51 protein-coding genes, 2 pseudogenes and 2 other annotated features (1 of these 55 cut by a window edge) are annotated in these 55,000 nt (G+C 37.0%); of the genes and pseudogenes, 40 read left to right on the top strand and 13 right to left on the bottom strand.

Features of this window, described 5'->3' with window-relative positions:
- Positions 1 to 2,395, bottom strand: partial view of an isoleucine--tRNA ligase gene (gene ileS / locus AN964_RS25040; RefSeq protein ID WP_055742489.1) — the 5' portion only. Its footprint begins 692 nt before the window's first position; the window shows 2,395 of its 3,087 coding nt (coding positions 1-2,395); its start codon is at positions 2,393 to 2,395; its stop codon lies beyond the left edge, outside the window.
- A 54-nt stretch (positions 2,396 to 2,449) separates the two neighbouring features.
- Positions 2,450 to 2,688: a binding site (T-box leader), on the bottom strand.
- Between the two features lie 342 nt (positions 2,689 to 3,030).
- On the opposite strand from ileS, the gene AN964_RS25035 reads away from it, so the two are divergent.
- From AN964_RS25035 to AN964_RS25000, 8 genes are all read left to right on the top strand, one after another.
- Positions 3,031 to 4,968: a heavy metal translocating P-type ATPase gene (locus AN964_RS25035; protein ID WP_083489555.1), complete on the top strand. Its 1,938-nt coding sequence runs from the start codon at positions 3,031 to 3,033 to the stop codon at positions 4,966 to 4,968.
- Between the two features lie 398 nt (positions 4,969 to 5,366).
- Entirely contained in the window at positions 5,367 to 5,885 is a 519-nt protein-coding gene (locus tag AN964_RS25030) for a DinB family protein (RefSeq protein WP_055742488.1), read from the top strand.
- A 332-nt stretch (positions 5,886 to 6,217) separates the two neighbouring features.
- The gene (locus tag AN964_RS25025) at positions 6,218 to 7,414 is read left to right on the top strand and encodes an MFS transporter (RefSeq protein WP_055742487.1); all 1,197 of its coding nucleotides are present in this window, start codon (positions 6,218 to 6,220) and stop codon (positions 7,412 to 7,414) included.
- A 377-nt stretch (positions 7,415 to 7,791) separates the two neighbouring features.
- Positions 7,792 to 9,978: a transglycosylase domain-containing protein gene (locus AN964_RS25020; protein ID WP_083489554.1), complete on the top strand. Its 2,187-nt coding sequence runs from the start codon at positions 7,792 to 7,794 to the stop codon at positions 9,976 to 9,978.
- A 739-nt stretch (positions 9,979 to 10,717) separates the two neighbouring features.
- Positions 10,718 to 11,557 (top strand): serine/threonine protein kinase, encoded by an 840-nt coding sequence (locus AN964_RS25015; protein WP_055742486.1) that lies wholly within the window; start codon positions 10,718 to 10,720, stop codon positions 11,555 to 11,557.
- A gap of 29 nt (positions 11,558 to 11,586) precedes the next feature.
- Positions 11,587 to 11,910 carry a YbjQ family protein gene (locus AN964_RS25010; protein WP_055742485.1) on the top strand — a complete coding sequence of 108 codons (324 nt, stop codon included), beginning with the start codon at positions 11,587 to 11,589 and terminating at the stop codon, positions 11,908 to 11,910.
- On the top strand, positions 11,907 to 12,134 hold the full coding sequence (locus AN964_RS25005; RefSeq protein WP_055742484.1) for a hypothetical protein: 228 nt from the start codon (positions 11,907 to 11,909) through the stop codon (positions 12,132 to 12,134). Before AN964_RS25010 ends, AN964_RS25005 begins: the two co-directional genes overlap by 4 nt.
- A gap of 35 nt (positions 12,135 to 12,169) precedes the next feature.
- Positions 12,170 to 12,736, top strand: coding sequence for an AAA family ATPase (locus AN964_RS25000; RefSeq protein ID WP_055742483.1), 567 nt, complete (start codon positions 12,170 to 12,172; stop codon positions 12,734 to 12,736).
- A gap of 466 nt (positions 12,737 to 13,202) precedes the next feature.
- Here AN964_RS25000 and AN964_RS24990 read toward each other — a convergent pair whose 3' ends face one another.
- Entirely contained in the window at positions 13,203 to 13,994 is a 792-nt protein-coding gene (locus AN964_RS24990; RefSeq protein ID WP_055742481.1) for a class I SAM-dependent methyltransferase, read from the bottom strand.
- A 210-nt stretch (positions 13,995 to 14,204) separates the two neighbouring features.
- Positions 14,205 to 14,460, top strand: a binding site (T-box leader).
- 190 nt (positions 14,461 to 14,650) lie between these two features.
- On the opposite strand from AN964_RS24990, the gene AN964_RS24985 reads away from it, so the two are divergent.
- From AN964_RS24985 to AN964_RS24965, 6 genes are all read left to right on the top strand, one after another.
- Positions 14,651 to 16,333, top strand: a complete 1,683-nt coding sequence (locus AN964_RS24985) for a glutamine--tRNA ligase/YqeY domain fusion protein (RefSeq protein ID WP_055742480.1) — start codon at positions 14,651 to 14,653, stop codon at positions 16,331 to 16,333.
- Between the two features lie 258 nt (positions 16,334 to 16,591).
- Positions 16,592 to 16,759: a hypothetical protein gene (locus AN964_RS26585; protein WP_161809324.1), complete on the top strand. Its 168-nt coding sequence runs from the start codon at positions 16,592 to 16,594 to the stop codon at positions 16,757 to 16,759.
- A gap of 57 nt (positions 16,760 to 16,816) precedes the next feature.
- Complete coding sequence (locus tag AN964_RS24980) at positions 16,817 to 17,425, top strand: hypothetical protein (RefSeq protein ID WP_055742479.1); 609 nt, start codon at positions 16,817 to 16,819, stop codon at positions 17,423 to 17,425.
- 404 nt (positions 17,426 to 17,829) lie between these two features.
- Complete coding sequence (locus AN964_RS24975; RefSeq protein ID WP_055742478.1) at positions 17,830 to 18,294, top strand: hypothetical protein; 465 nt, start codon at positions 17,830 to 17,832, stop codon at positions 18,292 to 18,294.
- Between the two features lie 269 nt (positions 18,295 to 18,563).
- Positions 18,564 to 19,760, top strand: coding sequence for an MFS transporter (locus AN964_RS24970; RefSeq protein WP_055742477.1), 1,197 nt, complete (start codon positions 18,564 to 18,566; stop codon positions 19,758 to 19,760).
- Positions 19,761 to 19,992: 232 nt separating this feature from the next.
- A complete protein-coding gene (locus AN964_RS24965; protein WP_055742476.1) occupies positions 19,993 to 20,376 on the top strand; it encodes a hypothetical protein in 384 nt (127 codons plus the stop codon).
- 118 nt (positions 20,377 to 20,494) lie between these two features.
- Here the strand turns inward: AN964_RS24965 and AN964_RS24960 are convergent, their stop codons facing one another.
- Positions 20,495 to 21,175 (bottom strand): DUF1129 family protein, encoded by a 681-nt coding sequence (locus AN964_RS24960; RefSeq protein WP_055742475.1) that lies wholly within the window; start codon positions 21,173 to 21,175, stop codon positions 20,495 to 20,497.
- On the bottom strand, positions 21,172 to 21,504 hold the full coding sequence (locus tag AN964_RS24955; protein ID WP_055742474.1) for a PadR family transcriptional regulator: 333 nt from the start codon (positions 21,502 to 21,504) through the stop codon (positions 21,172 to 21,174). Before AN964_RS24955 ends, AN964_RS24960 begins: the two co-directional genes overlap by 4 nt.
- 312 nt (positions 21,505 to 21,816) lie before the next feature.
- Between AN964_RS24955 and AN964_RS24950 the strand changes: the two genes are divergently transcribed.
- The 5 genes from AN964_RS24950 (at position 21,817) to AN964_RS24930 (ending at position 28,596) form a co-directional block, all read left to right on the top strand.
- Positions 21,817 to 22,119, top strand: coding sequence for an ArsR/SmtB family transcription factor (locus AN964_RS24950; RefSeq protein WP_055742473.1), 303 nt, complete (start codon positions 21,817 to 21,819; stop codon positions 22,117 to 22,119).
- 171 nt (positions 22,120 to 22,290) lie between these two features.
- A complete protein-coding gene (locus tag AN964_RS24945) occupies positions 22,291 to 23,472 on the top strand; it encodes an MFS transporter (RefSeq protein ID WP_055742472.1) in 1,182 nt (393 codons plus the stop codon).
- 448 nt (positions 23,473 to 23,920) lie between these two features.
- The gene (locus AN964_RS24940; RefSeq protein WP_055742471.1) at positions 23,921 to 24,514 is read left to right on the top strand and encodes a YdeI/OmpD-associated family protein; all 594 of its coding nucleotides are present in this window, start codon (positions 23,921 to 23,923) and stop codon (positions 24,512 to 24,514) included.
- Positions 24,515 to 24,862: 348 nt separating this feature from the next.
- Positions 24,863 to 25,186, top strand: coding sequence for an ArsR/SmtB family transcription factor (locus AN964_RS24935; protein WP_055742470.1), 324 nt, complete (start codon positions 24,863 to 24,865; stop codon positions 25,184 to 25,186).
- 239 nt (positions 25,187 to 25,425) lie between these two features.
- Positions 25,426 to 28,596 carry an ATP-binding cassette domain-containing protein gene (locus tag AN964_RS24930; RefSeq protein ID WP_055742469.1) on the top strand — a complete coding sequence of 1,057 codons (3,171 nt, stop codon included), beginning with the start codon at positions 25,426 to 25,428 and terminating at the stop codon, positions 28,594 to 28,596.
- Positions 28,597 to 28,794: 198 nt separating this feature from the next.
- On the opposite strand, the gene AN964_RS24925 is transcribed toward AN964_RS24930, so the two are convergent.
- Complete coding sequence (locus AN964_RS24925; protein WP_055742468.1) at positions 28,795 to 29,235, bottom strand: hypothetical protein; 441 nt, start codon at positions 29,233 to 29,235, stop codon at positions 28,795 to 28,797.
- A 328-nt stretch (positions 29,236 to 29,563) separates the two neighbouring features.
- On the opposite strand from AN964_RS24925, the gene AN964_RS24920 reads away from it, so the two are divergent.
- Entirely contained in the window at positions 29,564 to 30,310 is a 747-nt protein-coding gene (locus AN964_RS24920; RefSeq protein WP_055742467.1) for a nucleotidyltransferase domain-containing protein, read from the top strand.
- The gene (locus AN964_RS24915; protein ID WP_055742466.1) at positions 30,307 to 30,981 is read left to right on the top strand and encodes a hypothetical protein; all 675 of its coding nucleotides are present in this window, start codon (positions 30,307 to 30,309) and stop codon (positions 30,979 to 30,981) included. Before AN964_RS24920 ends, AN964_RS24915 begins: the two co-directional genes overlap by 4 nt.
- Before the next feature lie 130 nt (positions 30,982 to 31,111).
- On the opposite strand, the gene AN964_RS24910 is transcribed toward AN964_RS24915, so the two are convergent.
- Positions 31,112 to 31,633: a P-loop NTPase family protein gene (locus AN964_RS24910; RefSeq protein ID WP_055742465.1), complete on the bottom strand. Its 522-nt coding sequence runs from the start codon at positions 31,631 to 31,633 to the stop codon at positions 31,112 to 31,114.
- 128 nt (positions 31,634 to 31,761) lie between these two features.
- On the opposite strand from AN964_RS24910, the gene AN964_RS24905 reads away from it, so the two are divergent.
- The 4 genes from AN964_RS24905 to AN964_RS24890 all read left to right on the top strand — a co-directional run bounded on the left by AN964_RS24905 (position 31,762) and on the right by AN964_RS24890 (position 35,733).
- Positions 31,762 to 32,592, top strand: a complete 831-nt coding sequence (locus AN964_RS24905) for a sporulation protein (RefSeq protein ID WP_055742464.1) — start codon at positions 31,762 to 31,764, stop codon at positions 32,590 to 32,592.
- 272 nt (positions 32,593 to 32,864) lie between these two features.
- Positions 32,865 to 33,638 (top strand): class I SAM-dependent methyltransferase, encoded by a 774-nt coding sequence (locus AN964_RS24900; protein WP_055742463.1) that lies wholly within the window; start codon positions 32,865 to 32,867, stop codon positions 33,636 to 33,638.
- Positions 33,639 to 33,948: 310 nt separating this feature from the next.
- Positions 33,949 to 35,082 carry a GAF domain-containing sensor histidine kinase gene (locus AN964_RS24895; RefSeq protein ID WP_055742462.1) on the top strand — a complete coding sequence of 378 codons (1,134 nt, stop codon included), beginning with the start codon at positions 33,949 to 33,951 and terminating at the stop codon, positions 35,080 to 35,082.
- Between the two features lie 12 nt (positions 35,083 to 35,094).
- Positions 35,095 to 35,733, top strand: coding sequence for a response regulator (locus AN964_RS24890; protein WP_055742461.1), 639 nt, complete (start codon positions 35,095 to 35,097; stop codon positions 35,731 to 35,733).
- A gap of 97 nt (positions 35,734 to 35,830) precedes the next feature.
- Here the strand turns inward: AN964_RS24890 and AN964_RS27235 are convergent.
- A pseudogene (locus tag AN964_RS27235) lies at positions 35,831 to 36,254 on the bottom strand (LbetaH domain-containing protein).
- A gap of 759 nt (positions 36,255 to 37,013) precedes the next feature.
- On the opposite strand from AN964_RS27235, the gene AN964_RS27410 reads away from it, so the two are divergent.
- The 3 genes and pseudogenes from AN964_RS27410 to AN964_RS27630 all read left to right on the top strand — a co-directional run bounded on the left by AN964_RS27410 (position 37,014) and on the right by AN964_RS27630 (position 38,251).
- Positions 37,014 to 37,136, top strand: coding sequence for a hypothetical protein (locus tag AN964_RS27410; protein ID WP_268888422.1), 123 nt, complete (start codon positions 37,014 to 37,016; stop codon positions 37,134 to 37,136).
- A 65-nt stretch (positions 37,137 to 37,201) separates the two neighbouring features.
- Positions 37,202 to 37,516 (top strand): annotated as a pseudogene (locus AN964_RS27635) (VOC family protein); the annotation flags it as partial.
- 315 nt (positions 37,517 to 37,831) lie between these two features.
- Positions 37,832 to 38,251, top strand: coding sequence for a VOC family protein (locus AN964_RS27630; RefSeq protein WP_437177128.1), 420 nt, complete (start codon positions 37,832 to 37,834; stop codon positions 38,249 to 38,251).
- 310 nt (positions 38,252 to 38,561) lie between these two features.
- On the opposite strand, the gene AN964_RS24880 is transcribed toward AN964_RS27630, so the two are convergent.
- From AN964_RS24880 to AN964_RS24870, 3 genes are all read right to left on the bottom strand, one after another.
- Positions 38,562 to 39,101: an NADPH-dependent FMN reductase gene (locus tag AN964_RS24880; protein WP_055742459.1), complete on the bottom strand. Its 540-nt coding sequence runs from the start codon at positions 39,099 to 39,101 to the stop codon at positions 38,562 to 38,564.
- Between the two features lie 111 nt (positions 39,102 to 39,212).
- Complete coding sequence (locus AN964_RS24875; protein ID WP_055742458.1) at positions 39,213 to 39,638, bottom strand: universal stress protein; 426 nt, start codon at positions 39,636 to 39,638, stop codon at positions 39,213 to 39,215.
- Positions 39,639 to 39,803: 165 nt separating this feature from the next.
- Positions 39,804 to 40,094, bottom strand: coding sequence for a hypothetical protein (locus AN964_RS24870; protein ID WP_055742457.1), 291 nt, complete (start codon positions 40,092 to 40,094; stop codon positions 39,804 to 39,806).
- A 210-nt stretch (positions 40,095 to 40,304) separates the two neighbouring features.
- Here AN964_RS24870 and AN964_RS24865 point away from each other — a divergent pair, with 210 nt between their 5' ends.
- The gene (locus AN964_RS24865; RefSeq protein ID WP_055741498.1) at positions 40,305 to 40,616 is read left to right on the top strand and encodes a helix-turn-helix domain-containing protein; all 312 of its coding nucleotides are present in this window, start codon (positions 40,305 to 40,307) and stop codon (positions 40,614 to 40,616) included.
- A 74-nt stretch (positions 40,617 to 40,690) separates the two neighbouring features.
- Complete coding sequence (locus AN964_RS24860; protein ID WP_244885906.1) at positions 40,691 to 41,569, top strand: IS3 family transposase; 879 nt, start codon at positions 40,691 to 40,693, stop codon at positions 41,567 to 41,569.
- A gap of 497 nt (positions 41,570 to 42,066) precedes the next feature.
- On the opposite strand, the gene dacB is transcribed toward AN964_RS24860, so the two are convergent.
- The gene (gene dacB, locus AN964_RS24855; RefSeq protein ID WP_437177124.1) at positions 42,067 to 43,563 is read right to left on the bottom strand and encodes a D-alanyl-D-alanine carboxypeptidase/D-alanyl-D-alanine endopeptidase; all 1,497 of its coding nucleotides are present in this window, start codon (positions 43,561 to 43,563) and stop codon (positions 42,067 to 42,069) included.
- 233 nt (positions 43,564 to 43,796) lie between these two features.
- Between dacB and AN964_RS24850 the strand changes: the two genes are divergently transcribed.
- The 4 genes from AN964_RS24850 to AN964_RS24835 all read left to right on the top strand — a co-directional run bounded on the left by AN964_RS24850 (position 43,797) and on the right by AN964_RS24835 (position 47,575).
- A complete protein-coding gene (locus tag AN964_RS24850; protein WP_055742456.1) occupies positions 43,797 to 44,507 on the top strand; it encodes a FadR/GntR family transcriptional regulator in 711 nt (236 codons plus the stop codon).
- Between the two features lie 192 nt (positions 44,508 to 44,699).
- Positions 44,700 to 45,446 carry a (Fe-S)-binding protein gene (locus tag AN964_RS24845; RefSeq protein WP_055742455.1) on the top strand — a complete coding sequence of 249 codons (747 nt, stop codon included), beginning with the start codon at positions 44,700 to 44,702 and terminating at the stop codon, positions 45,444 to 45,446.
- Positions 45,447 to 45,468: 22 nt separating this feature from the next.
- Positions 45,469 to 46,854 carry a LutB/LldF family L-lactate oxidation iron-sulfur protein gene (locus tag AN964_RS24840; RefSeq protein WP_437177127.1) on the top strand — a complete coding sequence of 462 codons (1,386 nt, stop codon included), beginning with the start codon at positions 45,469 to 45,471 and terminating at the stop codon, positions 46,852 to 46,854.
- 1 nt (position 46,855) lies between these two features.
- Positions 46,856 to 47,575, top strand: coding sequence for a LutC/YkgG family protein (locus AN964_RS24835; protein ID WP_055742453.1), 720 nt, complete (start codon positions 46,856 to 46,858; stop codon positions 47,573 to 47,575).
- A 189-nt stretch (positions 47,576 to 47,764) separates the two neighbouring features.
- Here AN964_RS24835 and AN964_RS25900 read toward each other — a convergent pair whose 3' ends face one another.
- A complete protein-coding gene (locus AN964_RS25900; protein WP_083489552.1) occupies positions 47,765 to 48,862 on the bottom strand; it encodes a helix-turn-helix transcriptional regulator in 1,098 nt (365 codons plus the stop codon).
- Between the two features lie 264 nt (positions 48,863 to 49,126).
- Between AN964_RS25900 and AN964_RS24825 the strand changes: the two genes are divergently transcribed.
- The gene (locus AN964_RS24825) at positions 49,127 to 49,885 is read left to right on the top strand and encodes a nucleotidyltransferase domain-containing protein (RefSeq protein ID WP_055742452.1); all 759 of its coding nucleotides are present in this window, start codon (positions 49,127 to 49,129) and stop codon (positions 49,883 to 49,885) included.
- A 184-nt stretch (positions 49,886 to 50,069) separates the two neighbouring features.
- Positions 50,070 to 50,273 (top strand): hypothetical protein, encoded by a 204-nt coding sequence (locus AN964_RS24820; protein ID WP_055742451.1) that lies wholly within the window; start codon positions 50,070 to 50,072, stop codon positions 50,271 to 50,273.
- Positions 50,274 to 50,297: 24 nt separating this feature from the next.
- Here the strand turns inward: AN964_RS24820 and AN964_RS24815 are convergent, their stop codons facing one another.
- Positions 50,298 to 50,570 (bottom strand): hypothetical protein, encoded by a 273-nt coding sequence (locus AN964_RS24815; protein WP_055742450.1) that lies wholly within the window; start codon positions 50,568 to 50,570, stop codon positions 50,298 to 50,300.
- A gap of 277 nt (positions 50,571 to 50,847) precedes the next feature.
- Here AN964_RS24815 and AN964_RS24810 point away from each other — a divergent pair, with 277 nt between their 5' ends.
- From AN964_RS24810 to AN964_RS24795, 4 genes are all read left to right on the top strand, one after another.
- Positions 50,848 to 51,618 carry a transporter substrate-binding domain-containing protein gene (locus tag AN964_RS24810; RefSeq protein ID WP_055742449.1) on the top strand — a complete coding sequence of 257 codons (771 nt, stop codon included), beginning with the start codon at positions 50,848 to 50,850 and terminating at the stop codon, positions 51,616 to 51,618.
- 89 nt (positions 51,619 to 51,707) lie between these two features.
- Positions 51,708 to 52,370 (top strand): amino acid ABC transporter permease, encoded by a 663-nt coding sequence (locus AN964_RS24805; RefSeq protein ID WP_055742525.1) that lies wholly within the window; start codon positions 51,708 to 51,710, stop codon positions 52,368 to 52,370.
- A gap of 1 nt (position 52,371) precedes the next feature.
- Complete coding sequence (locus AN964_RS24800; protein ID WP_055742448.1) at positions 52,372 to 53,094, top strand: amino acid ABC transporter ATP-binding protein; 723 nt, start codon at positions 52,372 to 52,374, stop codon at positions 53,092 to 53,094.
- Positions 53,095 to 53,194: 100 nt separating this feature from the next.
- On the top strand, positions 53,195 to 54,085 hold the full coding sequence (locus tag AN964_RS24795) for a CPBP family intramembrane glutamic endopeptidase (protein WP_055742447.1): 891 nt from the start codon (positions 53,195 to 53,197) through the stop codon (positions 54,083 to 54,085).
- Positions 54,086 to 55,000: the final 915 nt, after the last annotated feature.

Here is a 55,000-nt window from a genome sequence, read left to right as displayed (position 1 = left end):
CTAGTTCAACTATTTTTAGAACTGTTTGCATGTCTGTTTCTAAATCAGATTGAATCACGGAAGTATTCGCTGTTGGATAGTTTTGCAAATGAACACTTTCTTGGTGCAGCTTCAAATGGATATCCTCTGCAATATAAGGGACAAATGGAGCTAATAATCGGCTAATCGTCGTAAGTGCTTCGAATAGGGTGGAATATGCTGCACGTTTATCCTCTGAAAATCCGGATGCCCAAAATCGACTTCTTGATCGCCGTATATACCAATTGCTTAATTCATCGACCAATGCGGCAATTTCTCGTGTTGCTTGGGTAAATTGATATTGTTCCATATATTTATTAACGACTTTAACCGTACTATTCAGTCGTGAAAGTATCCATTTATCCAGAATGGACCTCTTGCCTGTTTTTTGTTCGTCATATACAAAATGATCTATTTTTGTATACATATCATAAAATTTATAGGTATTGTCTAAGGTATCGACCAATTTTGACTTTGCATCCTGCACAATCTTTTTTGAATATCGTTTTGGGTTCCATGGTGAACTATCAACAAGGAAGGACCATCGAAGAGCATCTGCACCATATTCATACATAAGTTCAATCGGATCTAAAGCATTGCCTTTGCTTTTAGACATTTTTTGACCGTGTTCATCCAGGATATGCCCGAGTGACAAAACATTTTTATACGGTGGTTGCCCCGTGTATAATGTGGAAACAGCAAGGAGGCTGTAGAAAAATCCTCTTGTTTGGTCAATTCCTTCGATAACTACATCCGCAGGAAATTGGGATTGAAAAGCTTTTTTATTTTCAAAAGGATAGTGATGCTGCGCAAAAGGCATTGAGCCGCTATCGAACCATACATCAATCACTTCTGGAGTACGCAGCATGGTATTATTACATTTTGGACAAGTGCATTGTACATCGTCAATATATGGTTTATGCAATTCGATATTACCAGATATAGGCTTTGACGCTAGATTTTGCAGTTCCTTGATACTGGCGGGTGCTTCTTCGTGATGACAGTGAGTACATACCCATATATTTAATGGAGTGCCCCAATATCGGTTTCTACTAATATTCCAATCCAACAGATTTTCAAGGAAGCGACCAAATCGACCATCTTTAATATGATCTGGATACCAAATAACTTTACCATTGTTGGTAAGCATTTTATCTTTTAATGCCGACATCTTGATAAACCAACTGTCTGTTGCGTAGTAAAGTAAAGGAGAGTCGCATCTCCAGCAATGCGGATAGCTATGCTCATACTTTTCTTTATGGAAAAGAGTACCTAGTTCAGCAAGCATTTTAATAATCTCAACGTCACAATCTTTCACAAACTTTCCGGCAAGCGCTACAACATCAGGTGTATAGCATCCTCGTTGGTCAACAACATTGACAAAGGAGAGACCGTTTTGTTGAACTAGTTTATAATCATCTTCCCCGTAAGCCGGTGCAATGTGAACAATTCCTGTACCGCTTTCTTCTGTAACAAAATCAGCTAATACAACAAAATGACCTTTTTCAACCTTTATATAATGAAATGGTGGGTCATAATGTGTACCGGCGAACTCCTTGCCACTATGCTCGCTCAAAATGTTTACCCGATCTCCGAGCACTTTGTTTACTAATGATTTTGCCACAATGTAAATTTCATCTTCCTTTTGGGCACGAACATACGTTAAGGAAGGATTCATTGCTAGGGCAACATTTGCGGGTAATGTCCATGGTGTAGTGGTCCATCCTAAAAAGTATTCATTTTCCGCATCAAGACGTTTAAATTTTACCGTCGCTGATAAATCTTTCACATTTTTATAGCCTTGTGCTACTTCGTGTGTACTTAAAGAGGTTTGACAGCTAGGGCAGTATGGAGATACACGATGACCTTTGTATAATAGTCCATTCTTGTGCACCCTGCTTAAAATGTGCCAGACACTTTCGATATATTCGTTGCTAAGTGTTAGATAAGGACTGTCCATATCCACCCAATAGCCTAATTCTTCTGTGAAGGAGCGCCATATTTTTTCATACGCAAACACGCTCTCCTTACATTTATTGATGAAAGATTCCACACCATAGCGTTCGATGTCTTGTTTTCCGGAGATGCCAAGCTGCTTTTCCACACCAAGTTCAACAGGAAGACCATGTGTATCCCAACCGGCTTTTCTTTCCACTTGGAATCCCTTCATTGTTTTAAAGCGGGCTACAACATCTTTAATGGTTCGCCCAAAGGCGTGCCCTACATGAGGAAGACCGTTTGCAGTTGGTGGTCCTTCGTAAAAAACAAAAGGCGTTTTGCCTTCTCTTAATTGAATCGATTGTTTAAAAGTATTCGCTTCTGCCCAGTATTGTCGGATCTTTTTCTCTCGCTGGACAACTTTTTTATTAGAGTTCATCGATATCGCTCCTATTCCATTTTTTAAAAGCACACAAATAACCCCGTCCCAAATGTAAGGGACGGGGTTAACCGCGATACCACCCTAATTCTATTGATCCGCTCAATAGCACTTAGCAACGTACAATCATACGTGTTCCTTGTAACGGTAGACGCCCGGTTAGACTTACTATCTATTTCAGCCTAACTTCTCAGAGAGGATTTTCACGTAACACTCGAACACTGACTTGCACCGAAATGTCAGCTCTCTGTGGATCAAGACGAAACGCTACTTTTTCTCGTCAACGAATTTGTGTGCTTTTATTGTTGTGAATTATAACAAGGGTAAAATGGGATGTCAAACAATTCTTTAAATTTGTGGAAATTTTTTCTCTTAAAAAGGGGCCAAGCTGAATTGTTGTACCAAATATAAATAATAATAATTATCATTTACTATTATTGATAATGATTATAGTTATCACAGTATATAGGAATGATATTAATAATTATTCTCAATTAGAAAATAAAATTCTCAATTAAGGTTGACATTTCAGTTATCTATATGTAGTATATATTATATAATAATTATTATAAATAAGTTGTTTATATATGAAAGTGTAAATCTATTTTTTGTCAATTCAATAAGGAGGTGTCGTCATGTCACAAGGTCAACTGGCAACAACGAATAACGAAAAGGTTTTAGCTTCTTCTGCTCCAAGATTTGAAAAGATTTTTGTGCATATTGAATTAATTGCAGCCATATTAAGCGGTGTATTAATTGTGACTGCATGGCTGGTGTCAAAATGGAATCATGAATCGGTTTCGATTGCTTTTTATCTTGCTGCTTTTATTATTGGCGGCTATGCTAAAGCAAAAGAAGGTATCGAGGAAACCATTAAAAATAAAGATTTAAATGTCGAGTTGCTCATGTTTTTTGCGGCTATTGGTTCTGCTATTATTGGCTACTGGGCAGAAGGTGCAATGCTCATTTTTATCTTTTCATTAAGCGGGGCACTTGAAACGTATACAACGAATAAAAGTAAAAAGGAAATCTCTTCCTTATTAGAAATACAGCCTGAAACAGCAATCCGTGTTGTGCACGGCCGCGAGGAAAAAGTCCATGTTTCACTGTTGCAGGTAGGGGATATTATTTTAGTCAAACCTGGCGAAAGAGTTCCTGCGGACGGAAAAATTGCACATGGAACTACGACGATTGATGAGTCTACCATCTCTGGCGAATCTATTCCGGTAACAAAAGGAAGCGGTGCAGAGGTTTTTGCAGGAACGATAAATTTGAACGGATCTGTTACGGTAGAAGTGACAAGACATGCAAATGAAACAGTTTTTAATAAAATTATTCAATTAGTACAGTCTGCTCAAAGTGAAAAATCACCCTCACAGTTATTTATTGAACGTTTCGAGGGCACATATGTCAAAGTCGTACTCCTCGTTGTTATATTAATGATGTTCATCCCACATCTTGTGTTTGGATGGAACTGGAATACAACATTTTATCGGGCAATGATTTTATTAGTAGTTGCGTCCCCTTGTGCGCTTGTTGCCTCTATAATGCCTGCTACCCTATCCGCCATATCGAATGGTGCGAGAAAGGGAATTTTGTTTAAAGGCGGGGTTCATATTGAAGGATTAAGTCATGTAAAAGCAATTGCCTTTGACAAAACTGGTACTTTAACAAAAGGGAAACCGGAAGTAACAGATATAATTGTTCGTCAAGATCAGAATGAGCGAAATTTATTACACTTTGCAGCATCGATTGAAAATCAATCAAACCATCCATTGGCTTTGGCGATTGTTCAATATTGGAAAGCTAAAAATAATGATAGCCTCTTGCAGCCTGAACAAGTGGAAGATGTACCGGGATGGGGAATGAAAGCCAAGTTAAATAACCAAGAATGGTTGATTGGCAAAAAGGATTTTGTTGGCAGCAAGGAAGCTCATAATTTTGAAAACGGTGTTGCAGAAAAGCTTGAAAATGAAGGGAAAACCGTTGTTTTTGTGAAGGATTCATCCGGAATAGCTGCGGCAATTGCCCTACAGGATATTGTACGCGACGAAACGAAAAATGCGTTATTAGAATTGAAAAATGAAGGAATTCGAACGATTATGCTGACTGGGGATAGCGAAACGACCGCAAAAAACATTGCCGCACAATCACAAATTGACACTTACATTGCGGAATGTTTGCCAGAAACGAAAGTATCGTCTTTAAAAAAGGTAAAAGAACAGTACGGAATGGTGGCCATGGTAGGGGATGGCGTTAACGATGCTCCTGCCCTTGCAACAGCCAATGTTGGGATTGCAATGGGGGAAGGCAGTGACGTAGCAATGGAAACTGCGGATGTCGTCCTGATGAAAAATGATCTTTCTCGGATAGCAGAAGCCATTCGCTTATCGAGAAAAATGAATCGAATTATCAAGCAAAACGTCATTTTTTCTATTAGTGTTATCGTAATCTTAATTGCATCCAACTTCTTTGAATTTCTTAATCTCCCTTTAGGGGTTGTTGGGCATGAAGGAAGTACAATATTAGTTATATTGAATAGTTTGAGATGTCTTGGTGGGGATAAAAAGTAAAGTAGTTTTGGAAGCTGGGGTTATTTACTCCAGCTTTTTTGTGTTTGGAATTGGTTTTACTAAATGATTTAAAAGAATGGGGAACTAAATTTTTTAGATTGAAACTCAGAAAAATTGTGGGGAAGGAACGAAAAACTGGAATACAGGTTTTCGTTCCTTCCGATAAGGAATATGAAAATGATATAGAGAAACAAGAATTAATTTAAATTGAAAAAAATTCATTTTAGCATTAGAGGGTTTTAAAAGCACAAACACGAATGTTAGTAAAATAGAAAACTTGCAATACTATTCTAGGTTTCAATCCAACATTACCAATTATTAAATGGAACCATGGATGAAGCTGTCATCATGGCTTTAATGCAATAAGTAAATATTGAAAATACAGGAGGATGAATTCGTTGGGGAAAAGATCTTTAAAGATAAGTGCTTTGCCAGGATATGAGGAAGAAATCGGTCGAATGTTATGGTGTTTAGAAGATGTTAGGCGCACCCTTATTGCTGAAATGAAGGGAATCAGTCGAGAATTACTTGATACGAAAATCGATGGGAGACAAACCATTGGCTCCCTTTTATACCATATTGCCTTGATTGAGGCGGACTGGTTATATGTTGAAGTTCTCGGTTCTGACTGGGATCCTGAAATACAATCGTTATTTCCGGAAGAACACCGCTCCGAAGACGGATCATTGGCGCATGTAGAGGGACAAAGTATTCAGGAGCATTTCAATCGTCTTAATAAGGTGCGTGAAGTTTTCCTTTCACACTTTCGTTCAATGGATCTAGCAGATTGGCGCAAACCGAGGGTGTTGGAACAATATGACGTCACACCTGAATGGGTTGTGTACCATTTGATTGAACATGAAGCACATCATAGAGGACAGATTTTCCAATTGTTAAGACAATTACGGAATGAATAAAAGTAACAAAGGAAATTAAAACAAAACAGATAAATTAAGACGGGTAAATGCTCGTCTTTTCTTTTTCTAATAGACTTAAAGGAACATTGTTCTCATAAATATAGTTTGGTAATAAAAAACTATAAAAATCAAACAAAAACTTTTTTGGATGGAAAAAATTCCAATTGAAAGCAGGAGGATCCTCACTATTTGTCGAATGGAGTAAAAACCAATGTAGATATTTGGAGGTTCGGAATGTCTAATTCCACAATACATAAATTCAATGTAACAAAAAGGTAAAAGGAATTTTTTGCAGATAAGGATCCTTCAAAATTATTAAAGGGGATGTAAGGTTGAAACGTTTTCTTTGGGCATCATATGGAATGTACTTCTTAGGTGGCATGACGAGTGTATTTTTTGGTGCAATTCTTCCTGAGTTGCTTTCCTATTATCACATTTCCTATACATCAGGCGGGTTATTAATCCTACTTCAATCGATTGGGTTTATCTTGGGAGTACCTCTTGCTGCAAGTTGTATGAACAGATACAGTTATAGAGTTGTTCTTACTGGTGCCGCACTTACTGTTGTTCTGGCACAACTGGGTATTTTATTTTTACCAACCTATTCTTGGCTTGCAGTCTTCGTAATATTAAACGGAATTGGTGCATCAAGTCTTGAGACTGCAGTTGCCTCGTATGTTATGGAACTTTTTGTTGGGAGAAGAGCCATCTATATGAGCCGCTTGGAGGTGGCATTCGGTTTGGGAGCTCTTTGTATGCCAGCAATCGAAAGTGTTCTCATTGCACTAGACTGGTGGAGGTTTTCTGCATTAATTGTCAGCGGATTCGCTTTGTTTCTGGCCATTGTTTGGCAAACAGTGTCCATCTCGCTAAAACCTACGGAGGATGAGGAGGGTGATATGGATGCACCAATGGCAGAGGCACCTGTTTTCAAGAGGAAAATTTCCAAATACACCATCCTTATGCTGTTTCTGTTGATGATATTTGTTTATGTTGGGATTGAAGGGAGTCTGAACAGTTTCCTTCCGACTATTTTTACGGTTAATATGAATTCCACCTCCTATATTGCCTCGCTCAGTACAACGTTTTTTTGGATTGCTATGCTTTGCGGGCGCCTTATGATTGGATGGATTGTACGACGCGTAAGCTACGAACGGTATTTGTTAGGCAGCATTTTAATGGGAATCCTTTTCATCTTCCTCATGACAAGATTTAATACTATTGGAGTCTCTTACATACTAGTATTTGGGCTTGGATTAGGGATGAGCGCGCTCTATAGCATTACGATGGTTTATGCAAATCATACATTTCCTGGAATGGAGAGGATAGTAACTAGCGCAGTTACTGCATTTGCTGGAATCGGAGGGGCGGTTTTCCCATTTCTGCTGGGATATATGATGGACCATTATCATCCTAGTCAGGTAATGCTAATAATGGTTGTTTTTTTCTTATTGTTATTTCTACTGTTCGCACTTATTTCTATGAGTTTACGAATCATGCGTAATCGAAGGCCACCTAGAGATGTGTAGAGATTATTAATTGCTTTTAACTGTATAAAACAAAAGAATGGAATTTGGAAATGGACACTTTCATTAGACCCGCATTAAAATATGCAGGCTAATTTAATGAAAGTGCCTATTTTTCTATTATTCAAACCGCCCCTTCTGATCCAATGAAGTGCTGCCTCTCCTTTTACTCAAAACCTGTACTTTTTTAACATTTTTCATGTTTTCCACACATGAATATGTACACGCGACTAACATAAATATGCCTCATTTCTTCGCCGTATTTACTCCCTAAAAACTTCACTGCCCCCATAAAAATATTTTATTTACGAATGACTATAAATAGTGTGAGTAATGTTTAATTAATAAAATATAATTCTTTAACATAGGAGAGTTTAAATATGTCAGAAGAATCGTATCGTTATCGCCATGAACGTAAACAAGCGGAAAAGGCAAAACAAAAACAGGAAAGAAGAAATAAATCAAAGAAAAAAGCATCCTTGTTGAAAAAAGTAATTATTGCTTGTTTTCTTCTTGCTGTGGTTTCTGTTGGAATAGGCACCGCTGCATTGGCTAAAATGATGAAGGAAACGCCAAAATTAGATCCTTCGAAACTAGTAGTCCCGCTTTCTACTAAATTTTACGATAAGGATGGTAATTTTCTTTACGAATATGGGAAAGAAAGGCGAACGGAAATTACGTATTCCCAAGTTCCTAAAATGTTGGAAGAGGCATTCATAGCCACAGAGGATACCCGTTTTTATGAACACCATGGGGTTGATATAAAAGGAACAGCCAGAGCCATATTGGAGAATCTTACTGGGCATTTTGGTTCGCAAGGCGGGAGTACGATTACTCAGCAAGTGATTAAAAATTCCTTTTTGACTCCTGAAAAAACAATCAAGCGAAAAGTACAGGAATGGGACTTAGCCTATCAATTGGAGAAAAAGTATTCGAAACAACAAATATTAATGATGTATCTGAATAAAATCTACCTTGGAGATGGAGCTTATGGTGTGGCTGCTGCTGCAAAGACCTATTACGGAGTCGATTCCGATCATTTAAAACAATTGACACTTCCAGAGATCGCGATGTTAGCGGGGTTGCCGCAAAGTCCGAGTAATTACGATCCAACTATCCCGGGGAACAGGGAAGAAGCTACGAATCGCCGTAATGTCGTCCTAAGCGCTATGAATAAGCAAGGATATATTACTAAAAAGCAAATGAATGAGGCGAAAAAAGTTCCAGTTACAGCAGGACTTTTGCCGAAAAGGAAAAACCAAGGCATGCCGTATGAAGCGTTTTTGGATGCTGTTGTAAAAGAAGTGGAAGGGAAACTAAAGAATGTAGACATCACTTCGGATGGATTATCTATATACACAACTTTAGATACAAAAGCACAAGATTATGCGGATAAAATGATGAACACTAATACAATTATTTCTTATCCGAATGATCGTTTTCAGGGAGCGTTTGTATTTTTAGATACAAAAACGGGAGAAGTACGGGCAATTGGAAGCGGCAGAAATGATTATAAAGCATCCTTTAAAGGAAATAACTTTGCAATTGATATTAGCCGTCAACCTGGATCTTCTTTTAAGCCAATTTTTGATTATGGTCCGGCTATTGAAAATTTAAAATGGTCTACAGCGCATCAAATTAATGATCAACCAACGACGTATACAACTGGTCAGCAAATTTCAAACTGGGATCATCAATATCATGGGAATTTATCTATAAGGAAAGCACTTCAGTGGTCTTACAATATTCCTGCTCTCCTAACACTTCGTGATGTGGGGATGACAAAGGCACAAAATTTTGCGGAAAAACTGGGTATTGCCTTTAAGGATAATACCGTTTACGAATCATATGCAATTGGAAGTAATACGGTAAATCCGCTAGAGATGGCAGGGGCATACAGTGCGTTTGGAAATAACGGAATATATAATACACCTCATTTTGTCCAAAAGGTTGTTTTTCCTGATGGGAAGGTGGTAAATTTTAACCCTAAACCGGAAATTGCCATGCAAGATTACACCGCCTATCTTGTAACAGATATGCTAAGGACAGTTGTAAAATCCGGTACCGGAACAACAGCTAATATTCCTGGGTTAGATGTTGCTGGAAAAACGGGGACAACCAATTTTGATGATAAAACAATTGCAAAATACGGGTATCCGTCCAATGCGACAAATGATAGCTGGATGGTTGGATATACACCACAATATACAATGGCGGTATGGACTGGATATGCGAAAAATGGTCCAGGCAATTATATGATGGGAGATACTACTAAAGTCTCTCAGTTAATGTTTAAAAATATGATGCAAGCATTCGGCACCGATAGAAGCAGTTTTAAGCAACCTAATGATGTGTTTAGAGAAAATAATGAATTATACATTAAAGGTGGAGAGTATGTTCCGCCTCCAGTCCCTCAAAAAACGAATAATAAAAAACAAAAAGATGAAAAGAAAAAAGAAAATAAACATAAACATGAAGGGCCAAAGCCTAAACATGGACCAAAACCTAATCACGGACCCAAACCGAAACATGGTCCAAAGCATAAAGATAATAAGGGTAAACATTAATATTAATTTTTAGCTTGTTCGGTTGTTTTTATAAGGTAAGTGCTTTATAGATAGAAAATTAATGTTAGGAAAGGGGGATTAGAAATGGCATGTGGTTTCTTTTAGTCCTTCTTATTATCCTTTTAATCTTTTTAGTTATTAGCTTACTTATTGTTTGGAAACGAAGAAAAAACAAAAAATACTTCCCCGTTCCCACAAAGTGAAATGTTAAGCAGGGGGCAGTCCCATAATAGGATGGGGATATATGACCGTTGATTTAGCCAACATGAAGTTGGCTTTTTTTTATGGTTTACTAGGAAATATTAAATTGTGAACTATTAAGTCTTTTTAGTACCCTAGGATCTTATGATTTTTTCTTATTTTATACTTACGTCAAATTTTCGAAAGTGGTGTTGTCTTATACAGGTATTCAAAAGGCCAATTTCCAGTAAAAACCGTGTTAAGATATCCTTTATAAGCGTTCAAAGACCAACTTCAAGCAGAATCCGTATCCAGATGTCCTTTATAAGCGTTCAAAAGACCCACTTCTAGTAATAACCTATTCAACATGTCCTTTACAAGCTACTAAAACAGCCATAGCATTCAAAATCCTATAGTACTTTTAAACATTATCAATCTCTTGCTAATAAGACTATTTTTTTTATGAAATAAATGGAAAGGTAACTTGTAAAAATTCAAATATTTCAGATATAATCAGTAGTGAAGTTTAGAAGGATCATAGAATGCGAGGCGAGTAGCATTGATAGTCCAAAATATAGACGGTATAAACTATGAGTTGCAGGAACCCTTTGATATGTCCTTTTTATCATCATACGGGAAAGTCTTTCGGGTTTTTGATAAACAGGATTCCGGCTGTATTTGTTTTGGAGTGCAAAATAAAGGCAAAAAGTTATTTGTAAAATTTGCTGGTGCTAAACCAGTTCGATTTAAAGGAGCTCCACAGGATGCAATATCAGGGCTAAAAGCTGCCTGTAAGGTATATGAGGATTTAAGACATAAAAATTTGGTGTTCTTTATCAAGGGTGAGAATATAGGTAATGGTTATGCAACCATCTTTGAATGGACAGATGCTGAATGTATGGGCAAACAATATGATGCAAGGGATAAGTTTTTTGAATTGCCGGTTGATGATAGGATACATATATTTAAAGAAATTCTTGTCTTTCATCAATTTGTATCTGAGAAGGGTTATGTCGCTATAGATTTCTATGATGGTAGCATCATGTACGATTTTACTAACAAGAAGACAATTATCTGCGATATTGATTCTTATTCAAAGATGCCTTACATAAATTCTATGGGGAGAATGTGGGGATCATCGAGATTCATGTCTCCGGAAGAATTTGAAAAAAATGCTGTTATCGATGAGGTTACCAATGTTTATTTGATGGGGGCAACGGCATTTGCATTATTAGGAGATGCAGCAGAAAAAACTTTTCAAAAATGGAATGCAGACAAGGTGTTATTTGAGGTTGCAAAGAAAGCGGTAAGTAATGATAGATCAAATCGATATCAATCGATAGAAGAATTCATTGCGGAATGGACTCGCGCAAAGAACGGGAAATTCCACAGATTATAAAAAATAATATTAATGAAGAGGTGACTAAGGTGATTGTAGTAACAACAGAAAATATTTCAGGCTATAAAATTGTAGAAGTAAAAGGCCCGGTATTCGGACTGATCGTAAGAAGCAGGGGACTTGGAGGTGATATTGCGGCCGGCTTAAAATCCCTTGTAGGCGGAGAAATTAAACAATATACTGCGATGTTGGAGGATTCAAGAAAAGAAGCTTTAGACCGCATGATTATCAATGCCAACCAAATGGGTGCAAATGCAATCATCATGATGCGGTTTGATTCCGGTGAAATTGGTAAAAACATGAGTGAAATCGTCGCATATGGAACAGCGGTCGTGGTAGAACAGCTACAATGAAATACATCGCAGGGATTTATGCAATAGAAATTATTGCAGTAATTATTTGCATTTTACTAGGTTATTTTATTTACGATAAAAGATTTAAGCGGAATCACGGAGCAAAGGTTCCTCCCGGTTTCAAGGCAACCGAGGAAGTAAATATTGACCCTGTGACTGGAGAAAAAACTAGGGTTTATTATAATGAGAAAACTGGGGAACGGTTTTATCGACAGGAAAAGTAGTATTCAAGGAAGAAATAGCTAGAGGAGTTGAAGCGATGAAGAGGCTAGTAATTATTACAGTGGGTAAAACTCATTCTGGAAAAACAACATTTGCAAATGCTTTAGAAAAACAGTTAAGTAACTCATTTGTTATGGACCAAGATAACCATGCTGAATTTATTAATAAATATTATAAGAACTTACAACCAAAACAAGGACCGAATACTCTTAAGCATTCTCTCTCAAAGCTAATTGTCAATTATGCCAAAGAACATACAGATTTTCACTTTATTATTTGCAACTCAAACCGAAGTAGAAAAGGACGATTGTATTTGCTTGAAGAGTTGTTTAATACTGAAGAGTTTGTCCGTATCCTGGTTCATTTTGATATTCCCGACCATGTTCTTCAAAAAAGAATTACTCAAAGTCAAAGAAGTACGAATATATTTAGGGGGGCATATACAAATTTTGAAGAAGTGCTTATACGGCAACAGGCTGAATCTTTAAAAGAAGATGTAGTTGATCCAATTGAAGGTGAAGCGGACTGTTTATTTGTAATTAAAAATAACGAAGAAGTTAATTCCGTTATTCAAAAAATTGTTCGTATTGCTGAAATTTATTAAGCTAATGGGACTAAAGCATCTAAGGAAGGAGTCTGAAATGAAGAAGTTAAACAACTATTATTCTTTTGTATTTCTATCATTGTCTCTATTATTAGTGATTTTAATGAAAATAAGATATGTCTTTATATGGAATTCATTTAGGTATATCTTCTTTTGGGTTAATAACCTAGGTCCTGCATGTCTTCTTCTGTTTTTAGGAATTGTAACTTTATTTTTAATCAAAAAACCTAAGATACGATGGATTGCATTAATTGGTAATGCAGCCATCTTATTGTTCGTTTTAGGTTACACAGCTTTGATGGTAATATTAATAAATAATAATCCTAATCCAAAGTAATAAGCATGTAATTTTTTTGTCCATCTAAAACCAGGAAAGTTTCTTGGGGAGATAAGGGTGCTTTTCTTGATTATATGGAGTCTTCGTTGTTGTGAGAAATGAAAGCACCCATTGAAATAAAACCAATGATTATTTGAGACCAAGCTTCACTGATAGATTCAGTTTTTCTTTAAACTCCCCAGATTGATTCAGATTTAGTAATGCTTCTCTAAGTTCCCTCTCAAACAGCACAATATTATCGCCAAGAAATCGTTTTGAGCCATAGGAGGTAGAATAAAGGTTTCCGAGTATGGAATCAATCGTCCATGTTATTTCATATGTAGGTAAATGGTGAATTTCTAAGTTAAAGTTTGAATTGGATAATACTTCTTCATGGCTCATGGTAGGGTGTGTATAGATGCTATTTCCAGCCCTTCTATCTTGTCCATACCATTTTTCTATTACCTTATTTAGTCGATTTTGCCATGGTTCCAGCTTTTTCTCAGGTTCATAATTATCTATAATCGCAACACCGCCGCTATCCGTAACCATTTCGTATAATTCTTCTAAAATCTTAGAACGGTCCATCCAATGGAATGCTTTTGCTATTGTTACTAGGTGAAACTTCTCGTTTTGTTCTTGTTTATATTTTTCTAATGTTCCGATATACCAATCTATATTACCGATTCTTATCTCTTGATGGACACGCCTAGCTTCCTCAATCATTTCTGATTCCCTGTCGATTCCAACGATTTTTTTACACCAATCGGAAAATCTAATTGTCAGATGCCCTGTACCACATCCTAAATCAAGCAGCTGTTGCTCTCCATTTAAAGAAAATTTATCGACCAGGTATCTAATAAGAGAAGAAGGATATATTGGTCTGTATTTTGAATAATATGGTGCTGCACCTTTAAATAATTCATTACCGTATTTGTTCAAGTTTCTGTCCCCCTATATTGCAGCTTATGTTCAAAAAGCCGGATTTTTATCTCATTAATCATGAAGAACACCCTGCATAAGCTAGGACATCTATATTTCCGCTTTAAATTGATATTCTGTATGATTAATCATTAGTCCTTCTTTTGGCAATACCTATAATATCTCTTTACAAAATTCATCTAAATTGTTATCATAGGAAAAATTTATTTGATATTTGCGATGAAGAGAAGAGTAGATAAAATCCATTCTTTACAGAGAGCTCCGGTTGCTGAAAAGGAGTAAGATTGATTTATTGAACCAAGCCTCTGAGCATCACATTGGAACTATTCATAGGGATAGTGTGACGGGAGCTCCTGTTATAGAGCTAGGGTATAAGTATTGTTTTTGAATACCGTACCTGAAGAGGTTAATATGGCGACATATTAATAAACTGGGGTGGCACCGCGATACAAATCTCGCCCCAAGGCTTTTAGTGGTCTTGGGGGTGGGATTTTTTTGTTTTAGAAACTTACAGTGTTAGGTCTTTAGTGCTGAAATGAGCTATTCCATGCTAACTTGGGTCCGTTTGCAGCAAAACTCGGTCCATTTGGAGAGAACTTCGGGCCATTCAGTGAAGATTTCGGTCCGTTAAAAAATTTATGAAGGAGGATTTAAAAATGGGTGAAGAAAATGGGCTATTTTTCAATAACTACATTGATAAGCTAATGGAAGAGGATATAAAGAATCAGGCATTTAAAAGAGAAATTTGTACCAGGTTTCCTCCTGAACCAAATGGATACCTTCATATTGGGAATGCATATGCCATTCATATGAACTATATGATGGCAAGAAAATATAATGGAAATTTTAATCTTCGTTTTGATGATACAAATCCTTTAAAAGAAGACAGCGAGTATGTAAAGGCAATTATTGAAGATATTAATTGGCTGGGCTATTCCCCTGATCAGCGAATATTTTACGGTTCTGACTATACAAAGGAAATTTTTAATGCAGCTATTCAATTAATAAAAAAGGGTAAGGCATATGTTTGTGAGTTATCACCGGAAGAGATGACAGAATACAGGGGGACTTTAACAGAACCTGGAAGAAACAGTCCTTATAGAAATCGATCTGTGGAGGAAAACTTGGATTTATTTTTGAAAATGAAAAACGGTGAATTTCCAACGGGTTCTATGGTATTGCGTGCGATAATAGATATGGCTTCACCAAATATGAATTTTAGAGATCCAGTCCTTTACAGAATCATTCACGCAGCCCATTATCGAACAGGTAACGAATGGTGTATATACCCAATGTATGATTTTGCTCATCCAATACAAGATGCGATAGAAGGAGTCACTCACTCCTTATGTTCCATCGAGTTCAAGGATCACCGGCCTCTCTATGAGTGGGTTTTAAACGAATTAGAAATCAAGGAGCCGCCTAAACAACGAGAATTTGGCAGAGTTAACTTAACGGGTGTTGTTACAAGTAAGAGATATTTGCGGGAACTAGTAGCGGGCCATTTTGTGGATGGATGGGATGACCCGAGATTACCGACACTACGCGGGTTAAGAAGAAGAGGGATTACACCAGAGAGCATACGAATTTTTGTCCATGAAATGGGTTTTGTTAAACATCGAAGTACTATTGATTATGCTATGCTGGATCAGTCCTTGCGCAGCGACTTAAAACCCAAGGCTAAAACGATTATGGCGGTTTTAAATCCTTTAAAGGTTACGATTACAAATTATGACGAGGCAAAAACAGAATTATTATCTATTGAAAATAATATGGAAAATGCCGCATTGGGGAGCAGAGAGGTTCCTTTTTCAAACGTAATTTACATTGAAAAAGAAGATTTTATGGAGGTACCGACGAAAGGGTTTAAAAGATTGTCTCTACATTCAGAAGTTCGTTTAAAAGGTGCTTATTTCATCAAGTGTAATGAGGTTATAAAAGATGGAAAAACAGGAGAAGTACTAGAACTGCGATGCACCTATGATCCAATGACAAAAAGCGGTACTGGGTTTACAGGAAGAAAGGTGAAAGGAACGATTCACTGGGTTTCTGCTAGTCATGGGGTAAAAGCGGAGGTTCATCTGTTCGATAAATTATTCGAAAATGAAGAGATTGTAAGGGACACCGAAAAAACATGGGAGGAAAAAATTAACCCGAATTCCAAAGTGGTAATGAAGGACTCAATTATTGAACCATCTATTAAAGAGGCCAAAGTGGAAGAGAAATTTCAATTTATTCGCCACGGATATTTTTGTGTTGATAAATATTCAACGGATAAAAAACTTATCTTTAATAGGATAGTTCCATTGAAAGACTCATGGAAAGGGAATAACGGTTAATTGAACCTTCAAAAATATATAGCTGTCAATTTGGCAGCTTTTTTTGTATGCTTATAAAGGAAAATTGTGGTTAATCAGAGAAGTATTAAAAACGTACACAGTGTCCGCTAATTCCTTTAAATGGAGGGATTCATTAAAAATAACGGATTCTATGTCCGCAAGAGATATTCATTTCTCCGGTTTAAAGCCTTTGAGCCCTATTATTTGATAAGAGTTTTACTTTCATAATTGAAATACATACAAAAGGAGGATCATATATTGATAGTTATACTACTAATTGTTGCTGTTTTGGCAGCAATTGCATCTATTGTTGCATGTATTAATACACAAGCAATAGTAAGAGATTTATCGGAAATAAAGGAAAAGCTGGGGATTAAAGAAATTAAAAAGCCATCCTTTTTAGATAAGGATCTGGATAATGATTAATTCTTAGAGTCATATCCGGTCTTTAGAGGATTTACTTATTATACGAGAGGTATCAAAATGAACGGAATAGATTTACTAGATTTTATCGAGAATTGGCATTCCCTTTGCACAAAAGAAAACTTTATTGGTTTAGGATCAACAAGAAAAGTGTATCGATTTAATGAATATGTCATAAAAGTGCATTTAAACCATATTGGATATTTGCAATCTTTAAGAGAACTTGAAATATATCAATATATTAAACAAACTAAGTATGCACATATCTTTTCCCCGGTTTTTTATGTAGATAAAGAAGTATGCATTCAACAATATTATCAGGAAGTTCCAATGTATGATAATCAAACCTTTGACATTCACGAACGCAGTGGTTATTGGACGTTTCCAATCCATTATGATGAATGCATTGAAGTATTGGATAATGAATGGGATGTATTTGATATCAAGGATAGCAGCAATTATGGGATCAATGAAAAGCAGGAGTTAGTATTGATAGATTACGGGATGAGCAAGACATTATATGAGAAGGAATGGGTGCCTGCCGCAGAAAAAGGAGAAGTTCCGCAAATTGAAGTTCATATTTGCAGGGGTTGTGGAACACAAAAAGAAATTCGTATGTATGGGAAAGATGATTCGGATATACGTTGTATTGCTTGTGGAAAAGAATAACTGTGGAAGTTCTCTGGTTTTGTTTCCAGTTGAAGTTATTATATAAAAATGTTCGACTCTCTCTTATGTGGAATTCGGAAATAATTTAAATATTAATGTCTATGTATCTCTGCCTGGTTTCATTACTTTAATTTAAATGAAATATAATCAATATGCCTCCAATGTAAAATCCTTTATTGGAGGCATATTGATTTTAATCCTTTTTTCAGAAGAACTAAGGCTTAGGTCTTAATATTATTTACTTCTTTCGCTCGTTATAAAGTGATATAGGTTATTGATATGATGTAATATATAGGTGTATAAGGTAATATGCGGAAATACTCCATCTGTCTTAACTGAGTATCCTAACTAATAACAAAATAATAATGATTATAGAGAAATCTAAAAAGGAATGGTGGGTAATAGTGAAAAGATTTGTTGTATCGATAGTTATGGTTATTACACTCGTACTTGCTGGATGTGATTCTAGTAATAATTCACAAGGTTCAGAAACAAAACGAGAAAATTTACAGGACAGTATTCAAACTTTGACAAAAGCCCAAAAGATTGAGATGAAGTCTGAAGATAGCGGTACAGTGGTGCGTACAATTACAAAAAAAGAGGAAGTTAAAACATTTATAAAGCAACAGCGAATGGATAAATGGGAGTATGCTGGTGCTTTACCTAAAGAAGCTAAAAAGCAGTATGAGTATATATTTTCGCAGGAAGCTACCGTAAAACCTGCTGAAAAAGAGAAAAATCGAGAGTTGAATGAAGTGGCAAGGCTAATCACATATAAAAATATACCTTACGTGACACTTAAAGTATCATTTATCAACTTAAATATGAAAATACCTAAGGATGTTGCAGAATACTTAAATCAAAATTAACTTGAAATTTTACGCGAATACGGCCAAATTTTTAATCAGAAAAAAATTTAGGAAAGACTCTACCCATAAAAATATGGGTAGTTTTTTTTGTCTACAAATTTTTTCCAACGAACCTCTCCTGGTGAATAATTTAAAATATTCGTAATTTCCCCTCGAATATATTACAGTAGTATTGAGATTAGCATTACGTTACAACTTATAAGACATACTTATAACATGTTTCTAGTAAACTATCTATTTTATTTTGAGAAAGGAAGCATTTGAATTATATGGAAGAACAACTGATAAAAGGACGACGTAAAGAGAAGATATGGACAAAGGATTTTATTCTAATTGTAATTGCAAACTTTTTTATCTTTCTCGGGTTCCAAATGACTCTTCCGACGATTCCCCTTTTTGTAGAAAATCTAGGTGGGAATGATCAATTAATCGGTTACGTTGTTGGAATCTTTACTTTTTCCTCTTTACTTCTTCGTCCGTTTGCGGGAAATTTATTGGAAACAAAGGGAAGAGGCTTTGTTTATTTAATTGGCTTAGCTGTTTTTGTCCTCTCTGTTGGATCATTTGGGTTTTTAATGAGTATCGCCTTGCTATTTCTCATGCGAGTCATACAAGGGGTTGGCTGGGGATTCTCGACTACAGCTTCTGGTACAATCGCAACCGATTTAATCCCGGCATCTAGAAGAGGAGAGGGAATGGGATACTTCGGATTATCCGGGAATTTAGCACTTGCATTCGGTCCGTCACTTGGGCTAATTTTAGCCAACCCGAACATATTATCTTTCAAGTCTTTTTTCTTCATTTGTGCCGGATTAGGTTTTGTTGCTTTGCTGCTTTCTTCCAGAATTAACTACAAAAAAGTAGAACGGAACCAGGAAAAGAAGAAAGTGAAGCTAGATTTATATGAAAAAGGAGCACTGAAACCATCTTTATTATTATTTTTCATTACCGTTACATTTGGAGGCATCGCGTCTTTTCTCCCTTTATTCACGGCTGAAAAGCATATAGAAGGAATACAAGTATATTTCCTTATATATGCGCTTGCGTTAATGGTAACAAGAACATTTGCAGGACAATTATATGATCGCAAAGGGCATCAAGCTGTGTTCATTCCGGGGACATTATTAGTGTTAGCAGCGATGGTCTTACTTGCGTGGCTTCCAAATAGCGCAGTTCTTTTTACGGCAGCTGCCTTATATGGTCTTGGCTTCGGTTCCGTTCAGCCTGCTTTGCAGGCATGGGCAATTGAAAAGGCTCCTATAAACCGCAGAGGTATGGCGAACGCAACATTCTTTTCCTTTTTTGATCTAGGTGTCGGTCTAGGTGCGATGGTGTTTGGCCAAATCGGACACCTTTTTGGTTATAGCAGTATTTATAAAGCTGCTGCAATTTCCGTTTTTATCTCCATACTGCTTTATGTCTTTTTCTTGTTAAAGGAAAGAATTACTATGGTTGAGCATAGGTGAAAATTTAGATTAATTTGTATTTAAATTGAAATCCAAAAATATATAAGAAGATTACAGAGAAAAGATAAATAGTGTAGAAGAGTCGAAGAACTAAAGTAAACTTCGGCTCTTTTTTATTGTTCGGATCCAACCCATAATAGTTTAAAAGCATATTTCTGCAACATATGAATAAGATTTCTAGAAAGGAAGTGTTCCAATATTAGTAAATTATGAGTATTAAAGGAGGTTCCAAATGGAAAGTGTAGACAAGGCTGGTAGAGAAAACTTATTGGGTTATATCGCGTTGGGCATTGCTGTTATTTTTATTATAGGCTTTGTGTTTTTCTCTCAACATCAAAATAACGTGATAGTGAAAAATAATATCAATGAGGCATTAAAGCAGGATAAAACAACGCTAGCTTCTTATACATTCGATCATAAAAGAGTTGATTATCCAAAATCAAAAGTAACATTAGATAATAATCATAGTTCCTTGTATATGGCCTTTTACAATATGCTGCATTTTAATACGGAGTTTGGAAACGACAAAATCTATGAAGTGGTAGGTTCCAATGGTGAAAACTATATAATGGACGTGGATAGAAAATTGCAAGTAGTGGAATGGCAAAAGAAGTAAAGAAGTATTAAATCATTAGGGTGTTAATTATCCAAAAAATAGCCTGTATCCTAAGTTCACTCAGTAAACTTGGATACAGGTTATTCTTACTGTGTGCTCTTGCTACTAATTATACAACCTATCTAACCCCAACATTTATTCTTCGCAGCGTGTATACAATTATCCAAAGGATTCCTCCTGCTAGTAGTGAGGCCCACCAAGTAAAGTGGAAGGTTGGCCCAAAACGAGGGATGAACATACTTGCTACAACAACAATTACCGTTGATAACGCAACGAAAATTCCTACCATGAGCCTACTCTTCTTTTCATTGGGATTTTGATTAAACAAGGATTGTTGGATTACCCTAAAGATAAGCCATACTCCGAACAAGACGGAAGCCAGTATAATGGCAAATATAATAAGAGAAGACAATGGATAGACAGTATCTCCTATATTCCTAAATTGTGACGTTACTAGAATAGCGATTCCCCGAACGATCAAGATCCAACTGATCAGATGAAAGATAATTCCTAATAGCAAAGGAACGACTTCTCGTTTCTTTCCATTTGGAAGGTTTTGAATAATTTCATCAGCATATCGTTTCGGGTCATCACCAAAAATATCGCGTGCCGACTTTCCTTCCTGTTGACCTTCAAGCAGGTGATCCAGCATTTCCATTAAAACTTCCTCGGAGTGTTGTTCAGACAGAGATAAATTCAGGCGAATGTAAATTAACATGTCACTATAGTATTGTTTGTTCTCTGGGGTGAGAAGTTCACGTTTTCGGTTATTTTCTTCAATTAATTGTTTTGCCTTCATGGTAAATTCCTCCCATTGAATAAAGAATTAACAGGTTTTACAATTTGCATCCACTCGGAGGCAATGGTATCAAGGGACTCTTTGCCTTGCTCGGTTAAATAGTAGTACTTACGGTTTGGCCCAGACTCTGAGGGCTGCATTTTTCCACTTATAAGACCGTTTTTTTGTAGCCGCAGTAAAATGGGATATATCGTCCCCTCGCTGACATCACCTAATCCCGCTTCTTGGAGCTTTGTTGATAATTCATAGCCATACACTGGTTTCTTTTCGATAATGGATAACACACAACCATCCAATATTCCCTTTAATAATTGACTCCTTAAGGACATTGTATAGCTCCCTTCCTAAATTTTAAGTTGTATAGCTATTTTGCATAGCAAGATAGCTAGTTGAAAAAAATAACTATCTTGCTATACATAATAGTTGATTTTATTATATTCTTTTTTCTCCAATCATGTCAATTCGAATTTTAAAGGTGATAGTTCCTTTTGTAACGAATAAATAGTTAGAAGAAAAACATATCGTTCAAAAAAGAATTTTAATCAAGATTTTTTTGCTGAACTGGGTATTCCCGAGCTGCATGAAAAAACAATGATCAAAAAACACATTGACATATTAAGATATCACGATATAATAACCGTATGGAACCAATTGAAATCTTCAAAGCCTTATCAAATGAATCAAGGTTGCAAATTTTGCAATGGCTGAAGGAGCCTGATCGCCATTTTATACCCCATGAAGGGATTGATATGAACACAACAGGGGTGTGTGTTAGTCAAATAACAGATAAATTAAAAATGACGCAATCAACTGCTTCCCAATATCTCACCATACTTTTAAGATCTGGTCTTATTAAGGCAGAACGAATAGGAAAGTATACGTATTACAAAAGAGATGAGGATGCCATAAAAAAAATTGCTGACTTTTTCAAAAAAGAGATATGAAAATGAAACTAGAGAATTCAGTTTCCTAACTTCATAACAAATAAACATCTTTAGATGTTTATTTTTAAGACCTACATATCGACATATTGCGATGTGTTTATTTTTAAAACTAACATATCGTTATATTGCAATATGTGAAAATATAAACAGTAATTAAGGAGTGAATTTTTTATGTCAAACACTTGGAAAATATATATTTTAGCTATTATCAGCTTTTTAGTAGGAACATCTGAGTACATAATTTCCGGTATTTTGGATAATATTGCTCATACACTTGGGATAACAATAGCTGCAGCGGGCCAATTAATTACGATCTTTTCACTTGTATATGCTATTTTTACACCAATCCTCATGTCGTTGACTGCAAGTATGGATAGACGAAAATTAATGCTTTATTCTCTTGGCCTATTTATTATAGGAAACATCTTGGCGTTTGCCCTGCCTGGTTATGGATGGTTTATTGTTGCACGAGTAATTATGGCACTTGGGGCAGGTATGGTAGTTGTAACTGCATTAACCATTGCAGCGAAGATTGCTTCAGATGGTAAGCAGGGAAGTGCCATTGCTACTGTAGTTATGGGATTTACAGCTTCTTTAATTATTGGAGTTCCTCTCGGAAGAATGACAGCAGTAGCGCTTGGTTGGAAGTCTGTATTTGGTGGAATTGCTCTATTGGGATTAATAGCAATGTTAGTTATATTTCTTACTCTTCCACAAACAGAAGGGGATAAACCCATACCATTATCTCAGCAAATTTCTCTTTTTAAGAAACGAAAAGTAGTGCTAGGATTATCTATTACGTTTTTCTGGCTAGGAGGATATTCTATTGCTTATACCTATCTTTCCCCTTACCTCCTTACCATTTCTGGGATAAGCGAAAAGTTGCTTAGTGGAGTTTTACTTATATTTGGAATAGCTAGTTTGGTTGGATCGAAGTTCGGGGGATATAGCACGGATCGCTGGGGAGTGTCCTATACTCTGGTTGGTGGTATGGGACTGCACATCATCATGCTGATTTTGCTATCACTCGTAACTCACTCCTATATCGGAGTGCTAATCATTCTTATATTATGGTCATTTTCGGCATGGTCTACTGGTCCAACACAACAATATCACTTAGCCACAATTGAACCAGAATTATCAGGCGTATTGCTTGGCATTAATCAGTCCATGATGCAATTAGCGATGGCTGTAGGTGCGGGAATAGGGGGTATTTTTGTAGAGAAAGTATCACTGGCTTCCATTACTTGGATTGGAGCATTGGGGGTTGCAATCGCTATTGTTGCTTCCTTAGCTGCTTTCCATTCAAGTGCAAAACAGAAATCATCGAATTTAAAAGAAATGAATTATTAATATGGATTCAAATAGGTTCCTTTAGCCATTGAACCAGGTATAGTCTTTTCATTTACAAGGGGTTCTTAGTTGAAAAATAATAATGGGATAAAAGGAATAAATATTCCTCAATTAGACGCTTTTTTCTTTAAAAAGAAGAGCGTCTTTTTATGTAAATTAAGCTTTAAGTGAATTTGTTTAATTGTGATAGCAGTGCTTAGTCTGATATGAATTTTATGGTCAACACAAAATTATACATTATTTATGAAAAAGTTAATAGTAGCAGTCCTGCGGAATGGCGGAGTTCCGACATAAGCTTCTTGTAACTTGCCAACCCAGGTCTGCTTGACATGACAGCAATTAATTGCCTATTATAAACGCGGATAGCAATCGGAGTCTTTTATTAATGTGAAGGCAGGGGGAGGTTGATTTTGACCGATATTAAAAAATTGAAAAGGAGTGTTCCTTGATGGCAGAGAATAAATTGAATCCTAAAGTTAATGAATTTATAAGTAAATCTAAAAAGTGGAAGATTGAATATGAGAAGTTGAGAAATATCGTTCTTGACTGTGAGTTGACTGAAGAATTTAAATGGATGCATCCTTGTTACACGTATGAGAATAAAAACATTGTTTTAATACATGGATTTAAAGAATATTGTGCGCTTCTGTTTCACAAAGGTGTCTTATTAAAGGATACCCATGGGATTCTAATTCAACAAACCGAGAATGTACAGGCGGCGCGCCAGATACGGTTCACTAATGTTGAAGAAATAGTAGAAATGGAAAACATCTTGAAAGCCTATATTTATGAAGCAATTGAAGTAGAGAAAGCCGGTTTGGAAGTAAATTTTAAGAAAACAGAAGAATTTATTATTCCGAAAGAGTTTCAAAATAAATTAAATGAAATCCCTGCCTTGAAAACTGCTTTTGAAGCATTAACCCCGGGACGGCAAAGAGCATACATTCATTATTTTTCTTCAGCCAAACAATCCAAAACTCGAGAATCAAGGGTTGAAAAATATGTGCAGCAAATTCTCGATGGAAAGGGATTAAATGATTAGTTTATTCGATGAGAAAATTAACTATCAAACACTTTGTTTATCCTAACTCCTTTCTGGATTGTAGGTGAAACTTAATCAAAATAATAGACTTACGTATTACCACACAAAAGTGTTCCTATTGTTTTAATGCTGAATACAGGCTTTTCTTTAACTGATGGGGCAAGAGTTTCAATAAGCAACGGTAAAAACTTTGACGTTGCTCCTATTAATTTGTTAGAAATACTTTTGCTAAAATTCCTTCCTAAGCCGACCACTTAACTCACCATCTATTGGAGTTGTTTCACTTTTCTTATGTCTCATCAAACTCAGGACACCAATTGGTGTTGAAATAATAAGGGGGTGGCGATTTTGAACGAGAAAAATCAAGAGCGTGACGTTTATGTAGCTATCGCTGACCCAACAAGACGTAAATTGTTACGTTTATTGGCAGATGCAGAGGAGTTACCGCTTCACGAATTAACCGCTCAATTTCAAATGGGGCGTACTGCTGTTTCTAAACATTTGGCCATCCTTAAAGCAGCTGGTCTAGTTACGGACCGTAAAGTTGGGAGAGAAACAAGATATCGTCTAAATGCAGCTCCCTTACAGGAAATTAAAGATTGGATATCCTTTTACGAAAAATTTTGGAATGAAAAAGTGGCACTGTTAAAAATTTTATTAGAGGAGGAATAATGAATGGCGGAATTTTCATTGGATTATCAGATTAATAGTTCAATCAATAAGGTTTGGAACGCGAACAGATTCAGATAATCTTGCAAAATGGATAATGGAAAATAAGAAAAAGTAAACGGCTCGGCTTAGAACGGAGCCGTTTAATTTTTTGTATTAATATCGATACAAAACACAATACAAATTCATTTAAAGTTGTGCTAACATGGCAATACTAGATTTAGAGAATGGAGAGGATTTTAATGAAAATAAATCAATTAATTGCCAACAATATTAACCGTTTAGATACTGTTCTGCCGGAAGATCAGACGCTCGGAATTGCTGGTCTGTCCGGATCTGGAAAAACAACTTTTTGCAGGACCATTGGTGAAGAATCCAAGAAGCGCCTCGTGTCCTTATTGCCAAAGGCTGATTATCAGTATTTATTTCCGAATATTATGGAAACTAATTTCAGTGCCATCAAGATGGAAGAGATGCCTTTAGTGCTTTTTCTTGGGAGATCATCCATTTCTTCTAATCCACGTTCAACAATTGGCACGCATACTGGCGTATTTACAGAGATTCGTGTAAGACTCGCTGAAAAATACGATCTTTCTCCAGAAGTCTTTTCATTTAATAATGAATTAGGCTGGTGTCCTAAGTGTAAAGGCCGCGGTTCTAACAATAATGTTGAATGCCCTAAGTGTAATGGAAGGCGTTATAACGAGGAAGTGGAGCATTACACAATCGATTTATTTGGTAAACCACATAGTATATCAGATATTAACAACTTAAGTATTGAAACTATTCTTTCGCTAGTAGAGGATTTAAATATTAGTGAAGAAAAACAACATATTCTTAAAAACATAATCAATATGAATATTGGTTACTTAACATTAAATCGAATTATGGGTACTTTGTCTGGTGGAGAATTAACACGGCTGTACCTCGCAGAATTCATGGCTGTAAGTGAAAATACGGTTATTATCATTGATGAAATATCAGTCGGTATAGATCACGAAACATTACTAAAAATTTTAGAACAAGTTAAACAATTAGGGTATAAGAATCAAATTTGGTTTATTGATCATTCTGACACAGTTCTTGATACAACGGAAACCCAAGTTTTCTTTGGACCTGGCAGCGGTAAATATGGCGGAAAAATCGTAGATGAATCACCGCGCCCAAAACCAGTATACTCAGAACGAAATGAGGAAGAGCCAACTGATTACTATCATTTTCAAGATTTATTTTGCCGTAATATTCAAATGGCTGAAATCAAAATACCAAAAAATAGACTTGTAACCATTACTGGAGAGTCTGGAAGTGGTAAATCAACACTTGTCAACGAGTGTATTGCCGAAGATTTTCAGAAGCGGTACAAAAAAGATAAACTCGTTATGGTTGGACAAGATCGAAATCAATCCATTACGAGTCGGTCAACCGTTGCGACTTTTCTTGATATTAAAAAGAAAATCACAAAATATAGTGAAGAAATTGATGATATTTTCGATCGCTCCATTGAAGATATCATTGATGAACTTCCAAATGAAGATATTGCACATAAACGTTTGAGCTTATTGATCAAACTCGGATTAGGTTATTTGACTTTAAATAGAAAGACACAGACACTGTCGACTGGTGAATTTCAATGTGTGCATTTAGTCTCGGAACTGTTTGCAAACTCTAGAAACCCGCATACCCTTTTCATTTTTGATGAACCTTCAAAGGGTTTATCACAAAATATTTTAAATCAATTCATGGATAGTATCAGGTCCATTCTACAAGATGAATCTGTTTCTATCATGATGATTGAACATAATGCCTATATGATGGAAAGCTCCGATTTTATTATTGATTTTGGTAAAAGAAAGAATGAACCTGTCACGCATCTTGATGTTGTTCCTCAGCATGAATATTATGAGACTAAAAATAGGGAAGATATCGCCTTGCCATCGCCTATTCCGTCGACACTCCAATCACAAAAAGGCATTACGTATTTAAAAGAATATCATATTGACTACTTTAAAAATGCAGAAAATATCTATAAGGGCGGTATATTAAAAAGCTTATCATCCATAGCCCGTTTGATTTATGGCGAATATGATTCCAATAAAATTGCACCCGTCATTGCCATTGATCTTGAAAGACATTTGTATAGTCAATATAGTTTCCTATATGAAATGGGTGGCGTGATTAACCATATTATAGCGTCGCATCCGACTAATAAAGATACGAGAAGCTTTGATTTCTTTTCTCAGGACAATCATTGTCCATCATGCTCGGGACGCCTTGAAATTGGAATATTTGATAAAGATCTTGTGATTCAAGACAAAAATCTTCCATTCTGGGATGGTCTATTCTATCCAGAAATAATGGAAGTATTAAAGTTTTATCAATACCCAAAATTAGAATTTCTATTTGAAGAAATTAAGAATGAGCTCGGGTTTGACCTGACAAAAAGCTATAATGAGATGTCTGATGAAGAAAAGCATACATTTTGGTACGGGTATTATGAAAAGTCATTTTATGATAAGAAAGGCAAGGCACGCAGAACATGGGTAGGTTTTAATACCATCCTTGGTATGTATATGGTCGTTTCAAAATCAATTATTAAAGAGCAAATGAAAGCTTCTAAAGAAAAGATTACATGTCCAATTTGTAAGGGTACTGTTTTAAACCACCATAAACCGCTTAAATTTGGAGACAAAGATATTCGTGAAATAATCAATCTGCCGATTGACCAAGTATTGAAAATAGTAGGTGAGTTACCTCCACTCGTCAAACTGAAATCTATTGTAGGCGGCGATATGATTTTGACTGAAGACGTCTCTTTATTGCCTAGAAAAACACAAGTCGCACTGAAAATGTTTGAATTAGAACAAGCAAGCTTTACCGGCTATGAAATGGTATTACAAAATGTCTTACCATTCTGGGACACAATCAAAGACAATATCGAATCCATTAGCATCAATAATCAAGTAACCATCTGTGATTTTCCTTCTATCTATGAAACAAGAGAAACGATCATAGATAAATATTTCACAAATGGAAAATACAAAAAACTAACATATGTGTATGAAGCATTTGGTTACAAAAAATTAGTTACTCCAATTAATAAAATTAAAAAGAGCCATCCATGTCCATTCTGTAAAGGAAAAAAAGTTATATCAGAAGATAATCTGCATGATGGAGTCTTTAAATTAACCATTCCATGTGTAAGTTGTTGTGCAAGTGGCATCAATGATGAGGGTCTTAAGGAAATCGTTGAAGGTATACCAGTCAAAACATGGTTAACTGGGACAGTGAGAGATGTTGTTGATGGAAGCTTATATACAGAAGCTGTAGCAGATATTCCAATCTTTAATCGTATTCGTGAGTTAAATAAACGAGATATGATGGCAGTTTATCAATGCCTTGAGCAAAATAATTAAAATGAATTAATAAAACTAGCCATATTTAAACCGAAGCTAGTAGTAGAAAACCCATTTGCATAATAAATGGCAAATGTTTTTTTACAAAAGGGGCAGTTTTGCTAAAAGAAGAACAAGATAATTTAAATCCTAGAAAAACATTGAAATAACAAAGGAAGAAAAATTTTTTTGATTTCTTCCTTTTTATTAAAAAAATATTTATTTTACTTTATTCGTATTAGATCCAAAGATAATAAAAATCGAAGAAAACAGTGCTATATACACTCCATAACGAATCTGAGACAACTGATAAATAAGTGAATCGGTTAACGTTTTTCCGATAAGCATACCAGACATAGTGTGATAAATAATGGCAATTAAAAATAAAATAATTGTCAAAATTGATGTTAATAAACGAATTTTTGAGGTGTTTTGTGATCTAAGTTCTTGAATTAAAACGATAATACAAAGTATTGGAATAATGGAGAGTACAATACCCAATATTGGAGATATCAGAAAAATCATTGCACCTGTATAGTCAAATCCTGTAAGTGTTACATCGGAAATACCTTGTAATCGGTTTGACCAAGGTAGAAAGAAAGATGCAATCAATGTAATGATAAACAAGTTTTTAAATTTGAAAATCCTTTGTATATGCATGGATATCACCTCCTTATGTATGGTGCATTTATTCAAAAAAGGCATAATAATTATACGTTCTTAATGATCGATACGTTTCATTTGTATACGATAAATAACTTTTCGCCATGAGTTAAAAGAGATTAAGCTCACTTTCATCACCGTAAAATTCTATTTCATTTGTATTAAACTAGGGAGTTGAAGAGAAGAATTTTACTTTAAAAATAAAGTAGGAGTTGAGGATTAATTGAATCAGCAACTCTTTTTTTATGGGGTAATTCTAGTAAGAAGGGAAAACACGATCTTTTAACGAATAAACTGTTATTCGGAAATAAACGGGGTGAGGATCATGACTGCAATGAAAAGGTTAAAGGCGATGGAAGCAGCTGCACTGTTCGTTGATCAGTTTTTTTCTAATTGTGATGGGGCTGTTTTAGCGGGCAGTGTGGTTAGAGGGGAGGAAACAGATACCTCTGACCTGGATATTGTTGTATTCGATAAAAATATTAACTCTTCCTATAGAGAATCATTTATAGAATTTGGATGGCCAATTGAGGTTTTCGTTCATAATTTAAGCTCCTACAAGCATTTTTTTGACCTGGATTACAAAAATGCGAAGCCTTCTATGCAAAGAATGATAGCAGAGGGACTAGTTGTTAAGGATGAAGGGATTCTGGATGCCATAAAAGAAGAAGCAAAGGCAATACTGGAAGAGGGACCAGAAAGATGGACCGATGAAACCATTCGGTCGAAACGTTATTTTATAACGGATGTCCTGGATGATTTTATCGGTTGTCAAAATCGGGCAGAAGGATTATTTATAGCAAATACTCTTGCCAATCTTCTTCATGAATTTGTTTTAAGAACTAACGGCCGTTGGATTGGGACTTCAAAATGGATCATTAGGGCATTAAAGAAGTATGATGAAAAATTTGCTGCGGATTTTGTGAATGCTTTTGATGCCTTTTATCAAGATAGTGATAAAAGCAGAGTGATCGATTTGACTGATAAAGTTTTGGAGCCCTATGGAGGCAGGTTATTCGAAGGGTTTTCGTTGGGAAAAGAAAATAGGACAGACAGGAGCTTGGATATTTGAAAGTAGATAGAGCGGTTCGGAATAATATTGCATGGTGTGAAATGGTTTGTGATACGCATGGGATTGAATATTTTTGGAAGGAAAATCTATGGGGACTGCTAACGGAAGCACCTCCATTTTACCCTGAGGTTATAACTGTGAATAGGAAGGCAACGATGGAGGAGTATAAGTTCTTTGGTGAAAAAGGAAAAGTCAGTAGTGTCAAAGATAGTTATGCACATCTTGATCTGTCACCATATGGTTTTAAAAAATTATTTGCTGCTGAATGGATTTATTACGCGCCAATTTCTGATACAGAGGCACTTGAAACAAAATGGAGTGTGATTTCGACTGAACGGGATTTAGCATACTGGACTTTGCAATCTGGTTTGATAGATGTGATCAAGCCGAATCTATTAAAATATGAAAATGTGAAGATTTTTATGCAAGAGAACAACGAAGAAATCTCAGGGTTCATCGCCAATGTGGATGCAGGTGTTGTAGGAGTATCTAATGTATTTTCGATAGGAAATGACAATGAAAATCTATGGAGTGAAATTCCAAAAATCATTTCAAATGAATATCCTGGTATGTATATGGTTGGATATGAGCATGGCAGCGACCTTCAGTTAGCACAAAAATCCGGATGGGGTTCACTGGGACCACTAAGAGTGTGGATTAAATCGGATTAATGGTAAAAAGGGAAACAGTTGGTATAAATGAATCCGGATATTGGGGCTGTGCCGTGTAAGCGGGCATGAAGAATCGTGCCCGTTCCCAAATGTAAAAATTTAAAAGTGGCACATACCCCGCTTCATCACACTAAGCAGAACCTAATGCTATATTCTCAAGATACTCCCGAATTGCTTTCTTATTTTTTAACACAATTATTGTCTTTTCGGAACCAAGTAGTTGAAAACGCTCTGCCATTTTCTTCTTCCGGGAATGGTAAGTTGTATAGATAAATTTCAGAAACGTCCACTCCATCTTTTCAGGGCATCCTTCTCCTAAGTCAGGGCGAGTTCTGCCAATATTCATTAACCATCTTTTTAATACTCGATAAAGGCAAACTGCTAAAGGAAGCTCGAGATAAATAATGGTATCAGCAGATTCTGCGCGAATATCAAAAGAATTACTATAATTTCCTTCGATGATCCACTGGTCATTTTTGACGATTTCCTTTTGGGCATGTCGAAATTCTTCTAATGAGGATTCAACCCATCCCGGTTTCCAATAGTAGGAATCCAAATGATATACTTTTTTATTCAAGATTTCTCCTAGTTTTCTCGCAAATGTAGACTTTCCGACACCAGAGGAAACACCAATTACCATAATACGCTCCATCTATCCATCCCCCTTATTTGAAAAATGCAAATATTATCGCCGTATTCTTCATTCATTATTCCTAATTATATATAATAATAGAAAAAAATGGCGGAGGGAATTAAAATCATACAAAGGGGGAGTGTAAAATGTTGAAAAAAATCATTTCAAACATGATTGGAAATGTAAAAGTTGATACCATTCTATCGAAGGATGAATTTGCACTCGGTGATCCATTTGAAGGGGAAGTCGTTTTAAAAGGAGGAATTCGAGAACAAGAAGTACGCAATATCCATATTTATTTGATGAGAAGATTTCGTGTTGCAAAAAATAGAACGGAAGCCTATCCGTGTTACTCCTTTACCATTCCTGTTAACCTGATAATGAAACCCGGGGAAAAGTATCGATGCCCTTTTCGTTTTATGTTACCGATTTATCTGCCTGTTACTTTTTCCAAAAGAGAAGTATGGGTGCAAACGGATGTAGAAATTCCACATGCTATTGATCCAACAGATAAAGACTATGTAAAACTAAATATGTCTTCTTTTGAACGAATACTTACAACTATTATGATAGAAAGATTTGGGTTTCGCCATGGGTATGTCACACATCATGGCAGTGCTCAAAAACCATACCTTTACCCGGGACACCCACTCGCTTCCTTGTATGAAAAAAGAGACTATCCCGTAGTAAAGTCCTATTACTATGATGTAGAAGGTAGGTTTGCAGAAAAATATCGGAATGTAAGTATCATGATAGGGAATTGTATAGAACAATTCGACTTATATTTTAAGTTGCACTTTAAAAATGATAAATCACTTTATAAACGAGTTTTTGATGAATTATCCGAAATAGATCAAAAAGTGGTTTATTTAAGCTTGAATTTCAATACAATGGAAAACTATGATTTGATTGAAAACAAAATAAGAACCCTTCTCGAACAAGAGGATAAGCCTTATTACATGGTGAATGATCGGTGACTGGATAACGCTGGTTGCCGATATCTTTTTTAATAATCTATGTAAATAAAAGATATGAAAAATACCAGTGTAGTCTCTGTCTAGCGCCATTTATCATCGCTAACGCATTTCTACGTCTTCTCCCTACGATAAGAGGGCATCAGCTCTGTGTTTCAAAAGATTACGAAGTGAAATGGCACTTCAAATTTTGCGCATCCTTTCTTCTCTATTTTATAGAAAAATAGAGAGAAATGGAAAAAAGGTATTTTCACCCCGATATCGAATAGGAACCGATGGAGGGGATAAACATGATAAAACAAATTTTAGATCAAAACAAACAAAGCTGGGACAAAGTAGCCCACCATTTTAACGGAGTAGACGCATTACCGAGCTATGGACCTTTTGCACAAACAGAGGATGAGTTGCGCCTTTTTGATGATATGCAGAATAAGAGAGTTTTAGATATTGGATATGGGAGCGGGCATTCCTTATTGTACATGGCCTGCAAGGGCGCGAATGAGTTATGGGGCGTTGATATTTCGGAAGAGCAAAAAAGAACGGCGGAAGTTACATTGGGAAACCTGAATCCAAAATTGTACTGCGCTCCGATGGAGGAAGATATCGGTCTGCCAAAAGAGTATTTTGACTATGTCTATTCCATTTATGCAATTGGATGGACGACGGATTTAGCAAGGACCTTTCAATTGATTTATTCGTATTTGAAGCATGGAGGCAGCTTTATTTTTAGCTGGGATCATCCTTTATATCCTCATTTAAAAAGCGAAAATGGGCGGATCTATCTTCATGACTCCTACCAGCAAGAAGAAACGGAAGTGTACAAAACATTCAAGGGCGAAGACGCACCAATGGTCATCCACAAGCGCAAAATGAGTACATACATAAATGAATTGATCAAAGTGGGGTTTACGATTGATGCAGTGATAGAAAGTGATGTATCATCTAACTTTGACTCAGTGGAAACAGAAGTGTCTGACCGTTATTATTCGCTCTATAAAGCTAAGAAATTTCCAACAACGATGATTATTAAGGCTACGAAAAAGGGATAGCAGCAGTGATGTTTATTTTAGGAAAATAAGTTTCGATTGCCATGAGTGAAATTTTGATATTTTTCAGCGAATCTTTACATTTATGCCGCCATGTTTAGCTATATCAATCTTTGCACATGGCTAATTCCTGCCGAACTTGCAGCAATTTTGCTAAAAGGATGAATAATCCCGCGAGATTTTACGATTATCCCGCCAATTTCCGATATAATCCCGCGAATCAGCCAAACCTACGACCTTAGTCGTAAAAAGACTTTAGCCAATTTGCTGAGGTAACCGTTTCAAATACTTGATAACATAAGGTTTAAAGATCATGGAGGGAGTACCGTTGTCTAAAATAATCCAGAATTCGGAACTGCTTATTCTAAAGGAGATTGCAGAACTTTTAAACGAAAGCACCGAGGTAGAGAAGATGCTGCCGGAAGTTTTAAATAAATTATTGAATGTCACTGGGCTTGAAATTGGTTGGATGTTCCTGGTAGATGGTGACGGGGGATATCGACTTGTTGCGAAAGAGTCCTTACCCCCGGCTCTTTCCCTTAACGACTGCAGCCCAATGTGCAGTGGAGAATGCTGGTGTATAAATCGCTACAATATTGGGCGTCTTCATAAAGCTACAAATATAATAGAATGCAAGCGTATTGAAGATGCTTTGGCAATTAAAAGCGGTGCAACAAATGGACTCACTCACCATGCCACTGTTCCACTCCGGGCGGGAGATGAAAAATTTGGGATATTAAACGTCGGTTCTCCTAATAAAACAACCTTCGAACCAAGTGAGTTGGCATTATTAGAGTCTGTTGCTTTTCAAATAGGAACCGCATTGAAACGGATTAGGTTGAGTCAAAAAGAACAGGAAACAGCATTAATTGCGGAACGTAATCGGTTGGCACGCGACCTTCATGATTCGGTTAATCAACTGCTTTTTTCCCTAAGCCTTACAGCGCGTGGGGGGATGGAAATGACAGATGATGAAGGAATAAAAGAAACTTTTTCTTATTTGCAGGATTTAGCGCAGGAAGCCTTGGGAGAAATGCGTGCCTTAATATGGCAGCTCCGGCCAATTGGACTGGAGCATGGAATTGTCAGTTCTTTAAAAGCGTATGGACAAATGCTGAATTTAAATATGCGAACGAAAATTAGCGGTGTGGCGGGCTTGCCTGGAAAAGTAGAAGAAGCCCTTTGGAGAATCGGTCAAGAGGCACTGGCGAATTGCAAAAAGCACTCGCAAAGTGCAGATGTAGATTTGAGCTTAATGGTTGCAAATCATAAAGTGGAAATGGAGATTACGGACCGTGGCTGTGGATTTGTTTATATGGAGCAAAATGAGATACCATCTCTCGGTCTGAAAAGTATGAAGACACGTGCGGAAAGTTTAAATGGTACATTTCATTTAACGAGCGCTCCTGGTAAAGGCACTCAAATTAAGATAAAAATACCGATTTAGGAGGCGGTTATGATGGCAATTCGTATTCTTATTGCTGATGATCATCATGTAGTCAGACGTGGACTTGTCTTCTTTTTAAAGACACAAAAGGGTTTGGACATTGTAGGAGAAGCAAAAGATGGAAAAGAAGCGATTGAAAAAGCAGCAGAACTGTTGCCTGATCTTATTCTAATGGATCTGGATATGCCAGTAATGAACGGAATTGAGGCAACAAAAGCAATTAAAGAAAAATATGAGGATATGAAAATCCTAATTTTGACTAGCTTTTCTGATCAGGATCATGTTATTCCGGCGATGGAAGCGGGGGCGTCAGGTTATCAATTAAAGGATATTGAACCGGATAAATTAGTTCATTCCATCGAAGCGATTATGCGGGGAGAAAAACAGCTTCATCCAAAAGCAACCACGCTGTTGGTGGAAAATTTGACCAAATCCAAAACGGAACGGATGCCGATGGATGAATTAACGAAGCGCGAATTAGAGGTGTTAAAAGAAATCGTAAATGGCAAAAGCAATAAAGAAATTGCAGCCTCCCTATATATTACAGAAAAAACAGTGAAAACACATATAACCAATATTTTATCCAAGCTGGACTTAGCGGACCGTACACAAGCAGCTTTATTTGCTGTGCGCTCCGGGATGTTTGAGTAAGGGATTTATAAAAGAAATGGAGGGGAGATCTTGGTTCTTAGTTTCTCCCATTGTATCGATGCTCCCAACTATTTCTAAAAAGCTCTCTATTAATCACTTAGGCAGGGTTTCCCCTGATTACCACATTCTTTGTAACCACAACCCCAGAAGTAATGACATTATTGCCACACTTCGCCTGTCATTCCAAACATTATCACCGATTCAGCTTTACCATGCTCTAAACCCGAAATTCATTGGGATTCAGCGGGCGCATCGCAGTGTATATATGCACACCTGGAGCCATCATACGGTTATCTTTGATTCGTACCTCAATCGAAAATTATCATAAAAATTTTCGCCCACGTAAATTTTGTAGCCATAATTACATCTGAAGGTAAGTTCTCCAAATAACTCTTTTATTAAGGTATCCGGCATATCTAGTTCTATTTCAAAAGTATAATTATACGATCTTGTAATCGGTGGGAGTTTCCGTTCTTGTGCTAATACGGGTCTGCAGCGTTAGATAATTCTCCGCTTACCATTTTTTGCTTATTTTGTTATCGCTCCAAAAGGAATTTTTTCGAAAAATAGGAACCTGCAGATTCCTCCATCAACGGTATCAAAGACAAAATTGCAAAAGGAAAAGCTCCGGATGTCGTTCATCGAAGGGATGAAGGACAAAAAAGCAAAAGGAAAAGCTCCAGGTGTCATTCATCGGTGGGATGAAGGACGAAAATGCAAAAGGAAAAGCTCCGGATGTCGTTCATCGGAGGGATGAAGGACAAAAACGCAAAAGGAACAGCACCGGATGTCGTTCATCGAAGGGATGAAGGACGAAAATGCAAAAGGAAAAGCTTCAGATGTCCTTCATCAGAGGGATGAAGAACAAAAACGTAAAAGGAAATGCACCAGATGTCCTTCATCAGAGGGATGAAGGACAAAAAAGCAAAAGGAAAAGCTCCAGATGTCGTTCATCGGAGGGATGAAGGACAAAAATCGCAAAAGAAAAACTCAGGGAGTCCGTCGCGAAATGTATGAAGAATAAACCTAAAATGTCCTTTATTAGTCAAGTTTCTCCTTTACTAATTCCATCAGTCTTATGAACATTTCTTCTCCACCTTCCGAATGACATTTCTACGACTAAAGTTTGAAATAAGTTCAATCAATGTGTGGATTCGGATTTTTTGGGTAAAGATTAATATATAGCTATGGAATACAAATCGAAACGAAGCTGAATGTTACTAAATAAAAATAAAGTTTGTCATTAAAATCCAATTTAAAAATTTTATGGAGGGATCAATATGTTATTTTCGTATGAACAAATAGAGATTGCTAAATTAATCGAGCAGGATATGGTGAGAAAGAATCGCCACAGATGGGGATATTTCCAAAGGAAAAACGAGAGACAATACGAAGGAAAATAATTGAATGCTCAGGCATTTCAACAAAGTGTTGGGATGCTTGTTTTTGAGATGAAGGGGGAATAATCATGAAAATTTACCGAGTACAGTTAAAAGCATATTACTTAGAAAAAATGAAAAAGTTTTATACAAATCTTTTACAAATGCAGCTAGTTTATGAGGATGAGAGAAGCTTTGCCGTTTTAGCCGGAACAACAAGAGTTTATTTTGAGAAAGATGATGCGCAGCCATACTACCATGTATGTTTCCATTTAGGATCTGCTTTTTTTGATGAAATATATAACCGTTTGGAAAAAGAAAAATTACTCCTATCCAACGAAGAAGGAGAAACAAGCATGTATTGGAAAGGAAAACAGGCGTACTTTTATGATCCGGATGGAAATATTCTAGAGATTTTGGAGAGGCCGTTTCAACAAGGGGAAGAGGAGTCCGATGGTTGGTATAGAGTAGGGGAAATTGGTATGCCTAGCACAAATATCTATGAATTACGTGATTTTCTTTCTCCGTATATAGAAAATCAATATAAGATTGAGCAGGACTCTTTTTCCTTTTTTGGAAAGGAAGAGGGGGTAGGTGTGTTAGTGAAAATCGGACGGAACTGGTATCCGACAGATCGTCCTGCAGAAGTGCATCCTATTAAACTTGTAGTCAGTGGAAATACGGAAGCTTATTTAACTCACCCAACTCTTCCATATGAAATCACTGTAAGAAAAGAATGGTCGACGCTAGTTCCAGCTGTTCAATTCCGAATCGCAAGACCCACGAACCAGATGGAGAAGATTATTGAGTTTTACGGGAAAGGATTAGGTCTCCAAAAAGTAGGCGAGTTTCAAAAACATGAAGGGTATGAGGGTGTGATGTTCGGCATTCCCGATAAGAGTTATCATTTGGAATTTACACAGCATGAAAGTGGAAAGCCAATTCCGCATCCGCCAGAAGATCAGTTGCTTGTCTTTTATATAGCAGATACTTTTATGTGGAATGAAATGGCGGAACGATTATTGAGAATGGGATATCGTCAAGTGCCGTCGGAAAATCCATATTGGGATCGCGGTGGAATTACCATTGAGGACCCGGATGGGTATCGCGTAGTTTTAATGAATACTGTAGGAATTTGATTTTTGTTAATTTGTGAGTGTTCAAAATGCCAGGAGGAAGAAAAAACGGAAGCGAATTGTCCTTTATAAAGGTTCAAAAGACCAAGAGGAAGGAAAAACGGAAGCGAATTGTCCTTTATTAAGGTTCAAGTGACCAAGAAGAAGGAAAAGCCAAAGTGAGATGCAAAATTGGTTGGATACTTGAAGGCTAGGCAAGCAAATAAAAGCAATTAGTTAATAATGAAAAGAGTAACCAGGTGTCTCAGCAATGTTTGATAAAGCATTAATGTACCATAGAAAAAAGTTAGCGGACAGTACCATAAACTGTTCGCTAACCTCCTAATTTGCCTTGTAAATATAGCATTTCTTCCGCTAATTTGTTTATTCTTCGTAAAATATCCTTATCCAAAATCTCCGCAGTCTCTACATCGAATAAATCATTATGAACAAATACGTCCTTTGCAACGACAATTGCTTCTAAATAATGAAGAATTGGTTTTAATTGATATTGTGTTACGAGAAGATGTTTAGAAGATCCACCATTGGTAATACATCCAACTACTTTTGATTTAAATGCCCGTATCGGCATTAAATCGAATAAGTTTTTTAATGTACCTGAAATTGATGCTTGGTAAATAGGGGTTCCAATAACCAAACTATCTGCTTGGAGTATTTTGTTAACGACGGTTTGGGTATCGTCGTTGTAATAAGATAATGGTGTACCACGCATAAATTCAACGTCATATTCTTGTAAATCAATTAATTCCGTTTCAATGGCGGGATTGATATTTTTGGCTGCAGCTAAAACTTCATGTACGGTTTGCATTGTTTTACTTCCTGCCAGTGAACCTGAAACTCCGACAATTTTCACTTTTCTCCCTCCTTCAAAGTTTCCTTTCAATAGTTTCGCTTACTTATGTAAAACCGATTACGTATCCAAGAAAAAATACAGGGAGACATGTAACCTCCCTGTATTTTTTGTTTATTTTACAATTAATACTGGGCAATGAGACAATTGAGAAATCTTGTGGCTCACGCTTCCGAGCATCATTTCTTTAATATTGCCTAAGCCGCGGCTTCCGATTACGATTAATTGGTGATTTTCTTTTTCTGCAAGTTGAACAATTTGAACGGCAGGATCGCCCTGAAGATAAACGGTTTGGGCTTGTATTCCCTCTGCTTCTGCCTTCACTTTCATATTATTTAAAAGGTTTTCTCCTTCTTTTTGGATGGATTCATAAATATTATCGACTGTAGTACCTTCCAAACCTACTGGAATCGTAATATTTCTCTCCACATGTACTAAAGTAACATCTGCTTTTTGTTCTTTTGCAAGATGCAATCCTGCTTCCAAAGCTTTTTCACTCATCTCAGAACCATCGACTGCTACTAAAATCTTACGAAACATTTCAATGCGCCTCCTAAATTAGAAAAGCCTCTACAACCCCATTATATACCTAAATATTACTGGTGTCCCAAAAGGTGCCTATTTGGGTATCATTAGTGTCAGGCACTACTTGTGGACAAATAGAAGGTTTGTCCATTCCATATGGACAGTGGAAAATCATAAAAGTTACTCTCCAATTTTTAAAAGCCATTCCCGCAATTTTCTTTTTGGATAATAACTCTTTCCATTTAGAGCTAGATGCGGTATTTCCGGATGGTCATTTACTAAGGCTTTTGCATCTTCCTTAGAAATTCCCATGTAAAAGTGTATATCGCTCTCTTTTATTAACTCATGCTCATCACTTTCCTCCCACTTTTGAAAGACGCTTTTCGCAGTTGGATTATTAAAATTCTTTAAACCATCCCCAATAAAATAACCAGCTAGAGCAATCCCAATCGCTAAAAAAATGAATTCCATTTTTACTCATCTCCAATAAAAAATAAAAGTCCTGCATTTTATCTACGGAATCCCCATAATAAAGGTTTCACATAGTGTGTCATGCACCACTTGTGGAATATATTGAGAGGTTGTATCTTTTTAGCCCCCTTAATCATTTAGACACGATAATACCTTAGGTTTACACTTAATGTATAACATACAAAATGATTCATAGGGAGGTGAAGACCCATGCCTGGAAAGAAAATTGATGTAATTGAAGATGTAAAAAAGAAATATGTTCGGCTTGCGTTAGAAACGGGTAACCATTCTTCTATTGCCCGAAAGGCGGGAATATCAAGAGATACCTTTAGAAGGTGGATGAATGAATATAAAGATGAAATGCTTGATCTAATGGAAAATGAGGGTACAACCATATTATCTGATAACCCCACTAAAGGCGAACTACTAGAAAAGTATGAACAAGCGATGAAATTGCTTGGAGAAAAAGAACTGGAAGTTGCCATGTTAAAGAATTTAATAAAAAAAAACGAATCTCTATAAATTCAAAATTAGATGAAGTGAATCTTTGGGTTGCGGAAGGTTTTCCTGTAAAACAAACGATGAAGGCATTGGAGGTGAGTCGCTCTTTGTACTACTATCATCAGGATATTGAAACAAATGAAAAAATAGTAACGAAGCGAGGGCGTCCTAGTCCAGGTTATTCATTAAGAAAAGATGGATCTATGGTTTCCGACGAACAAATTGAAGAGCTTTTAATGGAAGGCATAGAAGGAGAAGAAGGAATCTATGGTTATCGTAAGTTAACCAATTATTTAAGGGTGGAACATAATCTAGTGATTAACTTTAAAAAAGTGTACCGATTATGTGATAAGTTAGGCATTCTACTGCCAAAGCGCAACGTTTCTCCTTCCTATCCAAGACGACTAGCTAAGCAGCACTCAATTACCGGACCCAACCAATTATGGCAAGTAGATATTAAATATGGTTCGATAGAAGACAGTGGCCGGTTCTTTTTTCTGGCAAGTGCCATAGATGTATTCGACCGTTGTATTGTAGGTTATTATCGAGGATCAACATGTAAAGCCGAGAACATTAATACAATGCTTCAAGAAGCCATTATACGGCGTCAGGTTCATTTGCCACAAGATGAAAAGGAATATAGTATCATTATTCGAACCGATAATGGTCCACAATTTGTAAGTAAAGACTTTGGGGAATTTTGTGAACTCCATAAAATTTATCATGAACGTATTCCCCCAAAATCACCCAATTTAAATGCGTATATAGAATCATTTCACAGTATCATCGAACGGGAGTGTTACCAACGGTACACCTTTGAGTGTTTTGATGAAGCGTATTACCGGCTAGATGAGTATATGGAATTTTATAATCACCGAAGATATCATGGGAGTCTTCATTATCTTTCCCCTACTCAGTTCCATAAGAAATTTAACGAGGTAGGTAGTATGGAAGAAATGGTTATTAATTTGTAGTGAGAATAGGATGAGAGGAAATTGGCCCCTTATTTGGTATAAAAGCAGAACGAATTAGGAGCACGACTTGATATGGAGCAGCGCATGATAACCTAGTTGGTGAATACAGCTTCTTAAGAGGCTGGGTTCCTGGATAGAGAATCATGCGCGAAGAGGCTCCATGTCAAGTCGATATGATACTATCACAAAATTAGCGAAGACAGAGGGGGCAATTTCCATCTTAAACAAAAAAATAAAATACTGCGAAAAAGAAAGATAATAGGAGTATGTGTCTAAAATAAGGGGGCCAACCCGGTATTGCCTGAATTATTCCGAATTATGCCTGAATAATTACGTGAACTGCCTGAATTATTCTGTAAAGTGACTGAATTATCTAATGGAAGTGGATTCATCAGTCACTATCTGTGGACAAGTCCCAAGTTCGTCCAGGGAAGCCGTGCAACCGCAAACAAAAAGCGCATAGCCATATTAAGAGACTATCCGCTATTTCTTGAATATTATTGATTGACTAATATTGCACAAATTTTATCCTCTATATCCTTCCCTTTTGACTCATCAGTTAGGTTGTTTAGCAAAATAGAAAATATTAGTTCCTTTCCGCTTGTGGTTTTTAGGTATCCGGATAAGGAAGTAATGGTGGAAAGGGTTCCGGTTTTTGCCTTCACATTTCCTTTTAACGGAGCAGTTTTCATACGATATCTTAGTGAACCGCCAACCATTTTGTCCGTTTCACCAGCAACAGGAAGAGACTGTAAATAAGAGTGGTACCATTTCTGTTTTTGTACTGCATACAGTAAAGAAGAAATTTCGTCCGCAGGTACTAAATCGATATGGGAAATCCCGGATCCGTCCCTTATTACTAGCGAGTTTGTATGCACCCCTAGTTTTGATAATTGCTTTATCATTACCTCAATTCCCTTATCCCAGCTGCCTTCTCCTTTTACCACTTTGCCCATTTCTTTTACAAGCGTTTCGGCATGACCGTTATTGCTTAATTTCATAAAAGGAAAGAGTAATTGTTTTAAAGGGATGGATTTATGTGTAATTAATAATTGTGAGCCATCAGATGTCACTCCTGTTTTGACCTTTCCTTCAACCTTAATTCCATTCTCCGCAAGTGATTGTTTAAACAAATCCAATGCAAAACGGGTAGGTTCCCAGACTGCAATCCATTCCTTTGTTATGCTGGCTTTTACGGGAATAGTTCCTTCAATGGTAACGGTATTGGAGCCATGGTCACGTTTAATTCTAATTTCTTTTCTACTATCCGGTGAAACGGTAACGGCATTGTTGACAATTTTGACATAGCTTGTTTTTGGAGTGACAGCAGTAATTGCTTTAGAACCAATTTCACTGCCGGGTTTTACTTCCACTACCACCGTTCCGGCATCGAAATCCTTGTCGGGTGATGCAGTCAATGCTGAAACCTGTGCCCCATAATAACTCGTTTCATCGCTCCACATGAGATCAGTGGATAATCTTACGTTGTCATACCATGTGTCATCTCCAATAAGGTCGCCTTGAATTGACTTTATACCTTTTTTACGAAGATCCGCAGCCATGGAATCAAAATCCTTTTTCAAAAGAGTGGGGTCTCCCTTTCCTTTTAAAAATAGATTTCCGTGTAACGTGTTCCCTTGTTTTCTTCCATTTGTAAGGATTTCAGTAGTAAACCGGTAGTTTTCGCCTAAAGCGGACAATGCAGCAGCAGCTGTTAGAAGTTTCATATTGGATGCAGGTCGTAAGCGGATACTTCCAAAATGATCATACATGATTTGCCCAGTGGCAGCTGACCGAACACTGACACCGGCAATTGCACCATATAAGTTATGATCCTTATTTAAAAGCTGATCGAGCTGATTGGACAGATCTCCTTTTTCCTCTATCGCATGTGCTTGAACATGAGCGAGAGGAGCCTTAACATGCATATTTGGTGTGAATGCTAAAATAAAGACGAAGATAGTAGTTAAAATTCTATGTATTTTTTTTATCAAAGTATCACCTTCCATTCGATTAGTATGGACAAATTTTGAAACGAAAACTCTACTATTTTATATTCCAAAAAAGGGTGAAACAGAATGAAATGAAGATGGTGAGAGAAAAAATAAATATAAGATACAGCTATTTTTATAAAACTTTTAGCGAATATAGTAAGATAGAGATGTATTCAGTGAAAAGTTTTATGGGAAAATAAAGAATATGGATCGTGCATTTCAGGAGTGAAAAAATGGAATATAAAAAGATACAACCCAAAAAAATATATGAACAAGTCGCAAGTGAGTTAATAGATATGATTCGTGAAGGTAAATTGCAGCCAGGTCAAAAATTAGACTCTGTTCAGCAGCTTGCAGAAAATTTTTCAGTAGGAAGATCCACGATCCGTGAAGCACTTACATCTTTAAGAGCTATGGGGTTAATTGAATTGAGACAGGGGGAAGGTACGTTTGTACGTAAGTTTGAACCTAGCGACATCACCTACCCCATTGATCAGGCACTTTTAATGGATAAGGAAGATATCGTACATCTTCTTGAAGTCAGGAAAATATTAGAGACTGGAGTAGCGATTACAGCGGCACTGCAGCATACAGAAGAAGATTTAGCCAATATGAAAAGTGCTTTATTGGATATGGAAAAGGCGACTGGAAATGAAGAATTAGGGGAACAGGCGGACCTTGACTTTCATATGGCACTTGTTAAAGCGACTCATAATCCGTTATTAATTAGTTTGATGAGCCACGTTTCTGAATTAATGGTAAAAGCGATGGAAGAAACAAGAAGAATCTGGTTATATTCAAAAGTTTCCACACTCGAGACTCTTTATGAACAGCATGCTCGGGTGTTAAAACATATTGAAAAAAGAGAATCGGAGCAAGCCAGAACCGCCATGCTAGACCACTTGAACAGTGTAGAAGAGATGCTTAAGGATTATTTAAAATAGTAATTGGCAATAAAATCCTCACCAAGACGAGTGAGGATTTTATTGTTGGAAAGGTATTTTTATAAAAAAGTAGAATAAGTCTAAAAGTAGGGCGAACAGTAAGGGCCTTTTCAAAATTTTAAATTGGAGTTACAATATTAACAGGTCATCTGATGACCTTATGTTCCCTATACTTTTAAGAAGGTGACAAAGTTGAAAGTAAGTTTATTTATTACATGTCTAGTAGATATGTTTAAAACGGATGTAGGAAAATCGATGGTGGAATTGCTCGAGAGGCTAGGTTGTGAGGTCGATTTTCCAGAAGGGCAAGTATGCTGCGGGCAGCCTTCCTACAATAGCGGCTATGTGGAAGATACGAAACCTGCTATGAAGAAAATGATAACGGCTTTTCAAGATGCTGATTATGTAGTGGCGCCATCTGGTTCTTGTGCCTTTATGTTTAAAGAATACCCTAAGATTTTTGCAGGTGACCCGGAATGGGAGCGGAAAGCGAGAAATCTAGCGGATAAAACATATGAATTCACGCAATTTATTGTGGATGTTTTAAAAATAGAAGATGTTGGAGCTAGATTGGATGGGAAAGCCACTTATCATCCATCCTGCCATATGACAAGGCTGCTTGGTGTGAAAGAAGCACCTATGAAACTTTTAAAAAATGTAAAAGGTTTAGAAATTGAACCACTACCTAATGCACATAATTGTTGTGGTTTTGGCGGAACCTTTTCTGTAAAAATGGGGCCGATTTCTGAGAAGATGGTAGATGAGAAAGTCCAGCATGTAGAGGAGACAGAAGCGGAATATTTAATTGGCGCTGACTGCGGCTGCTTAATGAATATTGGCGGACGTATTGATCGCAAAGGAAAACCGATTAAGGTATTACATATTGCTGAAGTATTAAATAGCGGCCATGGAGGTGAGCATATTGGGCATAAAAATTAGCGAAAAACAATTTAAAAGCCGGATGGATGAAGGGCTTCATGATGGTTTTATGCGCGGTGCCGTTCGTGGAGCTCAAGAACGCTTGCAGCATAACCGGGGCTTAGCTGCAGAACAGCTTGGCAATTGGGAGGATTGGCGAACTCTTGGTGAAGAAATCCGTCAAAACGTACTGGCTAATCTCGATTATTATTTATATCAATTAAGTGAAAATGTCGCAAAACGCGGCGGTCATGTCTTTTTTGCCGAAACAGCTGAAGAAGCGCGCGAATATATTAAAAATGTTGTAGTTAAAAAGAATGCGAAAAAAATAGTCAAATCAAAATCTATGGTAACAGAGGAAATCAGTTTGAACGAGTGCCTGGAAGAGGCAGGTTGTGAAGTAGTGGAAACCGATTTAGGAGAGTACATTCTGCAAATTGATGACCATGATCCGCCATCCCATATTGTTGCACCGGCCTTGCATAAAAACAAGGAGCAGATCCGGGATGTGTTTACAGAAAAGATTGGTTATACCAAAACAGAAAAACCGGAGGAGCTAGCTGCACACGCTAGGGCTATGCTCAGAAAGGAATTTTTATCAGCGGATGTTGGTATAACAGGCTGTAACTTCGCCATTGCGGAAAGTGGATCTATTAGTCTTGTAACCAATGAAGGAAATGCAAGGATGGTGACAACTCTTCCGAAAACGCAAATTACTGTTATGGGTATGGAGAGGATTGTTCCTACCTATGAGGAAATGGAAGTATTGGTAAGTCTTTTAACAAGAAGTGCCGTTGGACAGCGATTGACCAGTTATGTTACGTCCCTAACTGGACCAAGAATAGAAGGGGAAGTAGATGGACCGGAAGAATTTCATCTAGTCATTGTGGACAATGGCAGGGCAGAAATTCTCGGTACGGAATTCCAACCGATTCTACAATGTATCCGTTGTGCCGCGTGTATTAATGTTTGTCCAGTTTATCGCCATATTGGCGGACATTCCTACGGTTCTATCTATCCAGGTCCAATTGGTGCGGTACTTTCACCATTGTTAGGTGGTTATGACGAGTTCAAGGAGCTTCCATATGCTTCATCCTTGTGTGGGGCATGTACAGATGTTTGTCCTGTAAAAATTCCGCTCCATGAGTTGCTTCATAAACATCGACAGATCATTGTGGAACGGGAAGGAAAGGCGCGTGTTTCCGAAAAACTAATGATGAAAGCCTTTGGATTGGGTGCTGCATCCAGTGGTTTTTATGGAGTCGGTTCTAAAATAGCAACAAAGGCAGTGAAGCCATTTGTGAAGGATAATAAAATCACAAAAGGACCAGGCCCGTTAAAGGCGTGGACAGAAATTCGTGATTTCCCTGCTCCGAATAAAGAGCGATTCCGCGACTGGTTCCATAAAAGGAAGGAAGGAGATGACTAACATGATCGGTACCATTCAAAATCGTGATGGATTTTTAAATAAAATTGCTAAAAATCTAGGTAGAGAGCCGAAACCTCATGGAGTAGCTCTGCCTTCTTATTCCAAAAAGCCCCAATACGAAATATTAAAAGGAGCGACCCAGGAAGAATTAGTTCAAGTTTTCAAAGCCCAATGTGTGAACATTCATGTTGATTATTTCGACACGAATGTTGGTGAGTTAGCATCTACATTGGATACCGTAGTGAAGCAATATGGAGGCGGCCCGCTTTCCCTTTGGAAGGATGAGCGTTTTGAACAAGCCGGATTGCATACGCTTATACATGAAGTGTGGCCAAGTAAACAAATGGACGTTCATATTTGGGATCCTACTATGGGAGAAAAAAATATAGACCTTTGCGAGAAAGCGAATGTTGGTATTACTTTTAGTGATATCACGTTAGCCGAATCAGGAACCGTTGTTTTATTCAATGACAAGAACAAGGGGCGGTCCGTGAGCTTGCTTCCTCGTACCTATATTGCCATTATTCCAAAAAGCTCCCTCGTTCCACGGATGACTCAAGCGGCCGTTCAAATTCGTGAAAAAATTCAAAAAGGCGAAGTGATTCCTTCCTGTATCAACTTTATTACAGGACCAAGCAACTCCGCGGATATCGAGATGAACCTAGTCGTTGGTGTTCATGGTCCAGTAAAGGCTGCTTATATATTGGTTGACGACTTGTAAGTGTGGCGGAGGGTCCAATCCCTTGTCCACCTAATTTGGACTGGGGGTATGGTCCTTCTCCGATAGGTGGATCAAATGTCATATCCCTTAATTTGCTGAAGGGTAGGACAAGGAATGATTCCCCACAACTACATTGCAATATATACTATAAAAAAACCGTCAGCATAGACGGTTTTTGCATTATCTTGTTTATTTAACTCTCCCCAATAATTCTTTCACTAAGCCACTCAACGTTTCCCTTCCCAAAAAAGGCGCTAAGCTTGCCAATACATCTGGGTCTATATGATCAATTCCGATTTTTTTCAGCAGTGTTTCGATATTCTCTCTGCCTAAAAAAGGAGCGAGGGCCTTAATCCGTTGTATATCTATTTCACCCTCTTCAACCTGACAAACCAAATCATTTAATCGTTCCTTTCCCACAAACGGAGCAAGTTTTACCAATATATCCGGAGTCATTTTATCAGTACCGACTTTTTCAAGCAACGTTCCGATATTTTCTCTGCCTAAGAAAGGTGCAAGGCTTGTAACCCTATTAATATCTAGCTTTCCATCGACTACCTTATTAACTATTTCATTTAATCGTTCTCTACTTACAAATGGAGCGAGGGCATGAACAAAGCTCCAGCTGATTGTACCATCCACAGCTTTCTCGAGCAGCATATCAACGTATTCTCTGCCAAGGAATGGGGCAATTCTGACAAGATCTTGTATAGACAAAGTATTTCCAATTGTTTTATCCACTAATTTTCTCAGCGAATCTTTACTAAGAAATGGAGCAAATCTTGCAACAATATCCCAATTGATTTCTTCATCGGCCATTTGCTGAACTAATTCATCCAATACTTCCGAACCAACGAATGGTGCCAACTGCATGACTGTTTCTACATTAAAAACTCTTTTATCCAGGCTTTCTGTAACCTTATCTAGAATACTAGATTTTACTAATGGGGCAACATCCACAAATTCCTCTACGCTTATCTCTCCAGAATTGACCATTTCCGCTACTTCTTCCGTTTTCCCGCTGGAAATTTCACTAAACATATCTCCAATATGAAGGTATTTTCGATGTTCTAGCGCTTCTCCTGCGTTCATGATATCGTCGACCGTTATATCAAATATATGGGCAATCATCGGCAGTGTCCCGATATCGGGAAGTGATTCCCCGCGTTCCCATTTTGAAACGGCTTGGTGGCTTACATTTAATTGATCTGCTAACTCTAATTGAGTCATATCCTTGTCTTTGCGAAGTTTAGAAATATATACGCCAATTTTACGTGTATCGAGCATTTTATTCTCCTCCTTAAAATAATACAGTGCGCGCTGTTTAATATGATGGTAACATTTTCATCCCTATCAAACTATCAACAGATAGTTGAATGTTCCGAAAGTTTTCACTCAACTGGCGGTTGAGTGGTGGAATGGGAAGAAGGATCCTTGCTCCACTTAATTGGAAATAGGGACAAATCCCGTTCTATATCAAATTTTAAAAAAAGGAAAATAATCAGAGATACCGAAATATGATAAATAGGAAATGTAAAAGGGGATTCTAATATGTTAAGACAAAATACAGCAGTAGAAAAAATAGTGGAAAGTTTAAAACAGGATAAATCTGTGCAAGCCATTTTTTTAAAGGGTTCTATGGGCAGAAACGAACAGGATGAGCATTCGGACATTGATCTTTATTGTCTTGTTCATAAAGAGCATGAGGAGCAATTTTTATCAAGGCGCTTAAACCATTTACAGGCTTATCGGGAAATTATTTTTTATGATGATATTTTTATCATCGCCCCACAGATCATTGCGGTATTCGATGATATGCTGCACATTGATTTGTTCACAGTGACGAGGGAATCATTTGTTGGGAAGGATTATTTTAAAGTGTTGTACGACCCTAGCCATCTTTTAGATGAATTTAGTGATACTCAGGGATTATCACTCTCAGAAACGGAATATTGTGATGACGTATATGATGTAGCTTGGTTTTTGTTCCAATATAAAAAGATGTTAGCAAGGGGAAATGACATTTGGGAAGTGAGAATGCTGACGAATGTTATGTATCACTTAGGGAGAGTACTTTTGCATAGATATGTGCCTGAACGAGCACAGTTAGGATTAAAGACAATAGAGAAATCACTTCCTTCATCTTTAGTTGCGGAACTTGAACAAATCTTTGAAAACATTACACCAAGCCATCACAAAAAGGCGGCAGCACAGATCCGGAGGCTTGTTAAAAAGGAACTGGATTGGATTAAGCTGAACATATCGAAGGATGATCAGATTATTCCTTTTTTAGAGAAGATGCTTGAGTAAAATAGAATGAGAATTTAATCAGTAAAATAACATACTGATTACCAATACAAACAGTCTTAAAGCAACTTCATCGTTTCTTGTTCCATCTAAAGTTAACGTTTAATAATCTTAAATATGTATACCAACAATGCATAAACAAACCTCCTTGCGAAAACATAATGCTAAACAACAAGGAGGTTTTTTTATGGAGAATAGCAACAATGACGGATTTACAGTCGCCGGAACAAATATTGATGAAGTAAAAAGAAAAAATGCGCAGTCAGGGATGTCTTATAATGAAGTAAAAGAATGGCTGGCCAGGACAACAGGAGGGCGTGGGACAGCGATTTATAGTGATACGGATGTGGAAGAGGTAAAAAGAACAATCAACAATATGAGGAATGATTGAAGCCACCGAATTTTTCAGGTGGCTTTATTTGCGGTTTTTCAAAGGCATTTTCGTAATGACAATAGGGTCCTTCCAATTTGCATTAGGAATTTGCTGTGGTTCTAAGGTACTCGGCATGGATTTAATTGCCTTTATCTCTGGCGGAAGCGGAGCATTTACTGAATCAAGAATAATAAATTTTCGCTTCGATATATTTATCGGTTTTCTTGGATCGTTTCCTTTTGAAGGATGCTCACATCCAATTAAGTTAATGACTATAAGTAAGGTAGACATAGTGAACAGTAAAAGGTTTTTCATAACTGCCTCATTCCTTTTTTGTATTAGTATATGTTGTTTAGACATATAAACTCTAAATTTAGGTGAAAAAGCATTCAATCTTATTTATCACGGTGCCCCTTCTTTCCGGTGATTTGATAACAGATTAATGGAAAAGAATATTTCCCTTTTCAATGAATTGGTATAATACTCTGCCTGTTTCTATAAAGTAGTAATAGTCCGCTATTTTCATAGCGAATGAAAAAATATTAACTTTTTACAGGAGGGGTTTGTTATTTTTAGCAAAAGAATAAGGATATTGGCCGTTATACTGTCAATCGCACTTTTATCAGCATGCGGAACAGGCGGCAAAAACGTAGGAACAAGTGATGGCAAGATGAAGACTTACACAGTGGCGACAGACTCGAATTTCAAACCATTCGAATATAAGAATTCGAAAACCGGTGAAATGGAAGGGTTCGACATTGATTTAATCAAGGAAATTGCCAAAAGGGCTAAATTTAAAGTGAAATTTGAATCCATGCAGTTTGATGGGTTGATTGCGGGGATGAAATCGGGGCGTTATCCAATGGGTATTGCAGGGATCTCCATCACAGACGATCGAAAAAAATCTATTGCATTTTCAGATCCATACTATGATTCGGGCATTGTGTTAATGGTTTCAAATGAAAGCGAGATTCACTCTATTGACGATGTGGATGGAAAGAAGATCGGTACTCGTCAAGGTTCAACAAGCCAAGCATATTTGAAAGACAAAACAAATGCAAAGGTTGAAGCTTTCCCAGAAATCGTTAATGCCTACATGGATGTGAAAACAGGCCGTCTCGACGCTGCCTTTTACGATTTGCCAAATGTTCTTTTCTTTATTAAGCAGCAAGGAAATGGAAAAGTGAAGACAACCGGTGATGTACTAGAGGGACAATCATACGGTATTGCCTTCCCGAAAAACTCTGATTTAGTAGACGATGTAAATGCTGCATTGAAAGAGATTATAGAGGACGGAACCTATGCAAAAATTTACAAAAAATACTTTGGAGTTGAACCATCAGAGAAATGGCGGGGTAAATAAGCAATGGAAGCCTGAAAAATCGAGAAGGCGTAACAATGAAGTCTATGTTACGTTTCTTTCACACAATGTTAGGAGATGAAAGTTTTTTTATGATTGATGCCATACTGAACAGTTATTATATTCAATGTTTGCCGTTCTTATTTCAAGGATTGGTATGGACGCTCATTATTACGATTGGAGGATTAATTCTTGGCTTTATTCTTGGAGCACTGGTTGGAATGGGGAGGCTGTCAAAGAATCGCATTATTCGAGCGATATGTATGGTCTACGTCGAGATCGTGAGAGGTACTCCTATCCTAGCTCAAGTTCTCTTCATCTATTTCGGTCTTACGGAAGAAGTCATCGGGATAAATATTGATAAAATTATTGCCTCCATCATCGCGATTTCCTTTAACGCTGGAGCCTATATTGCCGAAATTGTCCGTGGAGCCATCAAATCGATTGAAAAAGGGCAGCATGAAGCAGGGCGCTCCATCGGTTTATCACAACGGCAGACGATGCGCTACATTATTTGGCCGCAAGCATTTAAACGAATGATTCCTCCGCTTGGGAATCAATTTATTATTAGTTTAAAAGATACCTCGTTGTTTTCCGTAATCGCGGTTGGAGAGCTCCTTTATATGGGACAACAATATTACAATCTTAATTTTGCCACTTTCCAAACACTAATCATGGTATGTGTCCTTTATCTTTGTATCACAATTCCGACTTCTTTATATTTACGTCGGTTAGAAAGGAGACTGGATGTGTAACATGATAACGGTCAAAAACTTGCATAAATCATTTGGTGCGCTCGAAGTTTTAAAAGGAATCAATGTAAATATTAAAGAGAAGGAAGTTGTTTGTGTCATTGGGCCATCTGGATCCGGAAAAAGCACTTTTTTGCGATGTTTGAATTTGTTGGAGGAGATTTCATCTGGTGAGGTAATAATAGATGGGAAAAATTTAACGGATTCAAAGATTGATATAAATGCCATACGTACACAGGTAGGAATGGTGTTTCAGCATTTTAATCTTTTCCCCCATATGACCGTGTTGGAGAATGTCACATTGGGACCTATCAAGGTGAAGGGGATAAGCAAGGTGGATGCAGCTGAAATTGCTCTTCCCATTTTGGAAAAGGTAGGACTTTACGATAAAGCAAAGGTGTATCCGGAAAGTTTATCCGGCGGTCAAAAACAACGGGTTGCCATAGCAAGGTCTCTTGCTATGAATCCAAAAGTGATGCTCTTTGATGAACCAACCTCCGCTCTTGATCCTGAACTGGTCGATGATGTTTTAAAAGTAATGAAGGATCTTGCAAAGGAAGGCATGACAATGGTAGTAGTTACACATGAAATGGGCTTTGCCCGTGAAGTTGGTGACAGGGTTCTTTTTATGGACGAGGGAATTATTATGGAGGAAGGGACTCCGCGTGAAATGTTTGAAAATCCGAAGAACCCAAGAACGCAATCGTTTTTAAGTAAGGTATTGTAAAAGGGGAGATGTATATCTCTTCTTTTTAGTCTTTTTTTCGTATTAGCCTTCCTGTAAAATGATTGGAAAGATAAATATATATTATTAGGGGTATGAAAAAATGGAAGTGAAAAGTAAAGCGCGTTTGATTGCCAGTATCATTTATAAATTAGTTGTTTCTATTGTCCTGATGCTTGTCTTAACTACAATCCTGTCGATTCCGGCTGTCATTTATGTCATTGCGACTTCTGATGCTCCATTAGAATCTATTTCTAACTTTTCATTAGATGATCCTGTAACAGGATTACTATCAGGGGCTGCATCCTTTTGTGGAGTGCTTTTAACGGTTCTGATCATGACTAAGTTTAAGAAACTGGCCATGAAAAATATGGGCTGGACGGATTTTTGGAAGCGGAAAAGAGAGCTTATCTTTGGATTGATATTAGGATTTGCTTCGATTACGGCGGTTTTCCTTATTTTGTTAGCAACTGGACAAATTTATTTTGACCATGTTCACTGGAGTTTTTCGTGGTCCCTCCTTCTAGGGCTGATTACATTTATTTTTGTGGCATTAAATGAAGAATTATTTTTTCGTGGGTACATCATTTCGATTTTAAAACCGACACATTCAAAAATTATTATGTATATTGTTTCTGCCGTTATTTTTAGCTGTGCACATATTCTAAATGATAATGTAAAAATTTTAGGTCTTATTAATATCGTATTGATTGGTCTCCTGTTTGCATATATGTTTTTAAAAACGAACCGATTATGGATGTCAGTCGGCTATCATTTAACCTGGAACTTCTTTCAAGGTAATGTATGGGGATTTCATGTAAGCGGAACGAATACTTCTAGTATTTTGCAGCCAGAAATTCGTGACACAATTTTAACTGGCGGAGGTTTTGGTCCGGAAGCAGGGCTTTTAACAACAATTGTTATCGTAGCAGGATTTTTTGTAACGAAATTCTTTTTGAAAACGGAAAAAGTAGAGTTGGAAGAAGAGATTTAAAATACCAAAGAGGCGGATTGATGCCCGAACTTTAGAATCCCCCGTAAGCAATTGGTCGCTTATGGGGGGATTCATTTTTTATTATGATCATAAATATATTGAAACCCATAAAGAAGAAGAGCACGCGAACAGTTGATGCAAAAGTATTGTGGCTTTTTTAATTTTTCTAAGGTAAATATTTTACACCAATCTACCAGTTTTAGCCCGAGAAGGTTAAATAGCAGATGAAGAATGGCATTAGAAATAATGTACAGCACAAATTTCCCATATGTCATTTTTAATATCCAAAGACTCATAACAAGATAGGGTCCAAGGTTAAAAAAATTCATACTATCAAATGGTGGAATCCCTTTATAAAACCTCCACCATCTTTTCTTTTCACCAAAAGTATCAATTATTTTCGTAAAAGTACATATAAAAATGGCGGCAGGGAGATGTCTTTTTAATGCGTTTTTGCCTAGAAAGGGTACGGTTAACCAAGGAAGGATTAGAACTGCAAGGTAAAATAACTTTGTGGGCTTCATGCAATCACCTCAAGGGTTAGAATATGCTATTTGGGAAGAGTTTATCCATTGGGATAGGAGTGTTTTTGGAGAAGACATAAAAAGCTCAGATTTAGATATCTGAGCTTCAGATTGTAGACAAAAGGGGTTCGGAATGGTCACATTCCGAACCCCTTTTGATTGTGCGCCCGGCATGGGTGTAGTCTCTAGGGTGAAAGTCCCGAACTGTGAAGGCAGAAGTAGCAGTTAGCTTAACGCAAGGGTGTCCGTGGTGACGCGGAATCTGAAGGAAGCGAGCGGCAAACTTCCGGTCTGAGGAACACGAACTTCATACAAGGCTAGGTATCATTGGATGAGTTTGCAATACAAAACAAAGTCCTTTCTGCCGAAGGTGATACAAAGTAAATGAAGC

Source organism: Heyndrickxia shackletonii (assembly GCF_001420715.1).
GTDB lineage: Bacteria > Bacillota > Bacilli > Bacillales > Bacillaceae_C > Margalitia > Margalitia shackletonii.
This window is presented reverse-complemented; position numbering and strand designations above follow the sequence as displayed.

Coding starts and splice junctions, on each gene's coding strand:
- AN964_RS25035 (WP_083489555.1), top strand. CDS start 3,031: ATGTCACAAGGTCAACTGGCAACAACGAATAACGAAAAGGTTTTAGCT.
- AN964_RS25020 (WP_083489554.1), top strand. CDS start 7,792: ATGTCAGAAGAATCGTATCGTTATCGCCATGAACGTAAACAAGCGGAA.
- AN964_RS25005 (WP_055742484.1), top strand. CDS start 11,907: ATGAAATACATCGCAGGGATTTATGCAATAGAAATTATTGCAGTAATT.
- AN964_RS25000 (WP_055742483.1), top strand. CDS start 12,170: ATGAAGAGGCTAGTAATTATTACAGTGGGTAAAACTCATTCTGGAAAA.
- AN964_RS24985 (WP_055742480.1), top strand. CDS start 14,651: ATGGGTGAAGAAAATGGGCTATTTTTCAATAACTACATTGATAAGCTA.
- AN964_RS24980 (WP_055742479.1), top strand. CDS start 16,817: ATGAACGGAATAGATTTACTAGATTTTATCGAGAATTGGCATTCCCTT.
- AN964_RS24970 (WP_055742477.1), top strand. CDS start 18,564: ATGGAAGAACAACTGATAAAAGGACGACGTAAAGAGAAGATATGGACA.
- AN964_RS24965 (WP_055742476.1), top strand. CDS start 19,993: ATGGAAAGTGTAGACAAGGCTGGTAGAGAAAACTTATTGGGTTATATC.
- AN964_RS24960 (WP_055742475.1), bottom strand. CDS start 21,175: ATGAAGGCAAAACAATTAATTGAAGAAAATAACCGAAAACGTGAACTT.
- AN964_RS24955 (WP_055742474.1), bottom strand. CDS start 21,504: ATGTCCTTAAGGAGTCAATTATTAAAGGGAATATTGGATGGTTGTGTG.
- AN964_RS24950 (WP_055742473.1), top strand. CDS start 21,817: ATGGAACCAATTGAAATCTTCAAAGCCTTATCAAATGAATCAAGGTTG.
- AN964_RS24945 (WP_055742472.1), top strand. CDS start 22,291: ATGTCAAACACTTGGAAAATATATATTTTAGCTATTATCAGCTTTTTA.
- AN964_RS24940 (WP_055742471.1), top strand. CDS start 23,921: ATGGCAGAGAATAAATTGAATCCTAAAGTTAATGAATTTATAAGTAAA.
- AN964_RS24930 (WP_055742469.1), top strand. CDS start 25,426: ATGAAAATAAATCAATTAATTGCCAACAATATTAACCGTTTAGATACT.
- AN964_RS24925 (WP_055742468.1), bottom strand. CDS start 29,235: ATGCATATACAAAGGATTTTCAAATTTAAAAACTTGTTTATCATTACA.
- AN964_RS24920 (WP_055742467.1), top strand. CDS start 29,564: ATGACTGCAATGAAAAGGTTAAAGGCGATGGAAGCAGCTGCACTGTTC.
- AN964_RS24910 (WP_055742465.1), bottom strand. CDS start 31,633: ATGGAGCGTATTATGGTAATTGGTGTTTCCTCTGGTGTCGGAAAGTCT.
- AN964_RS24905 (WP_055742464.1), top strand. CDS start 31,762: ATGTTGAAAAAAATCATTTCAAACATGATTGGAAATGTAAAAGTTGAT.
- AN964_RS24900 (WP_055742463.1), top strand. CDS start 32,865: ATGGAGGGGATAAACATGATAAAACAAATTTTAGATCAAAACAAACAA.
- AN964_RS24895 (WP_055742462.1), top strand. CDS start 33,949: ATGGAGGGAGTACCGTTGTCTAAAATAATCCAGAATTCGGAACTGCTT.
- AN964_RS24890 (WP_055742461.1), top strand. CDS start 35,095: ATGGCAATTCGTATTCTTATTGCTGATGATCATCATGTAGTCAGACGT.
- AN964_RS27410 (WP_268888422.1), top strand. CDS start 37,014: ATGTTATTTTCGTATGAACAAATAGAGATTGCTAAATTAATCGAGCAG.
- AN964_RS24875 (WP_055742458.1), bottom strand. CDS start 39,638: ATGTTTCGTAAGATTTTAGTAGCAGTCGATGGTTCTGAGATGAGTGAA.
- AN964_RS24870 (WP_055742457.1), bottom strand. CDS start 40,094: ATGGAATTCATTTTTTTAGCGATTGGGATTGCTCTAGCTGGTTATTTT.
- AN964_RS24865 (WP_055741498.1), top strand. CDS start 40,305: ATGCCTGGAAAGAAAATTGATGTAATTGAAGATGTAAAAAAGAAATAT.
- AN964_RS24850 (WP_055742456.1), top strand. CDS start 43,797: ATGGAATATAAAAAGATACAACCCAAAAAAATATATGAACAAGTCGCA.
- AN964_RS24840 (WP_437177127.1), top strand. CDS start 45,469: ATGGATGAAGGGCTTCATGATGGTTTTATGCGCGGTGCCGTTCGTGGA.
- AN964_RS24835 (WP_055742453.1), top strand. CDS start 46,856: ATGATCGGTACCATTCAAAATCGTGATGGATTTTTAAATAAAATTGCT.
- AN964_RS25900 (WP_083489552.1), bottom strand. CDS start 48,862: ATGCTCGATACACGTAAAATTGGCGTATATATTTCTAAACTTCGCAAA.
- AN964_RS24825 (WP_055742452.1), top strand. CDS start 49,127: ATGTTAAGACAAAATACAGCAGTAGAAAAAATAGTGGAAAGTTTAAAA.
- AN964_RS24820 (WP_055742451.1), top strand. CDS start 50,070: ATGGAGAATAGCAACAATGACGGATTTACAGTCGCCGGAACAAATATT.
- AN964_RS24815 (WP_055742450.1), bottom strand. CDS start 50,570: ATGAAAAACCTTTTACTGTTCACTATGTCTACCTTACTTATAGTCATT.
- AN964_RS24805 (WP_055742525.1), top strand. CDS start 51,708: ATGATTGATGCCATACTGAACAGTTATTATATTCAATGTTTGCCGTTC.
- AN964_RS24800 (WP_055742448.1), top strand. CDS start 52,372: ATGATAACGGTCAAAAACTTGCATAAATCATTTGGTGCGCTCGAAGTT.
- AN964_RS24795 (WP_055742447.1), top strand. CDS start 53,195: ATGGAAGTGAAAAGTAAAGCGCGTTTGATTGCCAGTATCATTTATAAA.